This window comes from Amycolatopsis sp. NPDC049868 (assembly GCF_044461365.1).
GTDB lineage: Bacteria > Actinomycetota > Actinomycetes > Mycobacteriales > Pseudonocardiaceae > Amycolatopsis.
In genome coordinates this window covers 623268-678369 of record NZ_JBITKV010000004.1, presented here as the reverse complement: position 1 = coordinate 678369, position 55102 = coordinate 623268, and the positions used below count along the sequence as shown (strand labels likewise).

Here is a 55102-nt window from a genome sequence, read left to right as displayed (position 1 = left end):
GAGAGGAAGATCGAGGGTGGGTCGGTGATGTCCTTGCTGAGGCCTTCGACGATGGCGGCGGTGATCTCTCCCGCGCCGATGAATCCGTAGTCCATGGTGGTCTCCCCTAGGCCCCGGTGTGGCCGTCGACGCGTTCGCGGATGAGGTCGGCGTGGCCGTTGTGGCGGGCGTATTCGCCGATCATGTGGAGGTAGAGCATGCGGAGCGAGAACGGGTCTCCGCCGAGGTCGAAGGTGTCGTCGAGGGATCCTTCGGCGGCGGCCTCGTCGGCCAGCCGGATCTCGTCGAGGAGGATGTCGTAGGCCTCTTCGGCTTTGGTGGCGTCGAGGGTTTCGAAGTCGTGGTCCTTGCCGAGGGCGGGGTCGTAGAGGGGTTCGATGTCCTGTGCGGCGTAGCGCAGGCGGAACCAGGTGCGTTCGACCTTGGCGAGATGACGGATGAGGCCGAGGAGTGTGAGGTTGGAGGGCGGGACCGACGCCGTGGCGAGTTGTTCTCCGGTGAGACCGGCGAGCTTGCCGAGGAAGGTGCTGCGGTGCCAGGTCAGCAGGGAGGGCAGGAGGATCCGCTCGTCGGCGGCGGTGTCGCCGGACGGTCTGGTGACCTCGGGGGCGGTCCATGTCATAGCGGCGATCATGCCATCGGGTGATGCGGGATTCGTGGTGCGCCGGCTGGGGTGAGCGGGGTCACGTGGGACGGGCTGAATCCTTTCGTGGGGTTCGCGGCTCTTGTAAGGGCCGGGACAAGCTCGGCGCGGGAGGAGGGTTTGTCGTGGAGGCCGATTGGCCGCGGGACTCGTTGATCGTGGCGGCGCAGGGCGGGGACGCGTCCGCCATCGCCGCTCTGGTCTCGGGTTCCCATCCGCATGTGCAGCGGTTCGCGCGGTCGCTGTGCGCTTCGCCGGAGGACGCGGAGGATTCCGCGCAGGAGGCGCTGATCATCCTGTATCGGAAGATCGGCACGCTGCGGGCCACCGGTGCGCTGGCGTCGTGGATGTTCCGGATCGTGCGCAACGAATGTCTCCGGCGGGCCCGCCGGGCGTGGCGTGGTGACGATCTGGCGGATCCCGTGGTGATGGTGTCGGCCGAAGAGGACGCCTTGGATCGGCTGGAGGCCCAGCGGGTGGCCGCGGCGATCGCCGAGTTGCCCGCTGATCAGCGTCGCGTCTTGATCATGCGGGACATCCAGGGCCATTCGGGCCGTGCGGTGGCCGATGCGCTCGGGCTGAGCCTGGCCGCGATGAAGTCCAGGCTGCATCGCGCGCGGGCGACGGTCCGTGCCTCTCTCGACATTCCCGCTTCCTGACCTTCTGTTGAGGAGTCTTCATGCTCGAAATCGGTTCGACGGTTCCCGAGGTCGTTCTGGAGGACACGTCCGGGCAGGCCGTCCGGCTTTCGGAGTTCCGCGGCACGGGCAACGTGCTGATCTATTTCATGCGGTCGACGTCGTGCCCTGTGTGCAACAGCCATGTGAAGGATCTCGTGGGGCGGGCGGAGGAGCTGGCGGCCGCCGATGTGCGGGTGCTGGTCGCCGTCCCCGAGGACCGGGTGGAGGCCAAGGCGTGGCGGGCGAAGCGCGGGGTGCCGTTCCGGGTGGTCACCGGTCGAGGTGGAACGCCGCACGAAGCCTTCGGGCTGGGGAAGAAGCTGCTGCAGCAGTCGGGCAGTGTGCTGTTCGACCGGGGCGGGGTGGTCCGTCATGCGCATGCGGCGACCATGCCGACCAGCGCTTATGACAAGAAGGGCATCACCAAGGCCGTCGAGGAGCTCGCCAAGGTGCGTTGACTGAAGATGTGAATCGGTGCTTCACTTCTTGAGTGCCGTATCGACGTACACCGAAGGTCCAGGAGCGTTTGGACGCCCAGCGTGACGCCGTCCTCGCCGCCGCCATGGAGCAGTTGGCCGAGCGCGGGTACGCGGGCTGCTCGGTGTCGGCGGTCGCGGAACGGGCGGGGGTGGCGGTCGGCAGCGTGTACCGCCACTACCCCACCAAGGCCGCGCTGGTCGTGGAGTTGTTCCGCAAGGTCGTCACGCGTGAGGTCGAGGCCGTGCGCGAGGTGTCGGAGCGGCCCGGTACGCCCGCCGAGCGGGTCGTGGCGGTCTTCGACACCTTCGCGAGCCGGGCGTTGAAGACCCCGCGGATGGCGTACGCGCTGCTGGCCGAACCTGTGGACGCGCCGGTCGAGGCGGAACGACTGGTGTTCCGGCGCGCGTTCCGTGACGTCGTGGCCCAGCACGTGGCCGATGGCGTCCGGTCCGGGGTCCTGCCCGCCCAGGACGCGGACGTCACCGCGGCGGCGCTCGTCGGCGCGGCCGCCGAGGTGCTGATCGGCCCGTTGACCACTGGCAGCGCGGACGAGGTGTCCGGGCTGCGCACTTTCGTCCTGCGTTCCTTGGGAGGTTCCGATGCCGCTCACTCATGAGGTCACCAATCAGGTCCCGCCGCTGGCGGATTACGACGTAGCGACCGATCCGGCCTTGCTGGAGGGGCTGGATCGGGCGGGCGCGGGCTGGGCGGTGGCCGAGGTGCACGCCCTCGGCAGGCTGGCCGGGAGTGAGCAGGCGCAGGAGTGGGGCAGGCTCGTCAACGAGAACGAGCCGGTACTGCGGACGCACGACCGGGTCGGGAACCGGATCGACGAGGTCGAGTTCCACCCGTACTGGCACGAGCTGATGGACGTCGCGGTGTCCTACGGGCTGCACGCGGCGCCGTGGCGGGATTCCCGTCCGGGCGCGCACGCGGCGCGGGCGGCGAAGATGTACGTGTGGGGGCAGGTCGACGCCGGGCACACGTGCCCGATTTCGATGACGTACGCGGCGGTGCCGGCGCTGCGGTTCAACCCTGAGCTGTCCGCGCGGTACGAGCCGTTGCTGGCGGCGACGGAGTACGACTTCGGGCTGCGTGAGCCGAGTTCGAAGCGCGGGCTCATCGCCGGGATGTCGATGACGGAGAAGCAGGGTGGTTCCGACGTCCGGGCGAACACGACCATGGCGCGTCCGCTGGGTGACGGCAGCTATGTGATCGTCGGGCACAAGTGGTTCACCTCGGCGCCGATGTCGGACATGTTCCTGACCCTGGCCCAGGCGCCGGGCGGGCTGTCGTGCTTCCTGCTCCCCCGTGTCCTGCCGGACGGCTCGCGCAACGGGATCCGGTTGCAGCGGCTGAAGGACAAGCTGGGCAACCGGTCCAACGCGTCGTCGGAGATCGAGTACGACGACGCGATCGGCTGGCTGGTCGGCGAGGAGGGGCGCGGGGTCCGCACCATCATCGAGATGGTGAACAACACGCGGCTGGACTGCGCGGTCGGGAGCGCGTCGGGGATGCGGTACGGGGCCGTGCGGGCGATCCACCACGCGCGGCATCGTCGCGCGTTCGGGGCGAACCTGGTGGATCAGCCGCTGATGGGCAACGTGCTGGCGGACCTCGTCGTGGAGTCCGAGGCGGCGACGACCGTCGGGATGAGGCTGGCGTCGGCCACCGACCGGCCGGAGGACGAGCAGGAGCAGGCGTTCCGGCGGCTGGGGCTGGCGGTGACCAAGTACTGGGTGTGCAAGCGCGGTCCGTCGCATGCGGTGGAGGCGCTGGAATGCCTGGGCGGGAACGGGTACGTCGAGGAATCGGGGATGCCGCGGCTCTACCGTGAGGCTCCGCTGATGTCGATCTGGGAGGGTTCGGGCAACGTCGCGGCGCTGGACGCGCTGCGGGCGATGGCGAAGCAGCCTGAGTCGGTGGCGGCGTATTTCACCGAGGTCGAGCAGGCGTCCGGCGCCGACGCGCGGCTGGACGACGCGGTGGGCAGGCTGCGCAAGGAGCTGTCCGATCTGTCGGACATCGAGTACCGGGCGCGTCGGCTGGTCGAGTCGATGGCGCTGGTGCTGCAGGGTTCGCTGCTGGTACGACATGGGACGCCGGCGGTGGTCGACGCGTTCTGCGCGTCGCGGCTGGGCGGCGACTGGGGTGTCGCGTTCGGGACGCTTCCGTCCGGAGTGGACACGCGGGCGATCATCTCGCGCGCGGAGGTCTGAGTTTCCTGGTCCGTAGAGGGTGGCGTCGCGAAAGCCACTTTCGGGACACCACACGTCGCGAAAGTGGCTTTCGCGACACGCCATCTTGGCCTTGCCACCCAGTGGAACCCGAACGCTCAGTGCCCGCATGACCACATGCTGCGGCGGTCCGGTCGATTCACCCGGCCGGACCGCCGCCGAGCACTGCGAACAGCCGCAGGATTGCGGAATTCGGGTGCATGCAAGGGCTCTCGCGTCGGCTACGTTCGTCGGTCATGGTCGATCGCCGAAGATGCCTGGTCCTGGTTCCCGTGGCGCTGTTCGCCGCCGGCTGCGCGACGGCCACGCCGACGCCGATCTTCGCTGCGGCGAGTCCGGCGCCTTCCGCGGAGAGCGCGCCGATGATGGAGGCCGTCGCCCCGTCCGGTGCGCCGTTCGTCGCGGCGGACGGACGGGACCTGAGGGCCTGCGCCGACGGTGAGTGCGAGGTGCTCGTCCGGACCGGCGACCAGATTCCCAACGACGGCGGCGCCGGACCGCTCGCGGTCGCGGTCCAGTCCGGGAAGGTGGGGCTCGCCCCGGCTTCGGGCGGGATGGGCGCGGCGGTGTCCGGTCCGGCGGGGATGGTCCATCAGATCAACCGGCAGGTGATCGTCGTCGTGGCGGTACAGGGTGGCGAGGGGATCCTCCGGCTCAGCCGGAAATAGCGGATCAGTTCAACCCGGCGACGAATTCGCTGACCAGCCGGTTCGCCGTCGCGGAGGTGTACAGGCGGTCGAAGTCGGCGCGTGCGACCTGATGCCGGAACTCCCCTCGGTAGGACGGATCACCGGCGTCGTGGACGGTGTCGGTGAACCATGTCGCGAAGGCCTGGTAGTTCCATACCTCGCGCAGACGGTCGCCGGAGTAGGCATCGAGCGGGCCCGTGTCGCCCTTCTCGTAGTAGTGGATCAGGGCGTCGGCGAAGACGTCGGCGTCGTGCAGCGCGAGGTTCATGCCCTTCGCGCTCATCGGCGGGACGATATGCGCGGCGTCGCCGAGCAGGTGGAGCCTGCCGTGGCTCATCGGGCTGAGCACTTCGCCGCGCAGCGGCAGTAGTTGCTTCTCCACGATCGCGCCTCTCGCGGTGAGCGGTTCACCGAAGCGGGTTTCGAGCTCGCTCCAGATCCGTTCGTCCGGCCAGTCGTCGGTGACGTCGTCGAGCGGGCACTGGAGGTAGAACCGGCTCGCCCGTGGTCCCCGGCCGAACTGCGCCGCGAATCCGCGCCGGTGGATCGCCATCACCGTCTGGTGGGTGGCGGGCACTTCGGCGAGGACGACCAGCCACGCGTAGCCGTATTCGTGGGTGTGGCGGGTGATCCGCTGTTCGGGAATGGCGGCCCGGGACGCGCCGTGGTTGCCGTCGCATCCGGCGATGAAGTCCCCTTCGACGGTCGACCCGTCGCCGAGCCGGACGCGCGGGTGTTCGCCGTCGATGCCTTCGACTGACACTTCGGTGTCGAAGCGCAGGTCGCCTCCGGCCTCTTCGAACACGGTGATGAGGTTCCGGACCAGGACCTGCTGAGGGCAGAGCCGGCCTTCCCGGTGTTCTTCGACGGAGAGCGCCAGGGGTCTTGGCTGTCCGTCGACACGGAAGCCGAGGCTCGGCTCGATGGGAATCCCGCCGACGACACGGTCTTCGAGGCCGCGTTTGCGGAAGACGCGCGTGGCTCTGGTGTCGATGACCCCGGCACGCTGCCGTCGCTCGACGTATTCGCGGCTGCGCCGTTCGAAGACGACACAAGCGATTCCCTCCCGCAGGAGGAAGTTGCCGAGCGCGAGTCCGGCACGCCGGCTCCGATGATCAGGACGGGTCTGTGCTCGTTTCCTGTTGTCATGCTTCAAGTTTCGGCAGCACCACGGTTCGGGGCGAAGGTGATCTCTGTACCTACTAGTATGTACGGCATGCATGCGATGCAGTACGAGATCACCCTCCCCGCCGACTACGACATGGGCGTCATCCGCGACCGCGTCGCCACCCGCGGGCATCTGCTCGACGACTTCGGTGGCCTGGGGCTGAAGGTCTACGGGATCCGCGAGCGCGGCGTCGACGGCTCGACGCTGAACCAGTACTCGCCCTTCTATCTGTGGCACGACGAAGCCGGGATGAACGCCTTCCTCTTCGGCGGCCCGTTCAGCGGCATCGTCGAATCCTTCGGGCGTCCTGCCGTGCAGCACTGGACGGTGCTCGGCTTCGAGGAGGGACCCGCGTTCGGCTCTTCGCCGGTCGCGGCCGGAAAGCACGTCGTGCGGATCCCTGAGGAGACCGACCCGGTCGCCTTCCTCGGCGAAGCTCTCGACGGACTTCGCGAGCACCTGCGGCAGGACGGCGCGCATTCGGGCGCGCTGGCCGTCGATCCGCGGACCTGGCAGGTCGTCCGCTACAGCCTCTGGGCCCGCGAGGCACCGGAGTCGGACGAGGTCCGGTACCAAATCCTCCACCTGTCCTCGCCGCACCTGGATCAGCTGCGGCGAGGACAGCAGTGGAATCAGCCGAGCAAGGCGGCGAACAACGCGCCCGGATCGGCTTCGGGCGGACCGGCAGGCCACTGATCCCGGTACGGGTACCAGAGCCCGTCCTTGCCCAGCCGCACCTGCACCCCTGTCCCATGGACGGTGCAGTGGTTGCGTTCGACGTCCAAGCCTTCGCCGGGATCGTCCACGACCTCGGCGAAGGCGGCCCGTGCCCGGCCCATCGCCTGCGACGGCGGTGCCCACGTGGTCTCCAGGACATCGAGACCGGCTCGGCCACCGTGCCGCCACGCGAGCACCGCGCGGTCGAAGTCCTCGCCGTTCTCGGCCGGGCGCACCCTGTCCGCGGTTTCCGGACGCGTGGCCGCCAGCCGGACGGCGTCCTGCTTGCGGGTGAGCTTCGGCTGCGACGCCAGCAGCGCTCCGGCCATCTGTCCCGCGTTGGCGACCAGCAGAGCGAAGGCCTCGGCCGGGATGCCGGGCGCCCCGGGCACGGTTGGGCCTCCGGTGGGCGCGAACGCGGCGAGATCCGGCAACGGGCCGGGCTCGTCGGCGTACGCCCGCTCGGCGTCGATGCCGTCGTCACCGGTGCGCACGAACCGGGGCGCGTTGCGCCGCTGCAGCTCGTCGAGCAGCTCCCGCTCCCCCTTGCCGCGCATCAGCAACAGCACGAACGGGTCGGCGTCGAGCAGCCACGACGCCTGGAACGACAGCGCCGCGGCATGGCGGCAAGGCAGCTCCCAGCCCGGGCAGTCACAGTCCGGATCCAGGTCACCGATCCCGGGCAGCAGATGGACTCCGGCGTCGTCGGCGGCCTCGACGAGGTCGTGCGGCATGTCCCGGTCCAGCAACGCGGCCAGATGCCCGGCACGCGAGGCGACCCGGTCGAGGAACCGGTCCCATTCGTCGCCGGTCAGCTCCGCGAGACGGACCTCGGTGCGGTACTGGCCCTCCTGATCGTCGACCACCGCGGCGATCCGCCCCGGGCTGACCGTGATCGGGCCGACCCGCCCCGCCGCGGCGTACTTGCGGCCCTGTTTGAGCTGCCGCAGATCCAGCGCGGTGTCCTCCATCGCGCTGATCCACGCGCGGCCCCACCACGAGCGGGCGAACTGGCCGCGTCCGCCCTGGGCACCGAAAGCGGGGAAGCCCCGGACACGGTCTTCGGGGGTGCTCATCGGCGGCTCCTCAGCTCGACCAGATCGGCCAGCTCCTCGTCGGTCAGTTCGGTCAGGGCGGCCTCGCCGCCGGCGAGCACCGCGTCGGCGAGCGCGCGTTTCTCCCGCAGCATCGCCGCGATCCGGTCCTCGACCGTGCCCTCGGCGATGAGCCGGTGCACCTGCACCGGCCTGGTCTGCCCGATCCGGTACGCGCGATCGGTCGCCTGGTCCTCCACCGCGGGGTTCCACCAGCGGTCGTAGTGCACGACGTGATCGGCGCGGGTCAGGTTGAGCCCGGTCCCCGCCGCCTTGAGCGACAACAGGAACACCGGCACCTCACCGGCCTGGAACCGGCGCACGAGATCCTCGCGTTTGGGCACCGGTGTGCCGCCGTGCAGCAGTTGCGTGCCGATCCCGCGCTGCGCGAGATGCCGTTCCAGCAGCCGGGCCATGGCGACGTACTGCGTGAACACCAGCACCGCGCCGTCCTCGGCGAGGATGGTGCCCAGGAGTTCGTCGAGCAGTTCGAGCTTGCCCGACCGGCCGTCCAGTACCGCTTCCGACGGCTCCTTGAGGTACTGCGCGGGATGGTTGCAGATCTGCTTGAGCCCGGTGAGCAGCTTGACGATCCGGCCGCGGCGCGCGATGCCCTCGCTCCCGGCGATCTCGGCCATCAACTCGCGCACCGTCGCCTCGTACAACGCCGCCTGCTCGGCCGTGAGCGTCACCGGGCGGTCGGTCTCGGTCTTGGCGGGCAGCTCCGGCGCGATCCCCGGATCGGATTTGCGTCGGCGCAACAGGAACGGGCGGACCAGCCGGGACAGGCGCTCCGCGGCGTCCGGGTCCTTTCCGGACTCGACCGGTTTCGCCCACACCCGCCGGAAATCGGCCATGGTGCCGAGCAGGCCCGGCGTCGTCCAGTCGAGGATCGCCCACAGCTCGGCGAGGTTGTTCTCCACCGGGGTACCCGTCAGCGCCACCCGCGCCGACGACGTCAGCGTCCGCAACGCCTTCGCCGTGCCGGAGCGGTGGTTCTTGACGTGCTGGGCCTCGTCGGCGACCAGCAGTCCCCAGTGGACACTTCCCAGCGGTTCCGGGTCCACGCGCAGGGTGCCGTAGGTCGTGAGCACGAAGCCGTCGCCGAGTTCGTCGAGTGAGCGTTCAGTGCCGTGGAATCGCCGCACCGGAACACCGGGGGCGAACCTGGTGATCTCGCGTTCCCAGTTCCCCAGCAGCGATGCCGGGCAGACGACCAGCGTCGGGCCGTCCGCGCGATGCAGGTGGAGCGAGATCAGCGTGATCGTCTTGCCGAGACCCATGTCGTCGGCGAGACAGCCGCCGAGACCGATCGACGTCATGGCGGTGAGCCACTGCAGCCCACGCATCTGGTAATCGCGCAAGGTCGCGGCCAGACCTCGCGGCGGCGCCTGCGGTTCCGGTGGCGCGAGCAGCCGCTCCCGCAACGCGGCGAGCCAGCCGTCGGTGAGGACGTCGACGCGTTCACCGTCGATCTCGGTGGTCCCGCTCAAGGCGGCGCCGAGCGCGTCGATCGGCGTGAGCGGCTTCAGCGCGCGATCCCGTGCCTTCGCCGCGAGCGCCGGGTCGACGAGCACCCACTGATCCCGCAAGCGCACGACCGGACGGTGCGCCTCGGCCAGTGCGTCCATCTCGGCCGCGGTGAGCGGCGCGCCACCGAGGGCCAGCTGCCAGTCGAACTGCAACAGCGCGCCGCCGGCGAAGAACGACGGAAGATCGGCGGGCGGCGCGTCACCGCCGCCGACGACCGCCTTCGCGCTCAGGTCGCGGGCCAGATCAGCGGGCCAGTGCACGTCGATACCCGCGGTGGCCAGCAGCGGAGCCGCGGTGGTGAGCAGTTCGGTGATGTCGGTGTCGCTCAGCCCGACCTCGTCGGGGACCGCGGCGCCGAGCAGGGGTTCCAGCGGCGGCCACAGCTGCGCGGCACGGCGCAACGCCAGCATCACGTCGATCCGCGCCCTCGGGCCGAACCGGTCGTCGCCCGCCCAGAGCGCGGCGGCGTCGGCCAGCACACCGGGGTCGGCCAGGCTGTGCACCTGGACGACGCCGCTGAACCGGCCGACCGTGAAGTCGTCCCCGGGCGCTTCGATCCGCACCGAGACCCGGACCCCGGAATCCAGCCCGGCCGCGACCTCGGCCGCCCAGTCCCGCAACTGCGGAACACGGTGCGAAGGCGCGGCGGCGAACGCCTTCACACCGGCCGCCTGGGCGGCCGCGGGCGTGCGGGGAAGGGTGTCGGCCACGGCGTCCAGGAACGCGCGCAGCAACGGATACCGTGCGGGCAGCAGGTTTCCCTCACCTGGAATCGCCCGCGCTCGCGCAGGCATCGCCTCGGACAACTCGCGCAGCCAAGCGGCGTCGGCGGGTTCCAGCGGGCCGGCGCGCCAGGCGTCCACATCGGACTCCGTGAGCCCGGGAAGCAACCTGCCCGCCTCGGCGAGCTTCAGCGCCGCCGTGGCCGCTGTGCTCCAGAAACGCGCGGAGGGATCGTCGCTCTCACGGAGACGTAGCAGCGCGGGGAGCGCCTCGGCCATCGGCAGCCGGACGCACGGCACGGTGGTGATCTCGGGGAGGGCGACGGTCACCTCCCCGGTCCCCGGCGTGTTCCCCTCGGCGTTCCAGAAGACGAATCCGCTGGTCCGAGGGGGATTTTTCGGTTCGAAAACGACACTGCCGAAACCGTCGTGAGACGCCACTCAACCCCAATCTCTGTACGGTGTACAGTTCAGGATAACACAACTCTGTACACCGTAGAGAGAACGTGATGACGGACGCGGACCACACCGGGGCGGGCGATCCACGGCGCACCATCGAGCTGCTCTGGGGTGTGCGCGAGAAACCCCGCCGCGGCCCCAAACCCAAGCTCACCGTCGAGGAGATCGTCACCGCCGCGATCGAGATCGCCGACACCGAGGGCATCACCTCGCTGTCGGTGCGCCGGGGCGCGGAGAAACTCGGCGTCTCCCCCATGACGATCTACACCTACATCCACAGCCGCGCCGAACTGCTCGACCTGATGATGGACCGTGTCCACGGTGAACTGACCGATCCCCCGGGGAGTCACGACTGGCGGGTCACGATGACGATCCTCGCCGAGGACGCCTGGGAGATGTACCACCGGCATCCCTGGATGCTCCAGCTCACCACCGGCCGTCTCCCCCTCGGCCCGCACACCTTCGCGAAACACGAACGCGAACTGAAGGCCGTCGACGCGATCGGGCTCACCGACCTGGAGATGGACGCCGTCGTGGCGATGGTCAACGGATTCGTCCAGGGCATCGCCCGGGGTTCGGTGGAATCGGCGAGTCTCGTACGGCGGTCCGGCCTGACCGACATGGAGTGGTGGACGGCCAGCGCGCCCGTGCTCGCGGAGATCCCCGAAGCCGACGCCGGCCTGTTCCCGCTGGCGGCGCGCATAGGCCAGGCCGCCGGGGAAACCCACGGTGCGGCGAGCGCGCCGCTGCACACCTTCCGGTTCGGGCTCGCGCGGATCCTGGACGGGGTCGAACAGCTGGTCACCGGCGGATCCGGCACCTCAGGGACCGAACTTCCCTCGTGAGGTTTCCCGGTGGGCTGAAGGCTCCCTTCGCCGCGTCTGATGCGGTGAAGGGAGCCATCAGCCCACCACGCTGACCCGCGTGACCCGATGCGGCTGGGGTTGCGCGCTGGCGTCAAGAGGTCTGTGAAGGCCTCCTTGAGAGATTCATCTTTGTCACCCGCCACTGTGTCGGCAGTCGAGGCGGTTTCGCCCGGCCCCCAATGTGGCATTGGAGACGCTCAGTGTCTCCAATGCCACATTGGGGGCATCGGGTGCAGCGGTGTCCCTGCGTCACCTCGAAGCCAGCTGGAGTCGCGACGCCGGGAAGAGTGGTCGCTGGCAAGTCTGTGAAGGCCCTTCAGCCAGGTTCGCGCCGCGGCGTCAAGGGTTGATGCGGGTGTAAGCGGGTTTCGGCTGCAAGTTCGTGTCGAACAGGCAGGCCGCGCCCTCACCCGGGAAAGTGCCGGGCACCCACGAGTGACGGTCGGTGAATCCCCACGTCGTGAATTCCACGCAGCGCGCCACGGCATGACAACCGTCCCACAACTGCTTGAAATAGCTCGCCTGGGTGTTCAGCTTCGCGGCATCGGCAGGCAGCTGGACGCGGACGTCGGCCTCGGTGATCGCGACGTCCAACCCCAGCGCGGCGAACCGGTCGATGTTGGCCTGGTAGCCGCCGGGAAAGCCGTACTGGGTCGCCAGATGCGCCTGGATGCCGACGCCGTCGATCGGGACACCCTGCTGCTTGAGCGTGCGCACCAGGTTGTACAGGGCGTCGCTCTTCGCGTTGAGGCCTTCGGTGTTGTAGTCGTTGATGTACAGCTTGGCCGCTGGATCCGCGGCGCGCGCCCAGCGGAAGGCGTCGGCCACATAGCCGTCGCCGAGTTTCTGCTGGAATACCGACTGCCGTCGGGTGCCGTTGTCGTTGAACATCTCGTTCACGACGTCCCATGCCCGGATCTTGCCCTTGTACCGGCCCATCGCCGTGGTGATGTGCCGCTGCATGGCGGTGCGCAGCTCGGCCGCCGACAGGTTGTTCACCCAGCCCGGCAGTTGGCTGTGCCAGACGAGTGTGTGCCCACGGACGGATTTGCCGTTCTGCTGGGCGTAGTTGACGATCGCGTCCGCACCGGACCAGTTGTACTGGCCGCGGTTCGGCTCGACCACGGCCCATTTCATCTCGTTCTCGGGGGTGACGTTGTCGAATTCACGGGTGAGCACGGAGCGGTAATCCGCCTGGCTGGCGAGCGGATTCGCCGCCACCGCACTGCCGACGTACCGATTCGTGATGTCCTTCAACGGACCCGCCGCGGCGGCCGGTGCCGCCTGCCACGCGGCCACGCTCGCGAACGCGGTCATCGCGACGAGCACTCGTCTCACCTGACTAGTGCGCAACATCGTTGTCGCTCCTCTTCTAGGGCAGTCGTCAGCCCTTCACGGATCCGGTCAACCCGCCGACGATGCGACGTTCGGCGAGTACGAAGAACACGAGTGCGGGGATCATCGACAGCGCGGTGAACGCGAGCACCCGCGCGGTGTCCTGGGAGTACTGGGATTGGAAGCTCGCCACCCCGAGCGGCAGGGTGAAATTCGCGGGGTCGTTGAACACCAGCAGCGGCAACAGGAAGAAGTTCCAGCTGGTGACGAAGGCGAGCACGGCGACGGTGGTCAGTGCCGGCATGGACAGCGGGAGCAGGATCCGCCAGAAGAACCCGAGCCTGGTCGCACCGTCCAGTACCGCGGCGTCTTCGATCTCGCCGGGGATCGCCCGCATGAACGGCCGCAGGATCACGATGGTGACCGGCAGTGAGAACGCGGCCTCCGGGATCGCCACTCCCCAGAAGCTTTCCAGCATCCCGAGCTGACGCAGCCACAAGTACAGCGGCAACGTCGCGACACCCAGCGGGAACAGCAGGCCGAGGGTGAACAGCGTGTAGAAACCCTCACGGCCCTTGAACGTGTACCGGGACAACGCATACGCGGCCATCGAGCCACAACAGACGGTCAGGATCGTGGCGATCACCGCGATCAGCGCGCTGTTCCCGAGGAAGGTCCAGAACGACGACGAGCCGAGGATCGCCGCGTAGTTGTCCCAGACCCACGGGCTGGGCAGACCACTGGGTGAGGAGTTGATCTGCGCATTGCTGCGGAAACCGCCGAGTATCACGAACAGCAGCGGCACCACGGTGATCCCGAGTACCGCGATCGCGGCGAGATAGGCGATCGGCGTTCCCGCCCGGCGCGTCATCAGTTCACCATCCTGGTCAGTGCGCCGTCGGTGTCACGGCGGAGCGCGAACCGCTGGTACAGCAAAGCGAAGACGAAGCAGATCACGAACAGGATCACCGCGACCGCGCTCCCGAAGCCGAATTCGTACCGCTTGAACCCGTGGTCGATCAGATAGGTCGCCATCGTGGTCGACGAATTCGCCGGGCCGCCCAGCGTCATGATCCACACCAGGTCGAACAGCTGCAGAGAGCCGATCACCGAAAGGAACACCCAGATCCGGATGGTCGGACCGAGCAGCGGCAGCACCACATGGCGAGTGGTCTGCCAGGCCGACGCGCCGTCGAGCGCCGCGGCTTCCCGCAGTTCCGCCGGCACGCCTTGAAGCCCGGCCAGCAGCAGGATGATGCCGAATCCGATGTACTTCCAGGTGATCACGGCGAACAGCGTGTAGAGCACGATGCCGGGATCGGCCAGCCAGAGCTGGACCAGCCCGCCGAGCCCGACCTTTCGGAGCACCTGGTCGACGAACCCGTCCGGTTGCAGCATCAGCAGCCAGATCACCGCGGTGATCGCCTCGGACAGCACGTACGGGGCGAACACCAGTGTCCGCAGGACGGCACGGCCGCGTATCTTGCGGTTCAGCAGCATGGCGAGCCCGATGGACAGCGGCAGCTGGAGCACCAGTGACAGGCCCGCGATGATCAGATTGTGCCCGATCGCGCCTTGGAAGACCGTTCCGGACAGGGCATCGGCGTAGTTGTCGAAACCGACGAAATCCCCCAGCGGGCCGAAACCGTTCCATTCGAACACGCTGTAGAACGCCGCGATCCCGATCGGGACCAGCACGAACCCGGCGAACAGCACCAACGTCGGCCCGAGCAGGAACGCCAGTTCCAGCTTCTTTCGCGCCGAGGTGGTGGCCGTTGTCGTCATTTGTCGCCCGCCGCGGCCTTGTTGACCGCCTCCACGATGCCTTCCGGAGTGCCCTGGCCGGCGAAGAAGTTCGCGACCGCGTCGTTGAGTGCGGCGCCGACGGCGGTGGGGAACGCCTTGTCGAAGTACATCTGCAGGTAGGGCGCCTTCTGGCCGTAGTCGAACACGGTCTTCAGCGATTCGGTCTTGAGTGCTCCGGCCGCCGAGACGTTCATCGGCAGTCCCGCGCCCTGCGCCGCCAACTGGGTCTGCACCGGTTCGCTGCCGATGTACTTGAGGAACTCCGCGCACGCCTTGGCGACGCGGGAGGTGCAGGAGAATCCGTCCCCGCCGCCGAGAACGGCGGCCGGGTCGCCGGCGCCGCCGGGCACCGACGGGAACGGGAACCAGCCCACTTTCGAGTCGAGGTCCTTGTCCTCGGTCAACGACGACATCGTGCCCGGCTCCCAGTCGCCCTGCAGCTCCATCGCGGCCTTGCCGTTCGCGACCAGCCCGGCCGAACTACCGGCGCCCTGCTGGGCGGGGGTGGCGGTGAAACCGGGCTGGAACGGCTGGGTCGCGAGGAACGCCTGCAGATCCCGGCCTGCCTTCGTCCAGCACGGGTCCTCGAGTTTGACCGCCTTCACCGACTGCTTCAGCGTGTCGGCCGAGCAGGCGCGCAGGGCGAAGTAGTTCCAGTAGAACGCGTCCGGCCAGCGGTCCTTGCCGCCGACGGCGATCGGCGTGATCCCGGCCGCCTTCAGCTTCGCGACCGCGGCGCCGAGCTCGTCCAAAGTGGACGGCGGTGTGGTGACGCCCGCCTTGGCGAACAGATCCTTGCGGTACCAGAATCCGACGAAGTGCTGTTCCCACGGGACGCCGTACTGCTTGCCGTCGACTTGCCAGCTTTCGGCGAGTTTGCCGACGGAGGGAGCCCAGTCCTTGGTCAGTTCGGTGAGGTCGGCGACCTTGCCGGAGGTGACCTGGGAGGCCAGCTCGCCGCCACCCCACGACTGGTAGACGTCCGGTGGTTCGTTCGACTGCAGCGCGAGCGGGACCTTGGTGTTGAAATCCTCGTTCTGCAGCGGCTGGCCCTTGAGCGTCACGTCGGGGTGAGCTTGCCGGTAGTCGGCGATCACCTTCGCCCAGATCGACTTGATCGGGTCGGTGGTGCCGTTGTGCCACCAGGTGAGGGTGATCGGCCCGCTGGGCTCGGCCGGTGTTCCGGTACCGCCGGAGCAACCCGCGAGTGCGAGCGGGACGCTCGCCGCGAGTGCGGCGACGGCGGGAATTCGGCGGTTCGAACGCATCATGAGTCCACTCCTGACGACTTCGGCCGAGTTGGACGGGGCGTGACAGCGCCCGGGCTGGCGGTTAGTTTGCGCGGGTCGAAAACGGATGTCAATCGTTGTCGATAACGTTTTACATGGCTAGTCTGAGCTCATGCAGCCCAGCTCTAGGGTCACAATCCGTGACGTCGCGGCCCGTGCCGGAGTCTCCGTGGCCACCGTGTCCAAGGTGATCAACGACCGGTACGGCGTCGCCGCGTCGACCCTCGCCCGCGTCCGGGCGGTGATCGACGAACTCGGTTACGAAGCGAGCCTGGTCGCCCAAAGCCTGCGCAATCACAAGACGAACGTGATCGGCATCCTGGTCGCCGATCTGGAACCGTTCAGCACCGAGCTGCTCAAGGGCGCCGCGGACGCCATCCGGGGCAGCGGCTACGAACTCGTCGTGTATTCGGCGGGTGGCCGTACCGGCGATCCGGCCGGCTGGGAGAGGCGGTATCTCTCGCGGTTGTCCGGCACGTTGGTCGATGGTGCGGTACTGGTGACCCCGGTCGCCTCCCTGGAAGCGATCCCCGGCACGCCCGTGGTCGCCGTCGATCCGCATACCGGCCCGTCCTTGGTGCCCACCATCGACTCCGACAACCTGCGCGGCGCTCAGCTGGCGACCGAACACCTGCTGGAACTCGGCCACCGGCGCATCGGTTTTCTCGCCGGGCGCCCGGATCTGGAGTCGGCCGAGCTCCGCAAAACCGGTTACCTGCGGGCGCTGGCCGCCGCCGGCGTCCCGGTCGACGAGGAGCTGATCCGGCTCGGTGCCTACGACCCGGAGATCTCCGCCCGTTCGGCCCATGAGTTGCTGACCCGGCCCGACCGTCCCACCGCCGTGTTCGCCGCGAACGACATCTCGGCGATCGCGACCGTGAGCGCCGCGTCCGAACTCGGTCTGTCCGTGCCGGAGGACCTCTCGGTGGTCGGTTTCGACAACGTTCCCGAGTCCGCGCTCTGCACCCCGCCACTGACCACGGTGGACCAGCCCATCCGGGAAATGGGCCACCGTGCCATCACCCTGCTGATTTCCCTGATCAGCGGGGAAATCAGCGAGAAGACTCATATCACGCTGTCCACCGGTCTCGTGGTGCGCCGTTCGACCCGCGCCCTCGAACCGGGTTCCTGATCCACGGCGAACTCTTCGACGAAGGGCGGACAGTCTTGACCACACAGCCCAGCGCGTCACCGCAGCCCTGGCACGACACGGCGGCCGAACCCGTCGAGCGGGTGCGCGCCTTGATGGCACGGATGACCTTGCGGGAGAAACTCGGCCAGCTCTACGGCATCTGGGTCGGTATCGACTCCGGCGGCGAGATGGCACCGCACCAGCACGACTTCGCCGAGGCCGCGCTGGGCTGGGACGACCTGGTGCGGCACGGGATCGGGCAGCTGACCCGGGTGTACGGCACCCGGCCGGTCGATCCGGTGATCGGTGCCCACAGCCTCGCCCGTACCCAGCGGGAGATCATCGGCAGCAACCGGTTCGGTATCCCCGCGTTGGTGCACGAGGAGATCCTCACCGGACTCGCCGCCTGGCAGGCCACGGTCTATCCGTCCCCGCTGTGCTGGGGTGCGAGTTTCGATCCGGAGCTGGTGCGGCGGATGGGTGCGCGGATCGGCGGGACCATGCGGAAGCTCGGCGTCCACCAGGGGCTGGCGCCGGTGCTCGACGTCGCCCGTGACCTGCGCTGGGGCCGTATCGAGGAAACCATCGCCGAGGATCCGTACCTGGTCGGCACGATCGGTGGCGCCTACGTCGCCGGGCTGGAATCGATGGGTGTGATCGCCACTCTCAAGCATTTCGCCGGCTATTCGGCTTCCCGTGCCGGACGCAACCTCGCGCCGGTGTCGGTGGGCCCGCGGGAGCTGGCCGACGTCCTGCTGCCGCCGTTCGAGATGGCGTTGCGCGCGGGCGCCCGTTCGGTGATGAACTCCTACGCCGACAACGACGGTGCCCCGGCCGCCGGTGATCCCACCTTGCTGACGGACCTGCTCCGCGACACCTATGGATTCACCGGCACCGTTGTCGCGGACTACTTTTCCGTGTCCTTTCTCTACAAGCTCCACGGTGTCGCCGCCGACCGCGGTGACGCGGCCGGGCAGGCACTCTCGGCCGGGATCGACGTGGAACTGCCCACCATGGACTGCTACGGCGAGCCACTGCTCGCCGCGGTGGAAGCGGGCACGGTCGGCACCGCCACCGTGGACCGTGCCCTCGAACGAGTGCTGCTCCAGAAATGCGAACTCGGGCTGCTCGACCCCGACTGGGCACCCGAGGTGCCGGACGAGATCGAACTTGACGAGCCGGAGTCCCGCGCGCTGGCAAGGGAACTGGCCGAACGCTCGATCGTGTTGTTGCACAACGACGGCACGCTGCCGCTGGCGCCGGGCCGCAGGATCGCCGTCGTCGGGCCCCGCGCCGACGAACCCGGTGCGATGCTCGGCTGCTACTCCTTCCCGATGCATGTCGGCGTGCACCATCCCGACATACCGTTCGGGGTGTCCGTGCCGACCGTGCTCGATGCGCTGCAAGCGGACCACGAAGTCACGTTCGCCGTGGGCTGCCCAGTGCTCGGTGGCGAGGACACGGACATCGCCGCAGCCGTCGAGGCCGCGCGGAATGCCGAAGTCTGCGTCGCGGTGCTCGGCGACCGCGCGGGTTTGTTCGGTGCCGGCACGTCGGGCGAGGGCTGTGACGCCGCCGACCTGAAGCTTCCGGGACGGCAGGAAGAACTCCTCGAAGCGTTGCTCTCGACCGGTACTCCGGTGGTACTGGTGCTGCTGTGTGGCCGCCCGTACGAGCTGTCCCGGCAGGTGGACCGGCTGGCCGCGATCGTCTGTGGCTTCTACCCCGGTGAGGAGGGCGCCGCGGCGCTCGCTGGTGTCCTGAGCGGACGGATCAACCCCTCCGGCCGGCTTCCGGTCGGGTTCCCCGGTGAGACCGCGTCCTATCCGTCGACGTATCTGACGGCGAAACTCGGGCAGCGCAGTGAGGTCAGCACCATCGACCCGACACCGCTGTTCCCCTTCGGCCATGGGCTTTCCTACGCCCCTGTGACCTGGGTCGGCGTCGAGATGTCCGCCCCTTCATGGCCAACGGACGGCAGCTGCCGGATCCAGGTGACACTGCGCAACGACACCGACCGCGCCACCTCCGAAGTCGTCCAGATCTACCTGCACGATCCGGTCGCCGAAGTGGCCAGGCCGGTTCAGCAGTTGATCGCCGCGAAACGGGTCGAGCTGGCACCGGGTGAAACCGAGGTCGTCGGAATCGGGCTGCACGCCGATCTGACCTCCTACACCGGCCGCGCGGGCAAACGCCTGGTCGAACCTGGCGACGTCGAGTTGCGCGTCGGTACGTCGAGCGCGCGGATCGTCACGACACTGCCGTGCACGATGACCGGCCCACGCCGCGAGGTCGGATTCGATCGGGTGTCGGCCCCGGTCTTCGACGCCGCCGGCTGATCACCTTGCCGGCGGCGGTGGCCGCTCAGTCGCCGGCCGGAGGGCGGGCGAGTCCGGCCAGCCGCCGGACGACGTCGTCGTACCGTGCCTGATCGGCGGCCGCCCGGGCCTGTGCCCGCTCCAGCTCCTCGGCGAGGGCCGTCGCCCGGGCTTCGGCGAGGCTCCTGGCCGTGTGTTCTTCCGCGAGCGACGCCCGAAGCCCGGCCGATTCCTTTTCGGACACCGTCACCCGCGTCTTGGCCTCGTCGAACCGCTCCTGCAGCGCTTCGAGTTCCGCGACCGCCCGGGCCAGTGCCGTGTCGCGTTCGCCCAGCTCCGCGGTCAGCCGGGTCTTCTCCTCCCGGATGGCCGCGAACTCCTCACGCAGTGTCCGGAGCTCGGCGAGCAACGCATCACGGGCACGTTCCGCCGCGACGGTCGCGGCTTCCGCGGCGCCCCTGGCTCGTTCATGCGCGGCGACCTCGGTCCAGGACCGCTGCCGGGTCTCTTCCGCGTCTTTCAAGGCCTGTTCGGCGGCGCGTTCCGCCTTGGCCTTGGCCATCTTGTCGTCGCGGGACGCGGCCAGGGCTGCCGCACGCGCGGTGTCGGCCTTCGCCGCCGCCTGCTGCGCGTCCTCCGCCTCGCGCCGGGCCGTCGCCGCGTCGGTCTCGGCTTCGGTCACCCGGCCCAGCGCCGCCTCACCGGCGTCGTCGAACCGCGACCGCATCGCGTCCAGCAGTTCCACCAGCGACGCCGCCGTCGGCGTGAACTCGTCGGCGATCCGGCGGACCTCCAGCAGCGGATCGGCCACGCTCGCGACCGCGGCCGCCCGGCGGGCGCGCGAGGCGGCGTCGGCGTGGGCCTTGCCGCAATAGGCAGAGGGACGGCCGCCCTTGCGTTTCCCCTCGGCGTCCACCGCGGGCGGGGGCAAGGGATTATCGCAACCTTCCAGCGCGCACAGCCGGATCTCGTCGGCGTCCGTATCGATCACCGCAGCAGGGTAGCGCTGCCGCCCCCGCTCGATAGGGTCGTCAACGTGCGTGTCCTGTTCACCTTCGCGGGCGGCAACGGCCACTTCCGGCCGCTGCTCCCCCTCGGCCGCGCGCTCGCCGGCGCGGGGCACACGATCGCGTTCACCGGCGAGCCGCGGATGGTCCCGATCGTCGAGGCCACAGGGTTCACCGTGTTCCCGTCGGGACCGAATCTCGGCAGTGACGGCGCACGTCGCCCCCTGCTCCCCGTCGACAGGGATCGGGAGGACACCGACCTCCGTGACGGTTTCGTCCGCCGCACCGCGCCTCGGCGCGCGAAGGACGTCATGGCGCTCTGCGCGGGCTGGGAACCGGATCTGCTCGTATGCGACGAGGCCGATCACGGGGCGATGATCGCCGCCGAACGGCTCGGCCTCCCCCACGCCACCGTTCTGGTGACCGCGGCGGGTGTCCTCATCCGCGCCGAGCTGATCGACGACGCGCTCAACGAGGTCCGCGCCGTCCACGGTCTGCCGCCGCAGCGAAACCTGGAGATGGCATACCGCCACCTCGTGCTTTCCCCGTTCCCCGCGAGCTTCCGCGATCCCCGGTTCCCGCTGCCGCCGACCGCGCGGCCGTTCCACAGCCCCCTTCCCGGTCGCGGACCGGTGCCGGAGTGGCACGTCGAAGGCCACCCCACCGTCTACTTCACCCTCGGCACGATCTTCAACACCGAATCCGGTGATCTGTTCGGCCGGGCACTGGCGGGTTTGCGGGAGGTCGACGCGACCTGCGTGGTGACCGTCGGGAACCTCATCGACCCCGCCGAGTTCGGCCCGCAGCCCGGGCACATCCACCTCACGCGCTATCTGCCGCAGGACGAAGTCCTCCCGTACTGCGACGCGGTCCTCAGCCACGGCGGTTCGGGCAGCTTGCTCGGCGCTCTCGCCCATGGGCTGCCGATGGTGCTGCTCCCGATGGGCGCCGATCAGCCCCACAACGGCGATCGGGTCACCGAGCTCGGGCTCGGCATCGTCCTCGATGTCATCGACGCGACACCGGAGGACATCCGCGACGCCGTGGCCACGGTGCTGCGGGAACCGGCCTACCGGGCGGCGGCCGGGCGGTTGCGGGACGAGGTCACCGCGTACCCGGCGCCGGAGACGATCGTGCCGCTGCTGGAAGGACTGCTCGGGTGACCACCGAGCTCGACGCCGCGATCACGCAGGCGTTCCGTGAGGAGTCGGGGCAGGTGATCGCCACCCTGATCCGCGTCACCGGTGACTGGGACCTCGCCGAGGAGTGCGTCCAAGAGGCGTTCGCGCTCGCGTTGCGCACGTGGCCCCGTGACGGCGTCCCGGCGAAACCCGGCGCCTGGCTGACGACGGCGGCGCGCAACCGCGCGACCGACCGGATCCGGCGAGAGGCCGTCGGTGCGGCGAAACTGCGCGAGGCCGCCGGACTGAACGTCCCCGCCGAGCCGGACTGGGACGAGAGCGGTGTCCACGACGACCGGCTCCGGCTCATCTTCACCTGCTGTCATCCCGCGCTGCCGCTCGAAGGACAGGTCGCGCTCGCGTTGCGGACCTTGGCCGGGCTCACCACCGCCGAGATCGCCCGCGCCTTCCTCGTCTCCGAGGCCACGATGTCGCAGCGCCTGGTCAGGGTGAAGCGGAAGATCCGCACGGCGGGTATCCCGTACCGGGTCCCGCCCGCGGAGCTGCTGCCCGAACGCACGACAGCGGTGCTGGGCATGCTGTACCTGCTGTTCAACGAGGGCTACTCGGCCAGTGCCGGCACCGATCTGCTCCGGCCCGACCTGTCCGCGGAGGCGATCAGGCTCGCCCGGATCCTCGCGAGCCTGATGCCGGGCGAGCCGGAGGTCCTCGGGCTGCTGGCCCTGCTGCTCTTGCACGACGCCCGCCGTGCCACGCGTGTCGACGATCAGGGCACGCTCGTCTCGCTCGACGAGCAGGACCGCGGCGGCTGGAACACCGCCGAGATCGCCGAGGGCACGGAGTTGCTGGAGACCGCGCTCCGCCGCGGTGTTCCCGGGCAGTACCAGATCCAGGCCGCCATCGCCGCCTGCCACGCGACGGCCGCCCATGCCTCCGACACCGACTGGGCACAGATCGCCGCCCTCTACGGGGAGCTGCTGCGTTTCGTGCCTTCGCCCGTCGTCGAGCTGAACCGCGCGGTCGCCGTCGCCATGGCCGAAGGTCCCGAGGCCGGACTCGAACTGGTCGACAAGCTCACCGCGGACGGCGGTCTCACCGGGTACCACCTGCTTCCCGCGACCCGCGCGGACCTGCTCCGGCGTCTCGACCGGCTCGGGGAGGCCGCCGACGCGTACCGCGAGGCGCTCGCGCTCGCCGGCACCGATGCCGAGCGCGCCTACCTGTCGGGAAAACTCGCCGAAATCTCCTGACGCCCGGCTGTCTGTCCGAGGCGTCACCGTTCGTCGGTGAGCGACAAGTCCCGAAAAGAGGAAGGGGTCATCCGATGGCCGTTCTCGACGTCCCCGGCGCCCGGCTGCACCACACCGTGACCGGCAGCGGTCCGGTACTGCTGTGCATCCCCGGTGGCGCGGCCGATTCCGCCATGTTCGCACCGATCGCGGGCCTGCTCGCGCAGCGCTACACGGTGATCACCTACGACCCGCGTGGGATCTCCCGCAGCATTCTCGACGATCCGGACGCGGAACAGCGGATCGAGGTCCACACCGACGACGCGCTGCGCCTGCTCGACAGCGTGAGCACGGAACCGGCGGTGATCTTCGCTTCCAGTGGCGGTTGCATGCAGGCCTTCGATCTCGTCACCCGCCACCCCGGGCGGGTGACGACGCTCCTGGTGCACGAACCACCGCTGACGACCCTGCTGCCCGGCCAACCCGAGGGTGACCCCGACGAGCTGCCGCGCCTGCACCGTGAACACGGCATCGAGGCGGCGATGGCGAAGTTCATGGCCGACGCCGGTTTCGAGATGGACGAGAGCACGCTTCCGCCGGAGATGCGGAAGAACATGGAATTCTTCGTCGTGCACCTGATGAAGATGATCGGGGGCTTCACCCCGGACTACGAAGCGTTGAAGGCGTCGGAGACCCGGATCGTCGTCGGCGTCGGGAAGGACTCGGCCGGGCAGCCCGCGCACGAGGCGGCGGTGCTCGCCGCCGCTCGTCTCGGGGTGGAGCCGACCTACTTCCCCGGTGACCACGGTGGTTTCGCCGCCGAGGCCGCCGCGTTCGCGCCGCAGATCCTGGCGCTTCTCGACGCCTGATGTCAGGAAAGGGTCGTTCAAGACGTTTTTCGTCCTGAACGACCCTTTCCTGACACGCGTCAGGCGCGGACGTGCGCGATCAGCCCGCCCACCAGTGCACCGAAGCCGCCGATCGCGGCCAGGGTCCGGACGAGGTTCCACCGTTCCCAGACACCCTCGAACTTCGCCCGCAGCGCCTCGAAGTCGGTGCTGTCGCCGTCGAAACCCGCTTCGAGCGCGTTGTTCAGCGGCACGTTGATCGCCATCGTCACGATCAGCATCACCATCAGCAGGACGAACCCCGCGATGAGCCACGGCAGCGCGGGTCGCAGTTCCGACCGGAAGTGCAGCGCCGCCGCCACCCCGGCGAGCAGCGGCGCGCCGCCGAAGCTCAGCGCGAACCAGCCGTTGAGGATCGCGATGTTGATCTCCCGCATCCCCGTCACGTAGGTCCGGGCGTCCGCCCGCCCCAGGCCCGGCATCACCGAGCACGCGTAGGCGTAGAACAAGCCGGCGATCAACCCCGCCGCGATGACGGCCGCGATCAGGACGATCTCGCTCAGCGTCGCCATTCCTGTCGCCTCCCTTCCGATTCCAGCTCGTTTCATCGATTCCAGACCCCAGTGGCCGCCGCTTTAGCGGCGTAGTCGGAGAAGTCCCTCGCGGGCCTGCCCAGCACCCGCTCGACGTCACCGGTGAGCGAGGAGTTCCGGCCGTCGAGGATGCGCGTGAACAGGTCGGTCAGGCCCTCGATCTCCTCCTCCGGCACGCCCTGTTCGGCCGCTCCCGCCGCGAATTCCGCGGCGGAGACCGGAACGTACCGGACATCCCGCCCGGAAGCCTTGCCGATTTCCGCCGCCGCGTCCGCGAAACCCAGCAATCGGGGTCCGGTCAGCTCGTACACCTCGCCGTCGTGCCCGTCGGTGGTCAGCGCCGTCACCACCACGTCGACGATGTCCTCGACGTCGATGAACGGCTCAGTCACCGACCCGGCGGGCAGCACGATCTCCCCGGCGAGCACCGGTTCAAGCAGGAAGTGCTCGCTGAAGTTCTGCGCGAACCAGCTCGCCCGCACTACCGTCCACTCGGCACCGGAGTCCCGTACCCCCTGTTCGCTGACCACGGCTTCCTCTTCGCCGCGGCCGGACAGCAGGACCAGCCGCCGGACACCGTGGTCCACGGCCAGCTTCGAGAAGTCGCGGATCGCCTCCGCCGCACCAGGGAAAGCCAGATCCGGGTAGTAGGTGAGGTACGCCGCGCTGTTTCCGGCGACGGCGGCCGTCCAGGTGGACCGGTCGTCCCAGTCGAACACCGGCCGCGAGGCCTTCCGGACGTCGATCCCGAGGTCGGTCAGCCGCCGCGCCACCCGGCTCCCGGTCTTGCCCGTCGCACCCAGGACCAGGACCGTCTCGTTGTTCTTCGTGTTTGTCATGGCACTAGTCAAGCGCCTACGAATGAGACGGAACATAGTTCAAAGGCTCTATTCCATGTTCCATCGTCTACACTTTCGGTATGGATCCTCTCGCCGGTCTGCTCGACGGACCCCGCGCCCGCGGCGCGTTCCTGCTGAAGTCGGTCATGACCCCGCCGTGGTCGCTGCGGATCGAGGACGAGGCACCGCTGACGGTGATGGCGCAGGTCCGCGGCGAGTCCTGGGTGGTGCCCGAGCACGGGGACACGGTCCACCTCGGCACCGGCGACATCGCCATCGCCCGCGGTCCGGACCCGTATCTCGTCGCGGACGACCCGGCCACCCCACCGCAGGCGATGATCCTGCCGGGGCAGGAATGCCTGACCCCGGACGGGAAACACCTCACCGAGCTGTCGGATCTCGGCGTCCGCACCTGGGGTGACGATCCGGACGGCCCCGTCGTCCTGCTCACCGGCACCTATCCGCTGGAGGGCGAGATCAGCAAGCGGCTCCTCAACGCGCTGCCGTCGCTGCTGGTCGTCCGGGACGAGGAGTGGGACAACCCGCTGGTGTCCTTGCTCGCCGGTGAGATCGTCAAGGACACGCCCGGTCAGGAAGCCGTCCTGGACCGCGTGCTCGACCTGCTTCTGGTCGCCGCGCTGCGAACCTGGTTCGACCGGCCCGATACCGCGGCACCCGCCTGGTATCGCGCGCACAGCGATCCCGTCGTCGGGCGCGCGCTGAAACTGTTACAGCACAAGCCTTCCGAACCGTGGACGGTGGCGAGCCTCGCGGCCGACACCGGGGTGTCCCGTGCCGCGTTCGCCCGGCGGTTCACCGCCGCGGTCGGCGAACCGCCGATGGCCTACCTCGCGAGCTGGCGTATCGCGCTCGCCGCGGATCTCCTGCGCCAGCACCCCGACGTCACGATCGGCGCGGTCGCCCGTCAGGTCGGCTACGGCAGTTCGTTCGCGCTCAGCACCGCGTTCAAACGCGAACACGGCGTCAGCCCGCAGGGTTACCGCGCCGGCGTCGCGTAACGCTCGACCAGTTCCGCGCCGATCCGCGCGAGTTCCTTTTGGACCGGCTCCGGGCCCAGTACCTCGATCATCGAGCCCCAGCCCGCGAGCTGCTGGGCGATCATCCACGCCACCGGCGCCGACACCGTCACCCGCACGCGCCCGTCTTCGAGCGTCCCCTCGACGCGCGCCTGCCGCCCGAAGTGGTCCTGGAGGATCGGCAGATGCCGCTCGGCGATGAGCACGGTCGCGTCGAGCCCAGAACGCCGCTGCTCGACCCGGTCGACCACCTGCTCCCACGCCCGCGCCAGTTCGAAGTCGTCCGGCCGCCCCGCGGGCAGGTCGCTGACCTCGGCGTCGGACATGCGGTCGACGCGGAAGGTGCGCTGCCCCTTCTCGGTGCCCGCGATGAGGTACCAGATGTCGTCCTTGTCCACGAGCCCCCACGGATCCACGACCCGCTCCACCGGTTCCGCGCCCTTCTTCGCGTAGCCGAACCGGACTTTGCGGCGCCGCACGATCCCGGACTGCAGCACGGTGAGCAGCTCTGGCCGTTCCTTCTCCCGCTCACCCCACCGCGACGGATCGATGACGACCGCGTCCGCGGCGGCCTGCGCGTCGGCGCGGAACGTGTCCGGCAAGGCCCGGACCAGCTTCCGCAGCGCGGATTTCACCTCGGGCGAGATCGACGCGGCCGGACCGGCGAGCAGGAACAGCGCCTGTGCCTCCGACGCCGACAGTCCACTGAGGTCGGTCCGCGCGCCGCCGACGAGCGACCAGCCGCCGCCCCGGCCGGGCTGCGGGTACACCGGGACACCCGCGGCCGACAACGCCTCGAGGTCGCGCCGGGCGGTGGCGACCGAGATTTCGAGCTCTTCCGCCAGTTCTGAAGCCGTGACGCGGCCACGTGCCTGCATCAGCAGGAGGGTGGCCACCAGGCGATCGGCACGCATGGCGCCCAGTCTCGCAGGCAAACCGCTCACCCGGTGAACACTTTGCGGCGCGGACTTGACCTTCACACCGGTGTCAGGCCCTACGGTCACCGCACCACACACAGAAGGAGAAGCACATGGCAGGCGCAGTGATCATCGGCGCGGGACCGGGCATCGGCCGCTCGGTCGCCCACCGGTTCGCCCGGGAAGGGCTGCCGATCACCTTGCTGGCCCGCCGCTCGGCGACCCTGGAGCCGCTGGCCGCCGAGCTCGGGACCGCGCTGGCACTCACGGCCGACGTCACCGACGAGGCTTCCCTCAAAGCCGCTCTCGACACCGCCGCGCAGGAGCACGGCGAGCCCGACGTCGTGGTCTACAACGCGGCGATCATCCAGGCCGACGCCCCCGGCGAGCTGTCCGTCGAACGGCATCTCGCGGCATGGTCGGTCAACGTCGTCGGAGCGATCACCACCGCGGCCCACGTCGCGCCGGGGATGGCCCGGCGCGGATCGGGCACGATCATCGTGACCGGCGGCATGCCCGAAGCCGTGCCCGCCTACACGAGCCTCTCGCTCGGGAAAGCAGGTGTGAGAGCGCTGGTTTCCCTGCTGGACAAAGAATTCGGCCCCTCAGGCGTGCATGTCGCCACGGTGACCGTCGCCGGTCCCGTCGCGAAAGGAACTCCGTTCGACCCCGACGACATCGCCGAGCACTACTGGCGGCTGCACACCCAGGCATCAGACGACTGGCAGCAGGAAATCGTCCACGGGGCGTAGCGGCCTACCAGTGCGCCGGATGGGAAAGCGAGTCCGGCAGTTTCGTCGTCGCGTCGCCCTTCGCCGCGTCCAGCTGCGACTGGAGGAGGAAGAGCGTGTCGCGGAAATCCGCGCCGCGGATGTCGGCGTCACGCAGGTCCGCCCCGGTGACGTCGGCCTGCCGCAAGTCGGCTCCCCGCAGGTCCGCGCCGATCAGGTACGCCCCGCGCAAAAGCGCGCCGCGCAGGTTCGCTCCCTTGAGCTTCGCGCCGATGAGGTCGGCGCCGCGCCGGTCCTTCTTCTTGCCCGGAACAGCGGCGCGGGCGAGCTCGCTCGCGCGCAGCAGAAGCCCGTTCACCGCGCCCCGATGCGAGTGGACATCCAGTTTGCGCAGCACGCCGGGCGTGTCCATCGTCATCCGCTCGGTCCGGTCGATCATCTCGGCCAGGTCCTCGCGGAGGGGTGCGGACGTCGGCAGCGAGGCCGCCTCGGTGAGGTAGTAGAGCAGTTCCTGCAGATCCCGCATGACCGGGAAGACCGCGAACATCGTTTTCGCCGTCTTCGGCGACGTCCGCCAGTCCTCGCCGTCGAAGGTGACCTGGGAGACCTTCTGACCCGCGCCGAAGCAGTCGTAGACCGTGCAGCCGGTGAAGCCCTTCTTGCGCAGCTTGTCGTGGATGCCGCAGCGGGAGTCCTCGCGCAGGTTCGGGCACGCCTGGCCCGCCGGTTTGGTGATCGCGAAGTCGGCAGACGCCGCGAAGGCTGGGACGACACAGCACAGACCGAAGCAGTTCTCGCAGTCGGCTCGCAGGCTGGAAAGGGCTGGCACGGTGGTTCGGACTCCAGAAGCTCGGCAAGGTGTTCCAGCCACAGGGTACGGAGAGCACTTTCCGTACAGGGCACCCGCCGCCAATGGCCGCCAGACGAAGGTCGGGCCCTGCCCCATTCAGTCGATTCGGACATGTCACGCGCTCAATAACCTCGATCCCCGTGGGATTCGGCAGGTGCCGTCCCATGCGGTCGAGCTGGACCGCCTTTCCGCCGCTGTGGTCTTGACCGGCCGGTCCCCTGCGAACGACAGGACGAACACATGCGAGAGACGAGACAAGCGCGTTGGCTGTCGCGTGCTGGAATGGCGAGCGCGGTCGCAGTGGCGATCAGTGTGACCGCCGCTCCCGCCCAAGCCGCCGAAGGACAGATCCTCGCCGCGGGATCCGCCGAAGCGATCCCGAACAGCTACATCGTCACGCTGAAGGACACCGGCGTCGTGGGCGCGCTGGCGAACCGTTTCGGCGCGAAGGTCGAGCATGTCTACAGCAGCTCGCTCAAGGGCTTCTCCGCGACGCTGTCGGAGCGGCAGGCCAAGCGGCTCGCCGCCGACCCGTCGGTGGCGTCGGTCGAGCAGAACCAGGTCTTCCACGCGGACGCGACCCAGACCAACCCGCCGTCCTGGGGTCTCGACCGCGTCGACCAGCGCAACCTCCCGCTCGACAACAAATACAGCTACACCAGCACCGGCGCGGGCGTGAACGTCTACGTCATCGACACCGGTGTGCGGATCAGCCACCAGACCTTCGGCGGCCGCGCCCGCAACGGCTACGACTTCGTGGACAACGACGCCGTCGCGCAGGACGGCAACGGCCACGGCACCCACGTCGCCGGCACCATCGCCGGTTCGCAGTACGGCATCGCGAAGGGCGCCACCGTCTACGGCGTCCGTGTGCTCAACAACTCCGGCAGCGGCACCACCGCCGGGGTCGTCGCGGGCATCGACTGGGTCACCAAGAACCACGTCAAACCGGCCGCGGCCAACATGAGCCTCGGCGGCGGCGCCTCCAGCACGCTCGACGACGCCGTCCGCCGGTCGATCGCCGCGGGCGTCACCTACGGCGTGGCCGCCGGGAATTCCAACTCGAACGCGTCGGGCTTCTCCCCCGCCCGCGTGACCCAGGCGATCACCGTCGGCTCGGCCACCAACACCGACGCGCGCTCCAGCTTCTCCAACTACGGCAGCGTCCTGGACATCTTCGCATCGGGCACGAACATCACGTCGTCGTGGAACACCAACGACACCGCGACGAGGACCATCAGCGGCACCTCGATGGCGACCCCGCACGTGGTCGGCGTCGCGGCCCGCTTCCTGCAGAACAACAAGACCGCCACACCCGCGCAGGTGGCCACCGCGCTGATCAACGCGGCCACCGCCGGCAAGGTGACCAACCCGGGCTCCGGTTCCCCGAACCGGCTCCTGTACTGGTCGCCGACCGCCTGATTCTCACGCCTCACACGTGCCAGGAAAGGACCGTTCCTTGCAAATTTTGCAAGGAACGGTCCTTTCCTGGCGTCGGCGGCGGGCTACAGCACCTTCCGGATACCCGGCACCACCGCCGCGAGCCCGGCGGCGTTCGGGTGCAGCGGGGCGAAGCTGTTGTTCACCACCGACGGGATGAGTCCTTCGATCCATTTGACGCCGATCGGCTGGCAGGCGTCGTGGCCGATGCTCGGCGTCCGGATGTCGACGTACTTCGCGCCGTGCGCGGCGGACTGCTCGGCCATCCGCGCGTTGAGCCGGTCGATGTTGGCCTGGATGTAGTCGGCGTCCTGTGGCAGGACCGGGACGAGCGGCCAGCAGCCGCCGGGTTTGATCCCGGTCGGGTAGCCCACCATGACGATCTCGGCACGCGGGGCGCGCTGGCGGATCTGCTCGATGACCGTGCCGTAGGTCGCGGCGAAGGCGTCGATCTTGGTGGCGTACTTGTCCACGCCGCCCGTGGTGTTGGCTGCCTTGCACGAGGCGCCCACCGGCAGCAGGTTCACGCACGAGGTCGCGAGCCCGACCAAGCCGATGTCGTTGCCGCCGATGCCGACGGTCACCAGTGTCGTGTCAGCCGAGAGCGCGTCGTACTGCGGCGGGTTCGTGCCGGAGATGATGCCCTTCTGCGGGTTGGTGAAATGGGACGTGGTCGCGGCGCCACAGGTGACGTCGCGCAGTTCGTCGACGTCGATCTGCTTCGCCAGCAGTCCTGCGTAGTTGATCGCCGACCGGGCGCAGGTGAGCAGATCGGACTGCGGCAGGACCACCGATCCCGCCGAGAACGAGTCACCCATTGCGACGTACACCTGCCGCTCCGCCGCGGCGAGGGCCGGTGTCCCGATTCCGACGAGGGTCAGTGCGGTGCCCGCCACCGCGGCGATCCTGGCGAGTCTTCCCCAGCGTGTCATGCCGCCTCCTGCATGCGTCGTCGAATGCTGCGGCCAGCGTCCGCCGCGCCGGGAAGAACCACTAGAACGGAGGCGCGCGTTCTTGATCGGAGTTTTGTAGGTTCCCTCTATGACGAAGGCGTCGGCACAGCCTTGGCGCAGGCTCGACGCCTCGGTGCTGACCCGGCTGGAGCCCGACACCGCCGCGATCGCGTCCGCCGCGATGGACCAGGTCCGCGCCGGGCTGCGGACCCCGCTGGACGGCCGGACGGCGGCGAACCTCCAAGTCACCCTCGACGTCGCGTTGCACGCCTTCTTCAGCGAGATCGGCCATCCCGACATCACCACCGACCGGGAGGTCTACCGCGCGCAGGGCCGGGCCCAGCACACCGCCGGCCGCAGCCTCGAAGAGATGCTCGGCTTCTACCAGTCGGCGGCCCTGGGCGTCTGGCGGCAGCTGACCTCGGCGGCACCGGCGGTGGACCTGCCGACCCAGGCGATCGTCGAACTCGGTGAGGCGCTCTTCGCCTTCATCGCGGAACTCTCGGCCGCGGCCGCCGACGGGTACGCCGAAGCACGTTCACAGGCGGCGCGAGCCGGGCAAGCCCGGCGGGACCGGCTCCTGGGTCTCCTGCTCGCCGAACCGGCCGCCACCAGGGAACTGCTCGACGACGCCGCGAGCCAAGCCATGTGGGTGCTGCCCGGCAGCCTCGTCGTCGCCGTCACCAGCGCCGATGTCGCACCACAGCTGCTGGACCGGATGCCGGGGCGGGTACTCGTCGGCCGTCACCACGACCTGACCGCGGTGGTCATGCCCGCCGACCGGCTCGAGTGGTACCTCGGCCGGTTGCGGGACCTGCTCGGCGACGACCAGGCCGGGGTCGGCCCGATCGTGCCGCTCCGCTCGGCCGCGCTCAGTGCCCGCCGGGCGAGCGCGCTCTGGCGGCTGACCCGCACCGGCGCGCTCGGCGACAGTCCCCTCGTCCACACCACCGACCACCGCATCGATCTACTGCTGACCGCCGATCCCGAGTTGGCCGCCGAGTTCTCGGAAGACGTCCTCGCGCCGTTGGCCGGCCTCCCGGAACCGGCGAGGCAGCGGCTCACCACGACCCTCGCCGCCTGGCTCGCGCGGCCTGATCAGCCGCAGGCGATCGGCGTCGAACTGCACGTCCACGTCCAGACCGTCCGATACCGGATCCGGCAGTTGCGGACGCTGTTCGGCGGCACGATCGACGACCCGGCCGGCCGCTTCGCGCTCGCGATCGCACTCAGAATCGACCCGCTGGTATCGAGGGAACCTACAAAACCGTCAGAGCGGAGCGTCCATCCGCTGCGTCCCGACGACGGATAGCAGCCGCAACGCGTTCTCCGACGGAGTACCGGGGTCGGCGGTGTAGATCACGACCTGCTGATCCCGGTCGCTGATGTCGAGGACATCGCAGTTCACGCTGACCGGGCCCACCACCGGATGCCGGAACGTCTTGCACAGCGTGGGCGCGGCGCACACATCGTGCGCGGCCCAGAGCCGCGCGAACTCCTCACTGCCGTCGAGGAGTTCCCGGATCAGCCCGGCGACTTCGGGATCGCCGGGATAGCGGCCGGCGGTGGCCCGCAGATTCCGGACCGCGCTCGCCGCGAACTCGTCCACATCGGACACCCCGTACAGCCGCCTTCCCTCCGGCCGCGGGCCGAGGAACGCGCGGCGTACGAGGTTGCGGTCCCGCCTCGGCAGCGCGGAGAAGTCCTCCATCAGCGCCGCGGCGAGGTCGTTCCAGGCGAGCACCTCGTAGGTCGCCGACAACACGATCGCCGCCGCCTGCGGAAGCCGGTGCAGCAGCGCGAGAATGCTCGGACGGACCACCCGGGACGGGCCGGGAGGTGGTCCCGGGGGCGCGCCGGCGAGGTGGTGCAGGTGATCCCGTTCCACATCCGACAGCCGGAGCGCCCTGGTCAGCCCGCCCAGCACCTCACGCGAAGGCCGTGGACCGCGAGCCTGCTCCAGCCGCGTGTAGTACTCGGTCGAGATGAACGCCAGCTGCGCCACCTCCTCGCGCCGCAGACCGGGGGTGCGGCGGCGGGGCCCGGCGGGAAGGCCGACGTCGGCGGGCGTGATCCGCTCGCGCCTGCTGCGCAGGAAGTCCGCCAGTTGTCGTCTGTCCACCACTCCAGTGTGGACGATGGCGGTCCGCCAGCCAGGTACCGCCGGTGCCTGGATACGCGCCGGGGGCGGGAGAACCCTCGGTGCCATGACCAACACAACGACTGTTTCGGGCCTTCTCGACGGCAAGGTCGCCTTCGTCACCGGGGCCGGCCGCGGTATCGGGGCCGCCGCCGCACGGCTGTTCGCCAGGGAAGGCGCCCGTGTCTTGCTCGCCGCCCGCACCGAGTCCCAGCTGAAGGCCGTGGCCGAGGAGATCCGCGCGGAGGGCGGCGTCGCGGACCACGTGGTGTGCGACCTCGGCGACGCGTCGAGTATCCGCGCGGCCGTCGACCGGGCGGTGGAGCTGCACGGCAGGCTCGACGTCGCGTTCAACAACGGCGCGACCAACGTGCCGCCCGGCCCCATGGACCAGGTGACCGAAGCCGACTTCGACCACATCTACGCGGTGAACCTGAAGGGGCCGTGGCTGGCGATGATCGCCGAGATCGAGGCGATCCGGGCCACCGCGAAGACCGGGGCCATCGTCAACAACACCAGCGTCGGCAGCCTGATGGCCAACCCGGAACTCCCCGCGTACGGCGCGATGAAACGCGGTGTCAACAGCCTCACCGCCTCGGCCGCCACCACTTACGGCCCGGAAGGGATCCGTATCAACGCCGTCGCACCCGGCACGACGTTGACCGAGATGTTCAACGAGTGGGTCGAAAGCTCGCCGGACATCCTGCAGCGGCTCAACGCCCAGACCCCGCTGGGACGCGTGGCCGAGCCTGAGGAGATCGCGCAGGCCGCGGCGTGGCTGCTGAGTGACCGCGCCTCCTACGTGACCGGAACGGTTCTGCGGGTGGACGGCGGCATGCTGTCCTGAGCCTCGGGCAGGGGTGGGTGATGCGGGGAACCGGTGTCCGCCTTCGGGCGTCTGAACGCGCACAACCCACCCTGACCAGGGGTTGCCCGAGGAGAAGCCGATGCCGTTCCTGGATCCCGAACCGCTCTACGCCAAGCTCACGTCGGGGGACGCGGCGGGTATCGCCGAGGTCGGCGCCACCATCGCCGACGCCAAGACGTCGCTGCAGACCGTGGCGGACGGGATCTCCGACGGCGCCCTGCGAGCGGCCCGATCCTGGCGCGGCACGGCGGCGGCGGAGTTCGTCGGCAAGGCGAAACGGTCCTCGCGAACCGTCGCCGAGGTGTACACCCAGCTCAACACCGCCGAGGCGGCGATCAAAGGTGCCGCGAAGGCGTACTCCGCGCTGCGGACGTCGGCCGACACCGCCATCGGACCATGGCGCAAGCTCGGCCTGACCGACCTCCTCGAAGCGCCGGAGATCGCGATGAAGACCATCCGGGCATTGACCGTCGCCCAGCAAACGTACGAAAGCAGGCTCACCGCGCTGGCGGCCACGACCGACGGCGGCGGAAGCGAAGGCTGGGACAGCGACGGCAACGCCGACATCAGCGGAGTCAACCCAGGCGAGCCGTGGACTTCGCAAGGTCTGGCCTACGACGGCGAGAACCTGCTCGTCGGCTCGTACCACGACGGCAACGGCGACGGGTCGGGCGATAACCCGATCGGCACCGGCCTGCCCCCCAGCAGGCTGACCTACGTCGACTACGAGACCGGCGTGGAAACGGGGAACGTCTACCTCAACGGCGACGGCGAGGTAGACGCGCCCACGCACACCGGCGGTGTCGCGACGGACGGTGAGTATGTCTGGGTGTCGTCCGACAAGCACGTGTACGTCTACGACAAGGCAGAGCTCGACGCCGCACAGAACAGCGGCAAGCCGGTCGACGCCATCGATGCGGTTCCGACGCCCGCCCACAGCTATGTCACCTACGCCCAAGGCAAGCTCTTCGTGGGCGATTACGAGAACAACCGGCTCTACGAAATCCCTGTCAATTCGGACGGTTTACCCCTGCCGGACGAGGCCGGAGACCCGATCGAGACACCGAACAACGTCCAGGGCGTCGTGGTGCGCGACGACGAGTTCATCTTCTCGTCCTCCGACGGGCACAGCGGCAAGTTCTACCGGCAGGACCGGACGCCGGAGTGGTACGACTTCAACGATCGCGAAGAGATCGAGTTGAAGGGCGGCGACCCGGGCAACGAAGACGGCTACGACTCCCACGGCGTCGAAGAGGCCGTCGAGATCGACGGGGAGATCGTGCTGGCGCACGAGTCCGGCGCTTACGGGTACCAGAAGAACCCGGGCTCGAAGTGGGACGAACCGGAGCTGACCAGGATCTCCCTGGAGGAGCTCGGCCTCGACCCGGACGGCGCGCTCTCCCCCGGCGCGGCCGGATACGAAACCGATCCCGACTCGCTGATCGGTGCCGCGGGCGTCCTGGACGGGGCGACGTCGACGTTGAGCACTGCCGCCGGCGCGATGTCGCGGCTGCAACTGGTACCGCATCTGCTCGGCGACGTGCCCGCGGCCACCACCTTCAGCGACACACTGACCAAGCACGTCACGGCGGCCGGGGACCGGCTGACGGCGGGGGTGGAAACGGTCGGCGGCATCGCGGACAGCCTGGTCACCGGGGCGGACGCGTACCGGCGCATCGAGGACGGGATCAAGGAAGGGCTGGCCAAGCTCGGCGGTCTGATTCGGTAGTTCGCTGCCGACGATCACTCGCGTGTCTTCGGAGCCGCGACGCCGTCGCCGAGGAGGATCTCCAGCAGGTCGTGTCGTAGTGACGTTGCCGGTTCCTCTGTCGCGGCGAGAGCACGGTGCTGGATGCGGGCCAGCGTCCCCGCGGCCTGTTCGCGCGATGCCTGTGTTCGGGTGATCTGCTGCTGGGCCGCGGTGAGTTGCTCGCGCGCGGCACTCAGCTCTGTCAAAACGTCCGCGAGTCGTGTTTGGGATGCGGTTTCGCGTGCGGTTCGCTCGGCGAGGGACTCTTGATAGCGGGCGTCGAGCGCTCGTAGCTGTTCTCGCGCGGCGCCCAGCTCCGCGGTCAGCTCGGTTTTCTGTGTGTCCAGCAGCCGTTCCCATGTCTTGCGTTGCTCATCGGATGCGGTGAGGGCGTCCCGTGCGGCGTCCCGTTCCGCGGTCCGTGTCGCCAGTTCCTCATTGAGGCTTGAGAGCGTGGCGGCCAGCTGATCGGCCCGGGTTCGCTGCGTCGCCACTTCCTCGGCTGCTTCCTGTGCGTGCTTGGTGATCACCGCGGCGGCCGACTCCGCTTTCGCCTGAGCCAGCTGGGCGGCGGACCTGGCCTCCACAGCCTCGTCCGTGGTCGCCTTGGCCAGCTGCTCGGCTTGCTGAGCCGTCCGGGCGGCTTCCATCGCAGCCTCGGCGGCCGCTTCGGCCTCGGCCGCTCGCGCCAGCGCGGCGTCCCGTTGCCGGTCGGCTTCCGCCGCAGCCTCATGGGCGGTGTCGGCTTGGCCGACGGCAGCCGCGATCTCATCGCGCAGGTGCGCAGTGACGGCGTCGAGCGCGTTGCTCAACGTACGGAGAGGGTCGGTCAGCGCGGCGGCCGCCTGGTCGAAGGCCTGTCCGGCGTCCGCCAGCGCCGCGGACGGCACGGCGTCATCGCCCAGCGCCTCTCGCAGGGCCTGTTCGGCCGCGGCCAGTTGCTTGCAGCTCTTTCCGCCGGGCCATGTCCGGTCTGGGCAGAACTCATAAGGCCTGCCTCCCCGCGGCCCCGGTGGCGGCAGCGGTTCCCGGCACTTACGGAACCCGCATCGTGCCTGCTCCGGCGCGCCTTCTTCGGCTACCGCGCTCGCGTTCTCGACCATACCCGAAGCCTACCTTGTTAGTTACATAACCTCTAACTGAGGTATCTGTATTCACAACCACAACGTAACTTAGCTACAGAAGATACATTTTGTAGCTAAGTTCTGATCTAGGGTTTAGGAGCTTCGATTTCGGCCGAAAGGGGCCGTGATCGCCCTGGAAACAGGGCTGAACGACCGGCCCGAAAACGCGTTTGCCGTTACCGCGAGTAACACGATTCGCCCGCTATGCCAGATGGCCGCCCCGTTTCGTCACGGTGACGCTGCTCGGCGGCACGATCGTGTATCCGGCGCTACCACTACGGTGATCGGATGAACGACGCGACCGACCGGAGCCCGGAGGGCAGCCGACAGTGAAGCTCTTGTCCGGCCTCGATTCCGCCGCTGTCTCACCCGGAGAAGCTGTGGGAGAAAGTGAAGTCTGGCCGGGGGTCGCGGATCCGGCAAGCCTGCTTTCCGGCATCACAGAGTGGTTGACCGGATACGGCAACCAGCAGACCCGCCGCACCTACGCGGAAGGGCTGGGACTGCCGGTGACCACCGCCGATATCGGCGCCTGGATACGGCCCCGGATCGGCGCCCCGGCCCAGGATCGGTGGACTGACGCAGTGGCCGCCTACGCCCAGGCCGTCGTCATCGCGCCCAAGCCGGCGGGCCGGGCAGGGCCTCCCCCGGCGGGCCGGGGCCGGTTACGGGCCTGTCATTGGCTGCGGTGGTGCGCGGCCAACGGAGTGGATCCGGCGATGGCGACATCGGCACAGGTGAAGACGTGGCTGAGGGACCTGGAGTCGGCGGGTGCGGCGCCATCGACGCGGGACCGGATGCTGGCGACGGTGAAGACCATGTACGCGTCCCTGGCCGACGCGGGTCTGGTGGCGGCGAATCCGGCGGCGCTGGACCGGAGGCGGTTGGGGCTGGCCGCGGCGACGGCGAGCACGTCGGCGACGGTCACCTTGACGAACCGGCAGGTCGCGGCGTTGCACCAGGCGGCGGGGACGCCGCGGCGGGGCGCGAGTGCCTGCGATGTCGCGCGCTCGGTCGCGATCGTCGCGCTGTTCACGCTGGGGTTGCGGGTCAGCGAGCTGTGCGGGCTCGACTGCGCCGACCTGCACGTCACCCGGGGACGGCGGGCGCTTCGCGTGCGCGGCAAGGGCGGGAAAGTCCGCATCGTGTATCTGAGCGTGCCCGCCGAGCGCGCGCTGATGGACTATCTGGCGCTGCGCGCGGACGGTACGGGGACCGAGGTGGTGACCGGCGCCGGTCGTCGCACCCGGACCCCGGATCTGCCCCTGCTGGTGACCCGTGGCGGACGCCGGTTCACCCGGCAGGCGATCTGGCAGCTCCTGCGCCGTATCGCCGCGTCCGCCGGTCCGGAACTGGCCGGTGTCGCCGAGGTGATGCACCCTCACTCGCTGCGACACTTCTACGTGACCGCCGCGGTCGAGGCCGGGGCCTCACTGGAACACGTGCAGGCCGACGTGGGACACGCCAGCATCGACACCACCAGCGGCGTCTACGATCACGCCGCCCGCGACCCGGCGCGCAGCGCGGTCGACCTCGTCGCCGACGCCTGGCACCTCAACGGCAACTGACCTGTTTCGGTCAGCCGAGAGATGCGCTCGCGGCGCGCAGTTCGTCGAGGGCCTTGAGCAGGTAGGTGGCGAAGCCGTCCTCGGGAGCGCGGTCGCCTTCGGACCATTCGGCGTATCCCCGTTTGAAGGCGAGGACCCCGAGCTCGCTGGCGAGGGCGGCGGTCGGATCGGGCACGCCGCGGGCGACGAGAGCGGCGGTCATGGCGGCTGCGAGGCTGACACTCTTGAGGGCGTCTCGTTCCTGAAGCTCGGCGCTCGCGGCGACTGCGGCCTTCAGTCGTGGGGCGATCTCCCGGCTCATCGGGCCCATCGCGGTCGACGCGCGTACGAGACCCGCGGCGACCGCCTCCAGCGGGCTGTCTTCGACGGGCGCCTCGGCGATCCCCTCGGTCAGTAGCCGGCTCAGCGTTTCCTGTCCGGCGACCAGCAGTTCGCGTTTGTCGGGGAAGTGCCGGAAAAAGGTGCTCTTGGTGACGCCCGCACGTTCGGCGATCTGCACGACCGTCGTGGCGTCGTAGCCCTGCTCGGTGAACAGGTCGACGGCTGCCATGACGAGGCGTTCACGCGCGTCCGGCTCCCATCGACCCATGAGGCCATTCTATGTGATGGGACTCTTGTCCCATCACACTGGTAGAGTGACGGGACAAGAGTCCCATCACTTACGGGAGAGTCCATGCACGTCTTCGTCACCGGTGGCACCGGCCTGATCGGGTCCGCCGTGGTCGCCGAGCTCCTCGGCAACGGTCACACCGTCCTCGCACTCGCCCGCTCCGAGGCCTCGGCTCAGGCCGTCTCGGTCGCCGGCGCCGAGCCGATCCGGGGTGGCCTGGCCGATCTCGACGTCCTGCGGACCGCCGCCGCCAAAGCCGACGCCGTGATCCATCTGGCCTTCGCCAACGACTTCAGCAGCCCCGAAGCCCTGGCGAACGCGGTCGCCGAGGAAGGCGCCGCCCTCTCCGCCCTCGGCGAGGAGCTCGTCGGCACCGGCCGTCCTTTCGTGACCTGTTCGGGCACGCCCGCCACACCGGGCCGCGCCTCCACCGAGACCGACCCGATTCCGACCGACGGGCCGGTCGGCGGTCGCGGTCGCGCGGTCACCGGGGTCCTGGATCTGGCTTCACGCGGAGTCCGGAGCTCGGCCGTCCGCCTGCCGAGGACGGTCCACAACGAGGGCGCTGGCGGGTTCGCCGGTGTGCTGACCGGGATGGCGCGCCAGAGCGGAGTGTCCGGTTACCCGGGCGACGGCACCCAGCGCTGGCCTGCCGTGCACGCCCTCGATGCCGCGGTCCTCTTCAGGCTCGCGCTGGAGAAGGCCGAAGCCGGTACCGCTTGGCACGCCGTGGCCGACGAGGGCGACCAGGTGCGCGACATCGCGGCGGTCATCGGCACGCGCCTGGGGCTGCCCGTCGAGTCTGTGCCGATGGAGACCTACGGCCCCCTCGGCGTCATCTTCGCGGCCGACCAGCCGTCGTCCAGCGCGCACACCCGCCAAGCGCTCGGCTGGACTCCCCGGCACCCGAGCCTGCTGAAGGACCTGGAGAACATCCAGCCAGTCCGACCTTGACGTCCGGCTAGACGGCCTCGAGGACGAAGAACAGGAAACTCAGGAAGGCGGTCTTGCCCGCGAGTTCCTCCGGGAAGCGCTCACGCGCCCCCGGCGCCGGGGGTGGCTCGCTGACGACCGCCGTCCGGAAACCCGCCGCGGTGAAGGCGTCGGTCATCGCGTGCAGTGGCCGGTGCCAGTACGTCAGCACGGCTTTCTCGCCGCTGAAGGTGTACTCGTCCGACCACTTGACGGTCTTGAAGTAGTCGGCTTCGGGGTGGACCAGCTTGAAGATGATCGGGTGATTGACGGCCATGATCAGCCTGCCGCCGGGTTTCAGCACACGCCTGATCTCGGCCAGCGGCGCTGTCCAGTCTTCGAGGTAGTGCAGGACGAGGGCGGCGATGACGTCGTCGAAGGCACCGTCGGGAAAGGGCAGCGGCTCGCCGATGTCGGCGAGCCGCAGGGCCGCTTCTTCGCCGAGCCGTTTCCGGGCCAGCTCCAGCATTTTGGCGCTGGAGTCGAAGCCGGTCACGATGGCACCTCGATCGCGGAGCGCCTCGAACGAAGGGCCCGCGCCACACCCGGCGTCGAGGATCCGCCTGCCGGTCACCTCGCCGGCCAGATCGAGGATGGCGGGCAGCGTGTAGTAGGCGTTGACCAGGCTGGATTCGTTCTCGGCCGCGTATGCCTCGGCGGATGTCGTGGTGCCCCTACCTGGAGTCGAACCCCGACTGTCCTGGTTCTCGACCAGGTGCCTCTGCCAGTTGGGCCAGAACCGCGAGGAGTGAATTCCTCGCACAATAAAGAAAGCCTGAAGCGGGCGTCGATCAAGACCTCAGGGTGCTCCCAAGGAGTTCGAGCAGCCGCTCCCAATGGCGTCGTGAACCGGCGGCGTCGAAGGCGTCGGTGTCGGACATGGTGTAGCCGTGGACGGTGCCGGGGTAGATCTCGCAGCTGTACTCGACTCCGGCGGCGTCGAACGCGTGACTGATCTCGGCGATCGCCTCGGGTGTCATGTCGCCCTCGGCGAGGCCGAGGTGGACTTTCGCGGTGAGGCCTGGGATCCGCCGGTGCGGGCTGTCGGGTTGGTCGGTGACGAGTGCGCCGGGGTGGAAACCGGCGACGGCGGCGACCTGATCGGGGTGGGCTGTCGCGGTGCGCATCGCGAGGACGGCGCCCATGCAGTAGCCGATCACGGCGACCGGTCCGGCGCCGACCTCGGGCCGAGCGGTGAGGAAGTCGAGGTAGGCGCCGGCGTCGCTCAGGGCGCGTTCGGTCGTGTGCGCCTCGATGAGCGGCATGATCTGGCCGAACAGCTCGGGGCGATGTTCGGCGGTGATGTGCTCGGGAAGGTCGAACACCGGTGCCGGGCGGTGCCGATAGAAGACATTGGGGACCAGGACGTAGTAGCCGTGATCGGCCAGTTCGCGGGCCATGTCCCACAGGACGGGGCGTGGGCCGAACGCATCCGGGTACAGAAGGACACCCGGATGCGTTCCGCCTTCGCCGGGGTACGCGGCGAAGGCGTCGGACTGGCCGTCGGGGGTGGGAATGCTCAGCGTGGCGGAGGGAATGGCGGTACTCGCTTTCTCGTCGACGTACCTCGAACGTAGACGATCAAGCTCGGCTCAGGCGCAGCCGATCCGCCAGCCCGGCCGAGGTGAACGCGGCCACCAGCTCGTCGCGGCCTTCGGTGAAGTGATTCCAGCTGTCGATGTGCACGGGGACGACCGTGCGGGCGCCGAGGATGCGCGTCGCCTCGGCGGCCAAGGCGCTGTCGAGGACGAGCAGAGCTCCGTCGAAGACCGGCTTCAGACGCGGAGCCCCGGCGAAAAGCACGGCGGTGTCGACCGGCCCGAATCGCTCCGCGACCTGCCGGACGACGTCGAGCGAGGCGTTGTCGCCGCTGACGTAGACCGTCGGCAGGCCGGCGCCGGTGAGCACGAAGCCGACGACGTCACCGCTGACCTTGTCCGGGGAAGGTCCGTGGACCGCGGGTGCGGCGGTCACGGTCACGACTCCCCCGCCCGGCCGGTCGAGTTCGACGGTCTCCCAGTTCTCCAGCCCTTTCGCGGTGCCGCCGAGCCGTCCCGCGCCGCTGGGCGTGGTGAGTGTCAAGGGCACGTCCGCCAGCAGCTTCCGGCCCGAGTGGTCGAGGTTGTCCGGGTGCTCGTCGTGGGAGAGCAGGACGGCGTCGACGTGGCCGAGGTCCGCGGGGTTCGCTGACGACGGCGCCGTCTTGGTGAGGCCGGGTCTCCCGTTGGGCCTCGGGTAGTAGCCGGGTTCGTCGAAGGTCGGGTCGGTCAGGAACCGCACTCCGCCGTAGTCGATCAATGCGGTCGGCCCGCCGAAGACCTGGACGGAGAGCTGGTCGCTGATCTGGTCCATCATCCACCTCACGGATAGGTATTGTTCTTTCCGTGAGTAACCCTATCGAGTTGTCACGGATAACCGCAACTACTTCCGTGAGAGTTTCTCATGGATGAGCCCAGCGCCTACCATGAGAACGTGGACGACACCGCTGCCCTTCCTCCCGCCCCGGGCGCCGAGCAGTACGTCGCGCTGGCGCTCGCCAACACCACGATCGCGTTGCCCGGCGGCCAGTTCATCGATTTGCTCGGCACTCCGGGCGCCGCGACGGACTGGCTCGCCGAACAGGGTCTCGCCCCGGTCGACGCCGGTCTTCAGGAGATGTGCGCGGGTCTGGTCCGCTCGTTGCGTGAGCAGGTGCGGGTGCTGCTCGCGTCGCGGTCCTGTTCGGATCCGGCGCCGCAGAGCGCGCTCAACGCCGTCAACGAGGCGCTGAGCAAGGCGCCCACCGCCGAGCTCCTGCGCTGGGACCCGGCCCGTGGGCTGTATCGCACCGCGTCGCATCCGATCACCCAGATCGTCGAGCACGCGTTGGCGACACTCGCCGCCAACGCCGCGGACCTGGTCACCGGGCCGGACGCGGAGCGGATCGCGGCCTGCGGCTCTCCGCCGTGCACTCGGTTCTTCCTGCGCAACGGCCGGCGTCAGTGGTGTTCCGTGCGCTGTGGCGACCGGGCCCGTGCCGCCCGTGCCTACGCCAGGCGCGCCCAGCCGGCGGGGTCGGTCAGTCGAAGTTGAACGCTCCCAGGTCCACCGTCAGGGACTTGAGGCCGTTGAGCGCGCAGTCGGGATTGGGATCGGCCAGAACGGGGACAGCCGTTCCCGTGTCGCCCGCCAGGGTGCCGCTGGAAATATGGGCTTGGAGGACGACTCCCTGGGCCGGATCGGTGCTGATCCTCCAGGTGTAATGGCTGATTCCGGCGTTGGGCGACCAGGTGAAGGTGTTGACGGCCGGGTTGTTGCTCTTGAAGGTGAGCAACAGCTGGCAGATGTTGGCGGGAAGGCCGTTGGCGCTGACCGTGGCGTAGGCATCGATCACGCCTGATTGGATGTTGTCGTACCTGCCATTGAGCGACAAGCAGTTGGCGAACAGGCCGGTGGCGTGGGCTGTGGAAGTCAGGCGCTGGGGAGTCAACGGGGGTGTGATGTCGATATTGAACGCGCCGGTGCAGTCCAAGTCTCCCTGGGCCGCGTGGGCCGCGGGTGCGACCAGGGCAGAGCTCAGCGTGAGGCCCGCGAAAAGACCTGCTGTGGCGGCACGGACCGCGGCCGTCTTCATGACGGGCATGGGAATGCTCCTTTCCGAGCGGAAGATGCCATCTCTTGGCCTCATGTCCACAGTGGAGCGCCACGCTCCGCCGGGACTCCGCTGGACGTGTGAGAGCACACCACGTCCGAGTGGTGACCTGGAGTAGCCGTTTCAGGTGGCGCGCGGGCGCTGGTCGGCGAACCGTTCCAGCAAAGGTTTCGGGGAGTCTTCGGCGAAGCAGAGGACGAGGCTTTCCGCGGATTCCGCCGCTGAGGCTTCACTGCGCGGGAACAGTTCCGTTTCGTATGCCTTGAGTGCGGCTTCGACGTCGCCGGGATGCGCGGCTAGGGCGAGGCCGAGTTCGGCGCCGTCGAGCATCGCGAGGTTGGCCCCCTCGCCGGCGAACGGCGACATCAGGTGGGCGGCGTCCCCGACGAGGGTGACACCGGGAACCCGATCCCAGCGGTGGCCGATGGGCAGCGCGTGGATGGGCCGTGGGACCAGCTCGCCGTCAGCGTCGGTGATCAAGGCGCGCAGACCGGCGTCCCAGCCGTCGAAGCGGTCCAGCACGGCGGCCTTCGCGGCAGCGGTGTCGCTGAAATCGATGGTGGAGATCCAGTCCTCGGCGGTTTTGAGCGCGATGTAGACGTGGAGGCTGCCGGTGCTGTCGTGATGCCCCAGAAGTCCTTTGCCCGCACCGAGTGCGAAGAACATCCCGTCGCCGGCGAGCGCGGCGCTCGCGGGGTGGCGCTCCCTGGCGTCGTGCAGATGCACTTCGACGAAGGAGACACCCTCGTAGCTCGGTTCGGCGTCGGAGACGAGGCGGCGGACCTTGGACCACGCGCCGTCGGCACCGATCAGCAGGTCTGTGGTGAACGACGTGCCGTCGGCCAGCGTCACCTCGTGCCTGCCGTCGGCGAGCGGGTGTGCGCCGGTGGTTTTGGCGCCCCAGCGCACGGTTCCCTCGGGCAAGGAGCCGAGCAGCAGGTCGCGCAGGTCGCCTCGGGCGACTTCGGGACGGCCGCCGTCGCCGTCGTCGGTCTCGTCGAGGTGCACGACGGCGTGCCGGTCGATGATGCGCATGGCCTCGCCGCCGGAGTGCACCAGCGTGCGGAATTCGTCGTGGAGACCGGCGGCCCGCAGCGCGACCTGTCCGGAGTCCTCATGGATGTCGAGCATGCCGCCCTGTGTCCGGGCGGACGGCGACGCGTCGAGGTCGAAGACCGCGGCCTCGACGCCGTTGATGTGCAGGACGCGGGCCAGGGTGAGTCCGCCGAGGCCGGCGCCGATGATCGCGATGGGGTGGTGCGTGGTCATGTCGGGTTCCTTTCCGGCGGCAGGCCGGTGTGCGTGATTCCGGTGATCAGCACCTGCAATCCCCACGACATCCGCTGCTCCGGCCGACCGGTGAGCAGGTCGGCCGCGTGGGCGGCGATCTGGGGATGGGTCGTCTCGTCGGCGTCCCGCACGGCGCGGGCCAGTGCGTCCCAGTCCTCCGGCGATTCCTGCTCGGCGTGCTCGGCCGCGGTCGATGTCGCGTGCTGCAGGAGGATGTCGATCCCCCAGGCGCGCCGCTCGGTGGGTACCTCGCCCTCGGCGAGCAGGGCGAGCAGGTTCTCGACCAGGCCTAGGTAGTTCTCGCCGCTCGGGCGGGCCACCAGTGCGGACAAGGCGAGACCGGGGTACTCCAGCAGTGTCGCGGTGTAGGCCGTGAGCAGCTGTTCGAGCCGGTCACGCCAGGAGCCTTCGGCCGACGGCGGGGTGATGGTGCCGAGGAGTTCGTCCAGGATCGCCGCGTGCAGTTCCGCGGTGTTGCGGACGTAGACGTAGAGCGAGGCGGCGCCGGTGTCGAGTTCCTGCGCCAGCCGGCGCATCGTGACCTTCCGCAGGCCTTCCTCGCGCAGGATCGCGACCGCGGCGGCGACGATGCCGTCTCGGGTGAGCGCGGGTTTGGCCGGTCGCTCGCGGCGGCTCTTCGCAGGTGCCATGACCACACTCTAACGAACATGTTCGTTACGAACAAGTTCGTCACAGGTCACAGTGATCCACATTGCCTCTAACGGGGGTTTTGTCCGTCCACTGCGGACTGAAATGACAACGGCAGAGAGAACGACTCTCCCTGCCACTTCTAACGTATAACGCACCTGGGGGCTTGTGGCAAGACCCCGGTCATGCCGCAGAATCCCCGCCGGACAAACACGAGCTCGACAACCGGGGGAACTCTTGATCGACGTGATCATCGCCGGCGGCGGGCCGACCGGCATGATGCTGGGCGCCGAACTGCGGCTGCACGGCGTCCACGTGGTCGTCCTGGAAAAGGACCTGGAACAGTCCAAGGTCGTCCGCTCGATGGGCCTGCACGCGCGCAGTATCGAGGTGATGGACCAGCGCGGTCTGCTGGAGCGGTTCCTCGAACACGGCAAGAAGTATCCGGTCGGCGGCTCCTTCGCGGGCATCGTCAAACCGGCGCCGACGCTGGACAGCGCGCACGCCTACATCCTCGGCATCCCCCAGACCGTCACCGATCGCCTGCTGATCGACCACGCCGCCGAGGTCGGCGTCGAGATCAGGCGCGGCCGCCAATTGGTCGGACTGTCCCAGGACGAGGACGGGGTGAACGTCGAACTGGCCGACGGGACGAGGCTGCGCTCGCGCTACCTCGTCGGCTGCGACGGCGGCCGCAGCGCGGTACGCAAGCTCCTCGGGATCGACTTCCCCGGCGAGCCCGCCACCGCCGAGACGCTGCTGGGCGAGATGGAACTGACCGAGGACTGGGAAACGGTGCTCGCCGTGATGACCGAGGTCCGCAAGACCCAGCTTCGGTTCGGCCTCTCCCCCATCGGCGACGGGGTCTACCGGGTCGGCGTGCCCGCCGAAGGCCTGGCCGAGGACCCGCGGGTCCCGCCGACCTTCGACGAGATCAAACGACAGCTCGTGGCGGTCGCCGGAAGCGACTTCGGCGTCCACTCACCCCGCTGGCTCTCCCGCTTCGGCGACGCCACGCGGCTGGCCGAGCGCTACCGGGCCGGACGCGTGTTCCTGGCGGGCGACGCGGCGCACATCCACCCGCCGGTCGGTGGGCAGGGGCTCAACCTCGGCGTCCAGGACGCCTTCAACCTCGGCTGGAAACTCGCGGCCGCGGTCAACGGCTGGGCACCGGACGACCTGCTGGACACCTACCACACCGAACGGCATCCGGTGGCCGCCGCGGTACTCGACAACACCCGCGCGCAGATGCAGCTGATGTCACTCGATCCGGGCTCGCAGGCGGTCCGGCGGCTGCTGGCGGAACTGATGAACTTCGAAGACGTCAGCCGCTTCCTGACCGAGAAGATCACCGCGACCGCGATCCGCTACGACTTCGGTGAGGGGCACGAACTGCTCGGCCGCCGGATGCGCGATCTGGAGCTGAAACAGGGCCACCTCTACGGGCTGACCCGCGGTGGCCGCGGCCTGCTGCTCGACCAGACCGGCTCGCTGTCGGTGCGGGACTGGGTGGATCGGGTCGACCACGTCGTCGACGTCAGCGAGGAACTGGAAGTACCGGCGGTACTGCTGCGGCCGGACGGTCACGTGGCGTGGGCGGGTGAGGATCAGGACGAGCTGATCGAGGCGTTGTGCCGGTGGTTCGGAGAGGGCGAAGTCCTCTAGCGCGCCAGGTCCGGCGGCTATTGGCTGGTGGCGTTCCGAATCCGACGCCACGACAGGAGTTGATGACCATGGCCGGACGGGTCGTGCATTTCGAGATTCCGTTCGAGGACGGGGAGCGCGCACGCGGTTTCTACCGGGAGGTCTTCGGCTGGAAAGCCGACACGATGCCCGGGATGGACTACACGATGGTCGCTTCGGGGCCGACCGCCGAGACCGGCATGCCCTCGGAGCCGGGATACATCAACGGCGGCATGCTGGCGAAGGAACTCAGCCCCGCGTCGGGTCCGGTGATCGTGCTCGACGTCGACAGTGTCGACGACACGCTCGCGGTCATCGAGAAGCAGGGCGGTTCGACGCTCGTCGGCCGGACCGCGGTCGGCGACATGGGTTTCTCCGCCTACTTCAAGGACACGGAAGGCAACGTCATCGGCCTCTGGGAGACAGCGGGCCGAAGCTGACCCTCGAGGGCCCGTGACCGGTGCGGTCACGGGCCCTGCGGCCCCCGATAGGGCAACGTCTGGTTGTAGACGATGTTGGTGTTCGTGCTCCCGAACAGCGCGAGCTCGTTGACGATCTCCTCCAGCCGTCCCATCGACGGGGCCGCGATCTTCAGCGAATAGCAGTCGTCGCCGGTCGTGCGGAGGCATTCGAGGATCTCGGTCCGCTCGGCCAGGAGCTTGTGCAACGGCGCGTGCTTGCTGCCCGGGTACTTCAACCGCACCACCGCGAGCACCACGTACCCGGCCTTCTCCAGGTCGACCTCCGCGCGATAGCCGGTGATCACCCCGGCCGACTCCAGCCGCTTGACCCGTTCGGTCGTCACCGACGCGCTCAAGCTGACCCGCTTCCCCAGTTCGGTGAGCGGAAGGCGCCCGTCCTTCTGGAGCTCCACCAGGATCGCCCAGTCCGTCGCGTCGAGAGTCTCGGCCATCCGGCCAGAATACCGGCAGATCCACGGCCGAATCCGCCATACGCCGGGAAAGATCCCTTCCCGGGTTTCCCGCCCGCCGATAGCCTTGACCTGTGCGAATAGGTGTCAACGTCCCGAACTTCGGACCGGGGACCGACCCCGGGATCCTCCGCGGCTGGGCCACCACGGTCGAAGGCCTCGGCTACGACCTGCTCATGGTGTCCGACCACGTCGCCATCACCCCCGACGTCGCCGAGCAGTACCCGGCGCCGTTCTACGAACCGTTCACGACGCTGTCGTGGCTCGCCGGTGTGACGAACCGGATCCGGCTGGGCACCACCGTGCTGATCGTCCCGTACCGGCATCCGCTGCTGATCGCCCGCATGGCCGCGAACCTGAACCAGCTCAGCGGCGGACGGCTGGTGCTCGGCGTCGCGTCCGGCTGGGCCCGTCAGGAGTTCGCGGCACTCGACGTCCCGTTCGAGAAACGGGGACGGCTGACCGACGACCACCTCGACGCCGTCCGGAAGGCCTGGGGCGACGACACCGACTACCGCGCCGGCGACATCCCGATCTGGGTCGGCGGCAACAGCGACGCCGGGATCCGCCGCGCCGTCCGGGTCGGGGACGCCTGGCATCCGCTGCGGGCCACCCTCCCCTGGCTCACCGAAGCGCTCACCAGGGTCAAGACCATCGCCGACGCGCACGACCGGCCGGTCCCCGCGTTCACGCCGCGGATCCTGCTGAACGTCACCGAACGCCCGGTCACCGCACCCGATCGCGCCGCCGGGGAAGGCACGATCGAGCAGATCGTCGACGACCTCGACCGGCTTCGCCACCTCGGCGCCGAGACGGTCGTACTCGACCCGTTCTCCGGCGACCCCGAAGAGACCCTCCGCCCGGAAGCCGCCTGGCAAGCACTGGCGACCGTGGCCGCACACTGGGAACTGGGCCGCTACCGAACCGAACAGGACCGACCATGACCGACGAAGACGAGAAGTTCCTCCGCCGCGCCATCGAACTGGCCGCGAAGTCCCGCGAAGACGGCGACCCGCCCTTCGGCTCACTGCTCGTCGGCCCCGACGGGGCGGTGCTCGCCGAGGACCACAACACCACGGTGTCGCAATCGGACATCAGCCTGCACCCGGAGCTGAAACTCGCCGTGTGGGCCGCACGCGAACTCGAACCCGCCGTCGCCGCGGCGACCACGATGTACACCAGCTGCCAGCCGTGCGGGATGTGCCAGGGTGCCATCGAACGCTCCGGCCTCGGACGGGTCGTGTTCGCCCTTTCCGGCGAACAGGTCACCGCACTCAAGCCACCCGCGACCGGCCCCGGCGTACGACTCGAAGGCCCCGCGCTGTACGACGAGGCCCGCGTGCCGGTGGCCGGGTACTACACCTGAGCGAAACGGAATTCCGGCGGGGCCAGAATCGGCCCCATCACCGGATCTTCTTTCCGCAGTTCGATTTTCGCGGCAGGCAATTCACTCCAGCATTCCAGGACACGCGCGGTCGCCTGGTTCACGAAACGTGAACCGACACAGGCGGCCGCGCCGAAACCATAGGGAAGATACACCGATTTGTACCCCTCCGGCGGATTTTCCCAGCGCGACGGCCGGTACTCGTCGGCGTCATTCCACACCCGCGGATCACGATGCAGCAGAAAGGTGCACAGGTAAAGCCGTTCGCCCGGCGACAACGCCACCCCGCCGACCTCGACCGGACTCGTGACCTTCCGCGACATCAACCAGGCCGTCGGCCACAGCCGGCACAGCGCCCCGATCAGGCCGTGCAGGACCAGCGCGACATCGTCCATCGACCCGACCGCGTCGCGGACGGCCTTCTGAAACCCGGTGTCCCCGTCTCTGTCCGACGCCCAGCGATAGAGCGCGGCCTCCGCCCGGCTGTGCGCGATCCGCCGGCGCAACGCGACGACCGCGGATCTGTCCCGGTCACGCCGGTTCGACAACGACAACGCCCGGTGCAGCGCCTTGCGGGCGGACGGGGTGAGATCGGGCAACAGTCGATCACCGAACAACCGCAGGTACAGATCCGAAACCGCCGAAGGCCACGCCTCGCCACCCATCGCGACCTGCAACTCTTCCGCGATCCGCTCCCGGGGCGACGACCGCAGCACGGCATCCAGCTCCCGCGCGATCGCGGAGTTCACCGGACGGCTCCTCTCCGAACCCGGGATCCAGTCCGCGACCGCGCCCAGTGTGGCCGCCCGTGCCTCGAACGGCTCGGTCGTGCTCGCGAGCACCGTCCGCGCGATCTCCGCGTCCGACACCAGGTACCGGCCCGGTTCGAACAGGACCACCGGGGGTTTCCCGGTCCGGTCCCACGTCAGAAGGGGACGCAGCGGGTCGGCCATCAGGCCATCCTGGACACCTTCGACGACTGTGTGCATCGTTCCCCCAGAACAAGACGGTTGCGGCGGCGATCCGGGATCGCCGCCGCAACCGGAATGACTCAGGATCAGTAATCCATGTAGTAGATCACCCAGCCCGATTCCTTGCTGCGAATGCTGCGCAGCATCGAACGAGTGAAGAAACGAACAGCCTTCATTGTGTCTTACCCCCAATCCCCAGTTCGTCATCAACGTGACGAGCAGAAAATATTGGGCGGATTGTGATCTTGTCAGTAGCGGAACAGAACCCCGCCGTCAGAGCCGAGCCTGCCCCAGCTGGGACTTGGTCGCCCCGATCACCACACCGTCCACCCGCGCGAGCCAGCTCCCGCACAGGCACCGGACGTACTCCAGCCTCCCCTGGGAGACCCGCTGGGACGTCGTCGCGCTTTCAGGCAGTTCGGCCAGCGGCCAGCCGCACCGCGGGCACTTGTTCGCTTCCATACCCCGATCGTGCTGTAATGAGTCAATGCACTTCAACCCTTACGGCGGGGCGGCCGCGCAGATCGCCGCCGAACTGGTCAACCTGGGCGACGCCGCCGACCCGGCCACGCTCACCGCGATCTTCCGGGACCGCATGACCGTCGCCGCCGTACAGGACCACGAAGCGACCGAGATCATCGCGTGGACCAAGAGACTCAGGCGCGTCTTCGAAGCCGATCCGGCCACCCGCGTCGACCTGGTCAACGCCCTGCTCCACGACTCCGCGTCCAAGCCCTACATCTCCACCCACGACGGCAAAGCGCCCCACCTGCACTACGTCGACGCACAGGCGGGCACCGCGCCCCGGGTCCGGGCCTACACCGCCGGCGGACTCGCACACCTCGTCTGCGACGCCCCGGACCGCTTCGGCGTCTGCTCACGCGAAGGCTGCGAAACGGTCTACGTCGACGTCTCCCGCAACGGCCGCCGCCGATTCTGCTCGACCCGCTGCGCGACCAGGGTCCACGTCGCCGACCACCGGACCAGGCAAGCGAGCTAGCGCCTCATCAAGGAACGTGAGGCCGGTTACGGGAAGTACGGGTTGTCGTAGCCGTACTCCTTGCAAGAGTCCACCCCCGGCCGGATGTCCGTGCACACCCGCAGCGTGGGACCGAAGATGCCGTTGGTGTCAGATCCCTCGATGCCCTTCCAGGTAATGGACTTGCCGCAGCCTTCGTTGTTGTCGCGCCGCTTCCCCTGCCACTCGCTCGTCCACCCCTTGTTGATGATGAAGTAGAAGTAGACGGGGTTTCCGTCGCACTTCGCGTCCTTCAACGTGACGTCGGCCTTGAAGCTGCCCCGGCCGGTCCACGTCAGCGTCCCGCTGATGCTCGCGCCGCCGTCCGGCGACTTCCCGGAGATGGATTTCGACTGGTCCGCCGCCGCGGATCCCGCGCCGACGAACGTCAGCGCGAGCGCCATGAACACCGACACAAGACATGCGACGACCCTCGAACGAACTCTCATGACAATCCCCTCGTGATCTCCCGCCCACCTCGGGCGGGGCACCCACGATCCCGGGAGCGCCTTTCAATCTGCTTTCATGCCATGAAAGCCAAGGCAACGTGCCTTTGAGCCCGATGCCCGCGATGAGGCACTAGATCGCGTACCGCCACGCCGTCAGCGCATGCGCCGAGAACCACGCGCCCAGCACCACCCACGCCACCGCGGCCGCCACCGCCGTCACCGTCCGCCGCTTCGACAACCCGATCGCGATCGGGACCAGCACCGGGAAAGCGGGCAGGATGAACCGGATCTTCGCATCCGGCAGCCCCCGCGTGCCGATGGCCAGCAACAACACCCCGGCCCCGTAGAGCGTCAACGGCCACGGCACCCGGATGAACACCGCCACCAGCGCCAACGCCACCGCACCCAGCAGCAACAGCACCGTCAGCGTGCTGAACACCGACTCGTCCCCGGTCAACCGCGCCAGCACCGAATCCGCGGTCTCCGCACCGAAGTCGAACTCGGTGTTCCAGCCCCGCAACTCGATGTCCTGCCAGCCGGTCCAACTCCCCGTCCGGTACGCGACGAAGCCCAGATACCCCGCCACCCCCAACGGGGCGATCACCGCCCCCGCGAGCGCCCACCAGCGCTTCTCGCCAAGCCGGAAGACCTCGATCGACGCCGCGACGACGACCACCGCGACCAGCACCACCGCCGTCGACCTCGACAACCCGGCCGCGAACGCACACGAGCCGGCCAGCAACCAGCGCCGTTCCAGCACACCCACCAGCGCCCACACGGCGAACGCGCAGAACACCGCCTCCGTGTAAGCCATCGAGAACACGATCGCCATCGGCGCCCCGGCCCACAGCGCCACCAGCAGCAACCCGGTCCGGTCACCCCGCTCCGGCGAGACCGCCCGCCCGATCCGGACCAGCCCGCACGCCAGCACCAGACCGGCCAGCACCGACACCGTCAGCGCCGCCGTCACGACATCGGGCCCGAGCCACATCACCGCGCCGACGAGCTTCGGATACAGCGGGAAGAACGCCATCGGCGCGTCCGAGTACGGCTGCCGTGCCGCGTCCAGCGTCCCCGGCAGATCCGCGTACCCGTGCACCGCCAGCCGCAGATACCACTGCCCGTCCCACGCGGTCAGCCGATCGGTCAACGTCGCGCCACGCCGGGCGGCCAGCACATCGAGCAACTGGACACTCGCCGTGCGGATCACGAGATACAGCAGGATCGCTCTCGGATAAGGCGACCAGGCCAGGCGGTCGAGAACTCTCTCGAACACACGCGCCGGACGCCCCTGCCGGGGCGCCTCCTCGGGGGCGGTGGGCTGATCAAGGTCGTCGACTTCTCGGAGCACGATCCGAGTGTCCACAATACGAGGTCATCTCGCCGTTCGATCCCGAAGATTCCCGGCTCCGCGCAGGTGGGAAAGCCCACAAGCCAGGCTTGTGACCCCACCTCGATCTTGTGTTTCCCAACCCCTGCCCCTGGCTCCTACGTTCGAAGTCATGAGCGAACAGAACCTGAACGGAACAGTGGCGATCATCGCCGGCGGCGCGAAGAACCTCGGCGGACTCCTGTCCACCACACTCGGCGAAGCCGGCGCCAAGGTCGTCGTCCACTACCACGGCGACGCCTCCGCGGCCGACGCCGAGAAGACCGTCGAAGCCGTCCGCGGCGCCGGCTCCGAAGCCGTCGCCGTCCAAGGCGACCTGACCGAGGTCGCCGACGTCCGCCGCCTCTTCGACACCGCCGTCGACACCTTCGGCGGCGCCGACATCGCGGTCAACACCACCGGCATGGTCCTGCGCAAGCCGATCCTCGAAACCACCGAAGAGGACTACGACCGCATGTTCGCGGTCAACGCGAAAGCCGCCTACTTCTTCATCCAGGAAGCCGGCCGACGCCTCTCCGACAACGGCAAGATCATCAGCCTCGGCACCTCACTGCTGGCGGCCTTCACCGACGGCTACTCCACCTACGCCGGCGGCAAAGCCCCGCTGGAGCACTTCACCAGGGCGGCCGCCAAAGAATTCGCCGACCGCGGCATCTCGGTCAACGTCGTCGCGCCCGGCCCGATGGACACCCCGTTCTTCTACCCGCAGGAAACCCCCGAGCGGGTCGAATTCCACAAGTCCCAGGCCAAGGGCGGACGACTGACGAAGATCGAGGACATCGTCCCGATCATCCGCTTCCTGGCCACCGACGGCGGCTGGTTCACCGGCCAGACGATGTTCCCGAACGGCGGCTACACCACGCGCTGACCCTTACCCTGACCAAGACGCCGTAGACCGAACACGAAGGGGAACCCCGGGGTGGGCCTGGACCTGTACAAGCTGAACCACCTCATCGCCGTCGCCGAAGAAGGCAGCTTCACCCGCGCGGCGACCAGGCTGCACCTGAGCCAGCAGGCGCTGTCGACCTCGGTGCGCACGCTCGAGCGGGAAGTCGGCGTCCCCCTGCTCGAGCGGAGCGCCACCGGGGTCACCGTGCTCCCCGCGGGGCAGGCACTGATCGCCGACGCCCACCTCCTGCACGGTATCGCCGACTCCGCCGTCCAGCGCGCCCGCCGCATCGGCCGGAGCGAACCGGAACGACTCCGCGTCGGCCACACCCCTGCCGTCACCGGCGACGAGGTCACCGCCCTGCTGCGCAAACACCAGACCGACCCCGGGCTCATCATCGACGTCAACCAGCGCTACCCCGACGAACTGATCGCGCAGCTCCTCGGCGGGCAACTGGACCTCGGCCTCGGCCGCGCGCTGACCCTCGCGCACGGCCTGGTCGGAACCACCCTGATCCGGCAGCGGCTCAACGTCGCCGTGGCCGCCGGTCACCGCCTCGCCGACCGCGAGGAACTCGGGCTGAGCGACCTCGACGGCGAAGAGATCACCGTCTGGGGTCACCCCGGCCGATCCGGATACACCGACCTGCTCGTCAACCTCTGCCGCGACGCGGGATTCGAACCACGCGTCCGCCGCAACCCCATCCAGGGAACGCCACCGGTCACCGCCGTCCTCGACACCGAAGGGGTCGCCTTCGTGACCGCACCGCCCGGACCGGCGGCGGGCGGCGCCGTTCTCGTCCTGGAACTGCGGCCGACCGTACATGTACCACTGCAAGCCCTCTGGCCCCAGCACGGCACTTCCGACGCCCGCCAAGCGTTTCTGGCTTCCGTCCAAGGGTTCTAGTGTCCTGCGTCGTTGATTCTCAAGTCCGTCCATTGAGGAGTGGAGCAAATGTGGCGTGGGGGGGGGGCACCAAAGAAGGGGGGGGCATTGTCCCCCAACTGGGTTTTGCGAAGCCCCCCACAAAAC

Annotated in this window: 57 protein-coding genes (1 of these 57 running past the window's edge); 28 read left to right on the top strand and 29 right to left on the bottom strand. The window is 69.0% G+C overall.

Translation table 11 applies throughout. The features are described 5' to 3' along the window. Both ACIBTM_RS21755 and ACIBTM_RS21750 read right to left on the bottom strand, forming a co-directional pair. Positions 1-95, bottom strand: the 5' end (the start) of a protein-coding gene (locus ACIBTM_RS21755; RefSeq protein WP_395878863.1) for an NAD(P)-binding domain-containing protein. The gene continues 673 nt to the left of window position 1, outside the view; 95 of the gene's 768 nt are visible here — the first part of the coding sequence; the start codon lies at positions 93-95; the stop codon falls past the left edge of the window. Between the two features lie 11 nt (positions 96-106). After that, positions 107-622, bottom strand: coding sequence for a DinB family protein (locus tag ACIBTM_RS21750; RefSeq protein ID WP_395878862.1), 516 nt, complete (start codon positions 620-622; stop codon positions 107-109). A gap of 146 nt (positions 623-768) precedes the next feature. On the opposite strand from ACIBTM_RS21750, the gene ACIBTM_RS21745 reads away from it, so the two are divergent. The 5 genes from ACIBTM_RS21745 to ACIBTM_RS21725 all read left to right on the top strand — a co-directional run bounded on the left by ACIBTM_RS21745 (position 769) and on the right by ACIBTM_RS21725 (position 4708). Further along, complete coding sequence (locus ACIBTM_RS21745; RefSeq protein ID WP_395878860.1) at positions 769-1302, top strand: RNA polymerase sigma factor; 534 nt, start codon at positions 769-771, stop codon at positions 1300-1302. A gap of 20 nt (positions 1303-1322) precedes the next feature. Continuing rightward, on the top strand, positions 1323-1781 hold the full coding sequence (locus tag ACIBTM_RS21740; protein ID WP_395878859.1) for a peroxiredoxin family protein: 459 nt from the start codon (positions 1323-1325) through the stop codon (positions 1779-1781). Positions 1782-1813: 32 nt separating this feature from the next. After that, positions 1814-2419 carry a TetR/AcrR family transcriptional regulator gene (locus ACIBTM_RS21735; RefSeq protein WP_395878858.1) on the top strand — a complete coding sequence of 202 codons (606 nt, stop codon included), beginning with the start codon at positions 1814-1816 and terminating at the stop codon, positions 2417-2419. Beyond that, the gene (locus ACIBTM_RS21730) at positions 2403-4022 is read left to right on the top strand and encodes an acyl-CoA dehydrogenase family protein (RefSeq protein WP_395878857.1); all 1620 of its coding nucleotides are present in this window, start codon (positions 2403-2405) and stop codon (positions 4020-4022) included. Before ACIBTM_RS21735 ends, ACIBTM_RS21730 begins: the two co-directional genes overlap by 17 nt. A 254-nt stretch (positions 4023-4276) precedes the next feature. Continuing rightward, a complete protein-coding gene (locus tag ACIBTM_RS21725; protein ID WP_395878856.1) occupies positions 4277-4708 on the top strand; it encodes a hypothetical protein in 432 nt (143 codons plus the stop codon). 4 nt (positions 4709-4712) lie between these two features. On the opposite strand, the gene ACIBTM_RS21720 is transcribed toward ACIBTM_RS21725, so the two are convergent. Further along, positions 4713-5885 (bottom strand): 4-hydroxybenzoate 3-monooxygenase, encoded by a 1173-nt coding sequence (locus tag ACIBTM_RS21720; protein ID WP_395878855.1) that lies wholly within the window; start codon positions 5883-5885, stop codon positions 4713-4715. A gap of 60 nt (positions 5886-5945) precedes the next feature. On the opposite strand from ACIBTM_RS21720, the gene ACIBTM_RS21715 reads away from it, so the two are divergent. Then, on the top strand, positions 5946-6593 hold the full coding sequence (locus tag ACIBTM_RS21715; protein WP_395878854.1) for a DUF4865 family protein: 648 nt from the start codon (positions 5946-5948) through the stop codon (positions 6591-6593). Here the strand turns inward: ACIBTM_RS21715 and ACIBTM_RS21710 are convergent. Beyond that, a complete protein-coding gene (locus tag ACIBTM_RS21710; protein ID WP_395878853.1) occupies positions 6530-7690 on the bottom strand; it encodes an SWIM zinc finger family protein in 1161 nt (386 codons plus the stop codon). The genes ACIBTM_RS21715 and ACIBTM_RS21710 overlap by 64 nt on opposite strands. After that, a complete protein-coding gene (locus ACIBTM_RS21705) occupies positions 7687-10404 on the bottom strand; it encodes a DEAD/DEAH box helicase (protein WP_395878852.1) in 2718 nt (905 codons plus the stop codon). The genes ACIBTM_RS21710 and ACIBTM_RS21705 overlap by 4 nt, the downstream gene beginning before the upstream one ends. A gap of 68 nt (positions 10405-10472) precedes the next feature. Between ACIBTM_RS21705 and ACIBTM_RS21700 the strand changes: the two genes are divergently transcribed. Then, a complete protein-coding gene (locus tag ACIBTM_RS21700) occupies positions 10473-11267 on the top strand; it encodes a TetR/AcrR family transcriptional regulator C-terminal domain-containing protein (protein ID WP_395878851.1) in 795 nt (264 codons plus the stop codon). A gap of 360 nt (positions 11268-11627) precedes the next feature. On the opposite strand, the gene ACIBTM_RS21695 is transcribed toward ACIBTM_RS21700, so the two are convergent. From ACIBTM_RS21695 to ACIBTM_RS21680, 4 genes are read right to left on the bottom strand one after another with little or no spacing between them, the layout of a single operon-like run. Beyond that, positions 11628-12644: an endo-1,4-beta-xylanase gene (locus ACIBTM_RS21695; protein WP_395878850.1), complete on the bottom strand. Its 1017-nt coding sequence runs from the start codon at positions 12642-12644 to the stop codon at positions 11628-11630. Between the two features lie 28 nt (positions 12645-12672). Next, positions 12673-13494 carry a carbohydrate ABC transporter permease gene (locus ACIBTM_RS21690; RefSeq protein ID WP_395878849.1) on the bottom strand — a complete coding sequence of 274 codons (822 nt, stop codon included), beginning with the start codon at positions 13492-13494 and terminating at the stop codon, positions 12673-12675. Next, positions 13494-14408: a carbohydrate ABC transporter permease gene (locus ACIBTM_RS21685; RefSeq protein WP_395878848.1), complete on the bottom strand. Its 915-nt coding sequence runs from the start codon at positions 14406-14408 to the stop codon at positions 13494-13496. Before ACIBTM_RS21685 ends, ACIBTM_RS21690 begins: the two co-directional genes overlap by 1 nt. After that, complete coding sequence (locus tag ACIBTM_RS21680) at positions 14405-15700, bottom strand: ABC transporter substrate-binding protein (RefSeq protein ID WP_395878847.1); 1296 nt, start codon at positions 15698-15700, stop codon at positions 14405-14407. Before ACIBTM_RS21680 ends, ACIBTM_RS21685 begins: the two co-directional genes overlap by 4 nt. A gap of 130 nt (positions 15701-15830) precedes the next feature. Here ACIBTM_RS21680 and ACIBTM_RS21675 point away from each other — a divergent pair, with 130 nt between their 5' ends. Further along, positions 15831-16850: a LacI family DNA-binding transcriptional regulator gene (locus ACIBTM_RS21675; protein WP_395878846.1), complete on the top strand. Its 1020-nt coding sequence runs from the start codon at positions 15831-15833 to the stop codon at positions 16848-16850. Positions 16851-16885: 35 nt separating this feature from the next. Next, on the top strand, positions 16886-19189 hold the full coding sequence (locus ACIBTM_RS21670) for a beta-glucosidase (protein WP_395878845.1): 2304 nt from the start codon (positions 16886-16888) through the stop codon (positions 19187-19189). Positions 19190-19214: 25 nt separating this feature from the next. Here the strand turns inward: ACIBTM_RS21670 and ACIBTM_RS21665 are convergent, their stop codons facing one another. Next, positions 19215-20159, bottom strand: coding sequence for a hypothetical protein (locus tag ACIBTM_RS21665; protein WP_395878844.1), 945 nt, complete (start codon positions 20157-20159; stop codon positions 19215-19217). 45 nt (positions 20160-20204) lie between these two features. On the opposite strand from ACIBTM_RS21665, the gene ACIBTM_RS21660 reads away from it, so the two are divergent. The 3 genes from ACIBTM_RS21660 to ACIBTM_RS21650 all read left to right on the top strand — a co-directional run bounded on the left by ACIBTM_RS21660 (position 20205) and on the right by ACIBTM_RS21650 (position 23415). Further along, entirely contained in the window at positions 20205-21338 is a 1134-nt protein-coding gene (locus ACIBTM_RS21660; protein WP_395878843.1) for a glycosyltransferase, read from the top strand. Next, positions 21335-22567 carry an RNA polymerase sigma factor gene (locus ACIBTM_RS21655; protein WP_395878842.1) on the top strand — a complete coding sequence of 411 codons (1233 nt, stop codon included), beginning with the start codon at positions 21335-21337 and terminating at the stop codon, positions 22565-22567. The genes ACIBTM_RS21660 and ACIBTM_RS21655 overlap by 4 nt, the downstream gene beginning before the upstream one ends. A 74-nt stretch (positions 22568-22641) precedes the next feature. Continuing rightward, positions 22642-23415: an alpha/beta fold hydrolase gene (locus ACIBTM_RS21650; protein ID WP_395878841.1), complete on the top strand. Its 774-nt coding sequence runs from the start codon at positions 22642-22644 to the stop codon at positions 23413-23415. A 59-nt stretch (positions 23416-23474) separates the two neighbouring features. On the opposite strand, the gene ACIBTM_RS21645 is transcribed toward ACIBTM_RS21650, so the two are convergent. Both ACIBTM_RS21645 and ACIBTM_RS21640 read right to left on the bottom strand, forming a co-directional pair. Continuing rightward, the gene (locus tag ACIBTM_RS21645; RefSeq protein ID WP_395878840.1) at positions 23475-23966 is read right to left on the bottom strand and encodes a DUF1772 domain-containing protein; all 492 of its coding nucleotides are present in this window, start codon (positions 23964-23966) and stop codon (positions 23475-23477) included. Positions 23967-23998: 32 nt separating this feature from the next. Continuing rightward, complete coding sequence (locus ACIBTM_RS21640) at positions 23999-24826, bottom strand: NmrA family transcriptional regulator (RefSeq protein ID WP_395878839.1); 828 nt, start codon at positions 24824-24826, stop codon at positions 23999-24001. Positions 24827-24906: 80 nt separating this feature from the next. Here ACIBTM_RS21640 and ACIBTM_RS21635 point away from each other — a divergent pair, with 80 nt between their 5' ends. Further along, positions 24907-25845: an AraC family transcriptional regulator gene (locus ACIBTM_RS21635; RefSeq protein ID WP_395878838.1), complete on the top strand. Its 939-nt coding sequence runs from the start codon at positions 24907-24909 to the stop codon at positions 25843-25845. Here ACIBTM_RS21635 and ACIBTM_RS21630 read toward each other — a convergent pair. Further along, complete coding sequence (locus ACIBTM_RS21630; protein WP_395878837.1) at positions 25824-26777, bottom strand: helix-turn-helix transcriptional regulator; 954 nt, start codon at positions 26775-26777, stop codon at positions 25824-25826. The two genes, ACIBTM_RS21635 and ACIBTM_RS21630, sit on opposite strands and share 22 nt — an antisense overlap. 116 nt (positions 26778-26893) lie before the next feature. Between ACIBTM_RS21630 and ACIBTM_RS21625 the strand changes: the two genes are divergently transcribed. After that, positions 26894-27532: an SDR family NAD(P)-dependent oxidoreductase gene (locus ACIBTM_RS21625; RefSeq protein ID WP_395878836.1), complete on the top strand. Its 639-nt coding sequence runs from the start codon at positions 26894-26896 to the stop codon at positions 27530-27532. Between the two features lie 4 nt (positions 27533-27536). Here ACIBTM_RS21625 and ACIBTM_RS21620 read toward each other — a convergent pair whose 3' ends face one another. Then, positions 27537-28340, bottom strand: a complete 804-nt coding sequence (locus tag ACIBTM_RS21620; RefSeq protein ID WP_395878835.1) for a pentapeptide repeat-containing protein — start codon at positions 28338-28340, stop codon at positions 27537-27539. A 303-nt stretch (positions 28341-28643) separates the two neighbouring features. Between ACIBTM_RS21620 and ACIBTM_RS21615 the strand changes: the two genes are divergently transcribed. Next, a complete protein-coding gene (locus tag ACIBTM_RS21615) occupies positions 28644-29783 on the top strand; it encodes a S8 family peptidase (RefSeq protein WP_395878834.1) in 1140 nt (379 codons plus the stop codon). A gap of 83 nt (positions 29784-29866) precedes the next feature. Here the strand turns inward: ACIBTM_RS21615 and ACIBTM_RS21610 are convergent, their stop codons facing one another. Beyond that, complete coding sequence (locus ACIBTM_RS21610) at positions 29867-30733, bottom strand: SGNH/GDSL hydrolase family protein (RefSeq protein ID WP_395878833.1); 867 nt, start codon at positions 30731-30733, stop codon at positions 29867-29869. Positions 30734-30842: 109 nt separating this feature from the next. On the opposite strand from ACIBTM_RS21610, the gene ACIBTM_RS21605 reads away from it, so the two are divergent. Beyond that, entirely contained in the window at positions 30843-32066 is a 1224-nt protein-coding gene (locus ACIBTM_RS21605; RefSeq protein ID WP_395878832.1) for a helix-turn-helix domain-containing protein, read from the top strand. Here the strand turns inward: ACIBTM_RS21605 and ACIBTM_RS21600 are convergent. Then, on the bottom strand, positions 32025-32876 hold the full coding sequence (locus ACIBTM_RS21600; RefSeq protein WP_395878831.1) for a helix-turn-helix transcriptional regulator: 852 nt from the start codon (positions 32874-32876) through the stop codon (positions 32025-32027). The genes ACIBTM_RS21605 and ACIBTM_RS21600 overlap by 42 nt on opposite strands. A gap of 85 nt (positions 32877-32961) precedes the next feature. Between ACIBTM_RS21600 and ACIBTM_RS21595 the strand changes: the two genes are divergently transcribed. Next, positions 32962-33741, top strand: a complete 780-nt coding sequence (locus ACIBTM_RS21595; RefSeq protein ID WP_395878830.1) for an SDR family NAD(P)-dependent oxidoreductase — start codon at positions 32962-32964, stop codon at positions 33739-33741. A 100-nt stretch (positions 33742-33841) separates the two neighbouring features. Next, a complete protein-coding gene (locus tag ACIBTM_RS21590; RefSeq protein ID WP_395878829.1) occupies positions 33842-35491 on the top strand; it encodes a WXG100 family type VII secretion target in 1650 nt (549 codons plus the stop codon). Between the two features lie 14 nt (positions 35492-35505). On the opposite strand, the gene ACIBTM_RS21585 is transcribed toward ACIBTM_RS21590, so the two are convergent. Further along, positions 35506-36615, bottom strand: a complete 1110-nt coding sequence (locus tag ACIBTM_RS21585; RefSeq protein ID WP_395878828.1) for a response regulator receiver protein — start codon at positions 36613-36615, stop codon at positions 35506-35508. A 401-nt stretch (positions 36616-37016) separates the two neighbouring features. Here ACIBTM_RS21585 and ACIBTM_RS21580 point away from each other — a divergent pair, with 401 nt between their 5' ends. Further along, positions 37017-38204, top strand: coding sequence for a tyrosine-type recombinase/integrase (locus ACIBTM_RS21580; protein ID WP_395878827.1), 1188 nt, complete (start codon positions 37017-37019; stop codon positions 38202-38204). Between the two features lie 10 nt (positions 38205-38214). On the opposite strand, the gene ACIBTM_RS21575 is transcribed toward ACIBTM_RS21580, so the two are convergent. Further along, complete coding sequence (locus ACIBTM_RS21575; RefSeq protein WP_395878826.1) at positions 38215-38793, bottom strand: TetR/AcrR family transcriptional regulator; 579 nt, start codon at positions 38791-38793, stop codon at positions 38215-38217. Between the two features lie 84 nt (positions 38794-38877). On the opposite strand from ACIBTM_RS21575, the gene ACIBTM_RS21570 reads away from it, so the two are divergent. Next, positions 38878-39768 carry an SDR family oxidoreductase gene (locus ACIBTM_RS21570; protein ID WP_395878825.1) on the top strand — a complete coding sequence of 297 codons (891 nt, stop codon included), beginning with the start codon at positions 38878-38880 and terminating at the stop codon, positions 39766-39768. Positions 39769-39775: 7 nt separating this feature from the next. On the opposite strand, the gene ACIBTM_RS21565 is transcribed toward ACIBTM_RS21570, so the two are convergent. The 3 genes from ACIBTM_RS21565 to ACIBTM_RS21555 form a co-directional block, all read right to left on the bottom strand. Continuing rightward, entirely contained in the window at positions 39776-40501 is a 726-nt protein-coding gene (locus ACIBTM_RS21565; protein ID WP_395878916.1) for a class I SAM-dependent methyltransferase, read from the bottom strand. A gap of 76 nt (positions 40502-40577) precedes the next feature. Beyond that, complete coding sequence (locus ACIBTM_RS21560) at positions 40578-41324, bottom strand: dienelactone hydrolase family protein (protein ID WP_395878915.1); 747 nt, start codon at positions 41322-41324, stop codon at positions 40578-40580. Between the two features lie 43 nt (positions 41325-41367). Continuing rightward, positions 41368-42138 carry an MBL fold metallo-hydrolase gene (locus tag ACIBTM_RS21555; RefSeq protein ID WP_395878823.1) on the bottom strand — a complete coding sequence of 257 codons (771 nt, stop codon included), beginning with the start codon at positions 42136-42138 and terminating at the stop codon, positions 41368-41370. A 90-nt stretch (positions 42139-42228) separates the two neighbouring features. On the opposite strand from ACIBTM_RS21555, the gene ACIBTM_RS21550 reads away from it, so the two are divergent. Then, positions 42229-42858, top strand: a complete 630-nt coding sequence (locus tag ACIBTM_RS21550; RefSeq protein WP_395878822.1) for a CGNR zinc finger domain-containing protein — start codon at positions 42229-42231, stop codon at positions 42856-42858. Here ACIBTM_RS21550 and ACIBTM_RS21545 read toward each other — a convergent pair. The 3 genes from ACIBTM_RS21545 to ACIBTM_RS21535 form a co-directional block, all read right to left on the bottom strand. Continuing rightward, entirely contained in the window at positions 42845-43408 is a 564-nt protein-coding gene (locus ACIBTM_RS21545) for a hypothetical protein (protein WP_395878821.1), read from the bottom strand. The genes ACIBTM_RS21550 and ACIBTM_RS21545 overlap by 14 nt on opposite strands. 132 nt (positions 43409-43540) lie before the next feature. After that, the gene (locus ACIBTM_RS21540; RefSeq protein ID WP_395878820.1) at positions 43541-44686 is read right to left on the bottom strand and encodes an FAD-dependent oxidoreductase; all 1146 of its coding nucleotides are present in this window, start codon (positions 44684-44686) and stop codon (positions 43541-43543) included. After that, positions 44683-45357, bottom strand: a complete 675-nt coding sequence (locus ACIBTM_RS21535) for a TetR/AcrR family transcriptional regulator (RefSeq protein WP_395878819.1) — start codon at positions 45355-45357, stop codon at positions 44683-44685. The genes ACIBTM_RS21540 and ACIBTM_RS21535 overlap by 4 nt, the downstream gene beginning before the upstream one ends. Before the next feature lie 235 nt (positions 45358-45592). Here ACIBTM_RS21535 and rox point away from each other — a divergent pair, with 235 nt between their 5' ends. Beyond that, positions 45593-47020, top strand: a complete 1428-nt coding sequence (gene rox, locus ACIBTM_RS21530; protein WP_395878818.1) for a rifampin monooxygenase — start codon at positions 45593-45595, stop codon at positions 47018-47020. Between the two features lie 68 nt (positions 47021-47088). Next, on the top strand, positions 47089-47478 hold the full coding sequence (locus ACIBTM_RS21525; protein WP_395878816.1) for a VOC family protein: 390 nt from the start codon (positions 47089-47091) through the stop codon (positions 47476-47478). Between the two features lie 26 nt (positions 47479-47504). Here the strand turns inward: ACIBTM_RS21525 and ACIBTM_RS21520 are convergent, their stop codons facing one another. Next, positions 47505-47951: an Lrp/AsnC family transcriptional regulator gene (locus ACIBTM_RS21520; protein ID WP_395878815.1), complete on the bottom strand. Its 447-nt coding sequence runs from the start codon at positions 47949-47951 to the stop codon at positions 47505-47507. A gap of 92 nt (positions 47952-48043) precedes the next feature. Here ACIBTM_RS21520 and ACIBTM_RS21515 point away from each other — a divergent pair, with 92 nt between their 5' ends. Beyond that, positions 48044-48913 (top strand): LLM class flavin-dependent oxidoreductase, encoded by an 870-nt coding sequence (locus ACIBTM_RS21515; protein ID WP_395878814.1) that lies wholly within the window; start codon positions 48044-48046, stop codon positions 48911-48913. Next, positions 48910-49335 (top strand): nucleoside deaminase, encoded by a 426-nt coding sequence (locus ACIBTM_RS21510; protein WP_395878813.1) that lies wholly within the window; start codon positions 48910-48912, stop codon positions 49333-49335. The genes ACIBTM_RS21515 and ACIBTM_RS21510 overlap by 4 nt, the downstream gene beginning before the upstream one ends. On the opposite strand, the gene ACIBTM_RS21505 is transcribed toward ACIBTM_RS21510, so the two are convergent. Continuing rightward, positions 49326-50306 (bottom strand): cytochrome P450, encoded by a 981-nt coding sequence (locus tag ACIBTM_RS21505; protein ID WP_395878812.1) that lies wholly within the window; start codon positions 50304-50306, stop codon positions 49326-49328. The two genes, ACIBTM_RS21510 and ACIBTM_RS21505, sit on opposite strands and share 10 nt — an antisense overlap. 291 nt (positions 50307-50597) lie before the next feature. Next, entirely contained in the window at positions 50598-50786 is a 189-nt protein-coding gene (locus ACIBTM_RS21500; RefSeq protein ID WP_395878811.1) for a hypothetical protein, read from the bottom strand. Between the two features lie 25 nt (positions 50787-50811). Here ACIBTM_RS21500 and ACIBTM_RS21495 point away from each other — a divergent pair, with 25 nt between their 5' ends. After that, complete coding sequence (locus ACIBTM_RS21495; RefSeq protein ID WP_395878810.1) at positions 50812-51324, top strand: CGNR zinc finger domain-containing protein; 513 nt, start codon at positions 50812-50814, stop codon at positions 51322-51324. A gap of 26 nt (positions 51325-51350) precedes the next feature. On the opposite strand, the gene ACIBTM_RS21490 is transcribed toward ACIBTM_RS21495, so the two are convergent. Both ACIBTM_RS21490 and ACIBTM_RS21485 read right to left on the bottom strand, forming a co-directional pair. After that, a complete protein-coding gene (locus ACIBTM_RS21490; protein WP_395878809.1) occupies positions 51351-51791 on the bottom strand; it encodes a hypothetical protein in 441 nt (146 codons plus the stop codon). A 130-nt stretch (positions 51792-51921) separates the two neighbouring features. Then, the gene (locus ACIBTM_RS21485) at positions 51922-53142 is read right to left on the bottom strand and encodes a hypothetical protein (RefSeq protein ID WP_395878808.1); all 1221 of its coding nucleotides are present in this window, start codon (positions 53140-53142) and stop codon (positions 51922-51924) included. 151 nt (positions 53143-53293) lie between these two features. On the opposite strand from ACIBTM_RS21485, the gene ACIBTM_RS21480 reads away from it, so the two are divergent. Together ACIBTM_RS21480 and ACIBTM_RS21475 are read left to right on the top strand one after the other, a co-directional pair. After that, complete coding sequence (locus ACIBTM_RS21480; RefSeq protein ID WP_395878807.1) at positions 53294-54049, top strand: SDR family oxidoreductase; 756 nt, start codon at positions 53294-53296, stop codon at positions 54047-54049. Between the two features lie 51 nt (positions 54050-54100). Then, positions 54101-54976 carry a LysR family transcriptional regulator gene (locus tag ACIBTM_RS21475; protein WP_395878806.1) on the top strand — a complete coding sequence of 292 codons (876 nt, stop codon included), beginning with the start codon at positions 54101-54103 and terminating at the stop codon, positions 54974-54976. Positions 54977-55102: the final 126 nt, after the last annotated feature.

Coding starts and splice junctions, on each gene's coding strand:
- ACIBTM_RS21750 (WP_395878862.1), bottom strand. CDS start 622: ATGACATGGACCGCCCCCGAGGTCACCAGACCGTCCGGCGACACCGCC.
- ACIBTM_RS21740 (WP_395878859.1), top strand. CDS start 1,323: ATGCTCGAAATCGGTTCGACGGTTCCCGAGGTCGTTCTGGAGGACACG.
- ACIBTM_RS21730 (WP_395878857.1), top strand. CDS start 2,403: ATGCCGCTCACTCATGAGGTCACCAATCAGGTCCCGCCGCTGGCGGAT.
- ACIBTM_RS21725 (WP_395878856.1), top strand. CDS start 4,277: ATGGTCGATCGCCGAAGATGCCTGGTCCTGGTTCCCGTGGCGCTGTTC.
- ACIBTM_RS21715 (WP_395878854.1), top strand. CDS start 5,946: ATGCATGCGATGCAGTACGAGATCACCCTCCCCGCCGACTACGACATG.
- ACIBTM_RS21710 (WP_395878853.1), bottom strand. CDS start 7,690: ATGAGCACCCCCGAAGACCGTGTCCGGGGCTTCCCCGCTTTCGGTGCC.
- ACIBTM_RS21700 (WP_395878851.1), top strand. CDS start 10,473: ATGACGGACGCGGACCACACCGGGGCGGGCGATCCACGGCGCACCATC.
- ACIBTM_RS21695 (WP_395878850.1), bottom strand. CDS start 12,644: ATGTTGCGCACTAGTCAGGTGAGACGAGTGCTCGTCGCGATGACCGCG.
- ACIBTM_RS21690 (WP_395878849.1), bottom strand. CDS start 13,494: ATGACGCGCCGGGCGGGAACGCCGATCGCCTATCTCGCCGCGATCGCG.
- ACIBTM_RS21685 (WP_395878848.1), bottom strand. CDS start 14,408: ATGACGACAACGGCCACCACCTCGGCGCGAAAGAAGCTGGAACTGGCG.
- ACIBTM_RS21680 (WP_395878847.1), bottom strand. CDS start 15,700: ATGATGCGTTCGAACCGCCGAATTCCCGCCGTCGCCGCACTCGCGGCG.
- ACIBTM_RS21675 (WP_395878846.1), top strand. CDS start 15,831: ATGCAGCCCAGCTCTAGGGTCACAATCCGTGACGTCGCGGCCCGTGCC.
- ACIBTM_RS21650 (WP_395878841.1), top strand. CDS start 22,642: ATGGCCGTTCTCGACGTCCCCGGCGCCCGGCTGCACCACACCGTGACC.
- ACIBTM_RS21645 (WP_395878840.1), bottom strand. CDS start 23,966: ATGGCGACGCTGAGCGAGATCGTCCTGATCGCGGCCGTCATCGCGGCG.
- ACIBTM_RS21640 (WP_395878839.1), bottom strand. CDS start 24,826: ATGACAAACACGAAGAACAACGAGACGGTCCTGGTCCTGGGTGCGACG.
- ACIBTM_RS21635 (WP_395878838.1), top strand. CDS start 24,907: ATGGATCCTCTCGCCGGTCTGCTCGACGGACCCCGCGCCCGCGGCGCG.
- ACIBTM_RS21630 (WP_395878837.1), bottom strand. CDS start 26,777: ATGCGTGCCGATCGCCTGGTGGCCACCCTCCTGCTGATGCAGGCACGT.
- ACIBTM_RS21625 (WP_395878836.1), top strand. CDS start 26,894: ATGGCAGGCGCAGTGATCATCGGCGCGGGACCGGGCATCGGCCGCTCG.
- ACIBTM_RS21615 (WP_395878834.1), top strand. CDS start 28,644: ATGGCGAGCGCGGTCGCAGTGGCGATCAGTGTGACCGCCGCTCCCGCC.
- ACIBTM_RS21610 (WP_395878833.1), bottom strand. CDS start 30,733: ATGACACGCTGGGGAAGACTCGCCAGGATCGCCGCGGTGGCGGGCACC.
- ACIBTM_RS21605 (WP_395878832.1), top strand. CDS start 30,843: ATGACGAAGGCGTCGGCACAGCCTTGGCGCAGGCTCGACGCCTCGGTG.
- ACIBTM_RS21595 (WP_395878830.1), top strand. CDS start 32,962: ATGACCAACACAACGACTGTTTCGGGCCTTCTCGACGGCAAGGTCGCC.
- ACIBTM_RS21590 (WP_395878829.1), top strand. CDS start 33,842: ATGCCGTTCCTGGATCCCGAACCGCTCTACGCCAAGCTCACGTCGGGG.
- ACIBTM_RS21585 (WP_395878828.1), bottom strand. CDS start 36,615: ATGGTCGAGAACGCGAGCGCGGTAGCCGAAGAAGGCGCGCCGGAGCAG.
- ACIBTM_RS21575 (WP_395878826.1), bottom strand. CDS start 38,793: ATGGGTCGATGGGAGCCGGACGCGCGTGAACGCCTCGTCATGGCAGCC.
- ACIBTM_RS21570 (WP_395878825.1), top strand. CDS start 38,878: ATGCACGTCTTCGTCACCGGTGGCACCGGCCTGATCGGGTCCGCCGTG.
- ACIBTM_RS21555 (WP_395878823.1), bottom strand. CDS start 42,138: ATGGACCAGATCAGCGACCAGCTCTCCGTCCAGGTCTTCGGCGGGCCG.
- ACIBTM_RS21550 (WP_395878822.1), top strand. CDS start 42,229: ATGGATGAGCCCAGCGCCTACCATGAGAACGTGGACGACACCGCTGCC.
- ACIBTM_RS21545 (WP_395878821.1), bottom strand. CDS start 43,408: ATGCCCGTCATGAAGACGGCCGCGGTCCGTGCCGCCACAGCAGGTCTT.
- ACIBTM_RS21540 (WP_395878820.1), bottom strand. CDS start 44,686: ATGACCACGCACCACCCCATCGCGATCATCGGCGCCGGCCTCGGCGGA.
- ACIBTM_RS21535 (WP_395878819.1), bottom strand. CDS start 45,357: ATGGCACCTGCGAAGAGCCGCCGCGAGCGACCGGCCAAACCCGCGCTC.
- ACIBTM_RS21525 (WP_395878816.1), top strand. CDS start 47,089: ATGGCCGGACGGGTCGTGCATTTCGAGATTCCGTTCGAGGACGGGGAG.
- ACIBTM_RS21520 (WP_395878815.1), bottom strand. CDS start 47,951: ATGGCCGAGACTCTCGACGCGACGGACTGGGCGATCCTGGTGGAGCTC.
- ACIBTM_RS21510 (WP_395878813.1), top strand. CDS start 48,910: ATGACCGACGAAGACGAGAAGTTCCTCCGCCGCGCCATCGAACTGGCC.
- ACIBTM_RS21505 (WP_395878812.1), bottom strand. CDS start 50,306: ATGGCCGACCCGCTGCGTCCCCTTCTGACGTGGGACCGGACCGGGAAA.
- ACIBTM_RS21500 (WP_395878811.1), bottom strand. CDS start 50,786: ATGGAAGCGAACAAGTGCCCGCGGTGCGGCTGGCCGCTGGCCGAACTG.
- ACIBTM_RS21495 (WP_395878810.1), top strand. CDS start 50,812: ATGCACTTCAACCCTTACGGCGGGGCGGCCGCGCAGATCGCCGCCGAA.
- ACIBTM_RS21490 (WP_395878809.1), bottom strand. CDS start 51,791: ATGAGAGTTCGTTCGAGGGTCGTCGCATGTCTTGTGTCGGTGTTCATG.
- ACIBTM_RS21480 (WP_395878807.1), top strand. CDS start 53,294: ATGAGCGAACAGAACCTGAACGGAACAGTGGCGATCATCGCCGGCGGC.